Source organism: Kitasatospora sp. NPDC085895, from assembly GCF_040702125.1.
Taxonomy (GTDB): Bacteria; Actinomycetota; Actinomycetes; order Streptomycetales; family Streptomycetaceae; genus Kitasatospora; species Kitasatospora arboriphila.
In genome coordinates this window covers 56,688-97,302 of the sequence record NZ_JBFBJY010000024.1, presented here as the reverse complement: position 1 = coordinate 97,302, position 40,615 = coordinate 56,688, and the positions used below count along the sequence as shown (strand labels likewise).

The window sequence follows — 40,615 nt, the reverse complement described above, 5'->3', positions numbered from 1 at the left end:
TCTCCGCGGTGCCGGGGGGGGCGGGGTGGCCCCCCCGCCCCCCGGCGGGCCTCGGGGTCACCCCCCCCCCGGGCTTTATAATTGCCGCCCCCCCCCCCCCCCCCGGGCCCGCCCCGCCCCCCGGCCGCCGCCCGGCCGCCGCCGGCCGGACGACGCCCACCGACCACCGCAGGCCGGCACCGGACCGCGGCCGCAGCCTGCTGGGGCCCGCCCTCGAACTCGTCCACACCGGACGGGCACCGACGCGCTCCGCGCTGACCGGTGCCCTCGACGTCACCCGGGCCACCGCGGGCGCCGTCACCGGCGAACTCGAGGCGCTCGGGCTGATCACCGTCGACTCCCGGCCCGCGGGCGGCGGCCGCGGTCGCCCCTCGCACCGCCTCGCCGTCAACCCGGCCGGACCGGTCGTCGTCGCCGCACAGATCCACGCGGACAGCCTGAGCGTCGCACTCGCGGGCCTCGGCGGACGTCTGGAGGACGTCCGCTACCTGCCGCTGCCGGCCGCGACCGACCCGGTGCGGATGCTGCGGGCCGTCGCCGAGGCCGGCGCCGACCTCGCCCGCGCCACCACCCGCCGCTGCCTGGCCGTCGGCCTGGCCCTGCCGAACCCGGTCACCGAACCGGACGGCACCGCCCTCGCCGCCCTGCACTTCGCCTGGCCCAGCGGCACTCCGGTGGCCGACCTGTTCGCCCAGGAGGTGCGGCACGCCGACTTCGGCCCGCGCGCCCGCAGCCCGCTGCCCTCCGCCGTCGCCAACGACGCCAACCTCGCCGCCCTCGCCGAGCACCGCCACGGCGCCGGCCGGGACGCCCGCCACCTGCTGCTCGTCACCTCCGGCCACCGCGGCGTCGGCGGCGCCCTGGTGATCGACGGCCGGCTGCACACCGGCAGCGCCGGACTCGCCCTGGAGGTCGGCCACCTGACGGTCGACCCGCAGGGCCGCCCCTGCGTCTGCGGCAACCGCGGCTGCCTGAACGCCGAGACCGACCCGGAGGCGCTGTTCGTCGCCGCCGGCCGCACCCCCGACCCCGGCGGCCCGATCCTCGACCAGGCCCGCCGGCTCGCCCGCTCGGCCGCCGACGACCCCGCCGCCGCCGACGCCGTCGCCCACGTCGTCGACCGCCTGGGCCTCGGCCTCGCCGGCCTGGTCAACATCCTCAACCCGGACCGGATCGTGCTCAGCGGCCTCCACCTCGACCTGCTCGCCGCCGCCCCCGAACGGCTCGCCGCGGTCGTCGCCGACCGCTGCCTGTGGGGCCGCAGCGGACGCGTCCCGATCGTGCCGGCGGAGGTCGACCACGCCGGCCTCGCCGGAGCCGCCGAACTCGCCTGGCAGCCGTACCTCCAGGACCCGCAGGCGGTGTACGCCGCCCGCGGCTGACGGCCCGCCGGCCGGGGGCGGCGGCCGTGCCGCTCGATGCGGTGCGGCACCCCGCCGTGCGGAACGGCGGTCGTGCCGCGGCGGGCGATGGCACGATGGGAGGGCCGTGCACGGGTGGAACGAAGGGGTGGCGGGCCGATGCCGTACGAACTGGACCACGTGGTGCTGTGGGTGGCCGATCCGGTCCGCTCGGCCGCGTTCTACCGCGACGTGGTGGGGCTGGAGCCGGTCCGGCTGGCCGAGTTCGAGAAGGGCCTCGCGCCGTTCGTCAGCATGCGGGTGACGGAGCGGACGCTCATCGACCTGGTCCCGCTGACGGTCGCTCCGCAGCTGAACGCCGCGCCGGGTGCCGAAGGGAGCGCCGGCAACCGGCTCAACCACGTCTGCCTGGCCACCTCGGAGCAGGAGTTCGAGGCGCTGCGGACCCGGCTGGAGGCCGGCGGGCACCCGGTGACCCCGTACGCGGAGAACTCGTTCGGGGCCCGCGGCACCGCGCCGCGCACCTACTACTTCGCCGACCCGGACGGCAACGTCCTGGAGGCGCGCCACTACGGCTGAGCCGCGCCGCCCGGTCGGGGCCCACCGCCCGGTCGGGGCCCACCGTCCGGCCGGGGTCCCGCGGTGTCGGCGAGCGCCCGGGCCTCGGCGGCGAAGCGGGCGACGAGCGGGTTGCGGTCGCCTCGCCGGTGGACGAGGCCGACGACGGTCCGGGCGCCGTCGGGGGTGATCGGCCGGAAGGACACACCCCGCATCCGAACCCGGCGCACGCCCGCCGGGGCGAGGGACACCCCCAGCCCCGCGCCCACCAACGCGGCGACCGTCTGCCACTCCACCGCCCGCTGGGCGACCCGCGGCTCGAACCCGGCCGCCCGGCACACCCCGACGATCCGGTCGTGCACCGTCGGCCCGCACTCGCGCGGCAGCAGGACGAACGGCTCCTCCGCCAGCCCGGCCACCGGGACGGCCCGCCGGCCCGCCAGCCGGTGCCCGGCCGGGAGGACGGCGACGAACCCCTCCGACCAGAGCGGCTCCACCACCAGGTCCGGGTCCTGCGGGGGCTCGCGCATCAGCCCCACGTCGAGGGCGTGCTCGTGCAGCGCCGCGACCTGCGGAGCCGTCGTCATCTCGCGGATCTCCAGCTCCACACCGGGCCGGTGCTCGCGGAAGGCGCGCAGCAGGTCCGGCAGCACGGTCGGTGCCAGCGAGGCCGCGAACCCGATCCGCAGCCGGCCCGCCCCGCCCGTGGCGACCCGCCGGGCCGCCGCCAGCCCGGACGCGACCTCGTCGAGGGCCCGGCGCGCCGCCGGCAGCAGCTCCTCGCCCGCCGCGGTCAGCGACACCCGCCCCGGCCGGCGCTCGAACAGCGGATGGCCGACCCGCTCCTCCAGCCGCCGTATCTGCTGGCTCAACGGCGGCTGCGCCACACCCAACCGCTCGGCGGCACGGCCGAAGTGCAGTTCCTCGGCCAGCACGGTGAAAGCGTGCAGCTGGTGCAGGGCGAGCTCGGGACGGTCCTCCATATCTCCCGGGATATCACAGCCGGACCCATCAGGTATTGGACGTATCGCGGTGGTCGCGCCTACCGTCCCTGCCATGGGAGAACGCCGGACGATCCTCAGCGGATCGCTCTTCGAGGAACGGATCGGGTACGCCCGGGCGGTGGTGGACGGGGACCGGGTGCACGTCTCCGGCACGACCGGCTTCGACTACGCCGCCATGACCATCGCCGAGGACGTGGTGGCACAGGCCGAACAGTGCCTGCGCAACATCACCGCCGCACTCGCCGAGGCCGGCTGCACCCTCGCCGACGTCGTCCGGGTGCGCTACCTGCTGCCCGACCGCGAGGACTTCGAGCCCTGCTGGCCCGTGCTGCGCCGCGCGTTCGGCGAGGTCCGCCCGGCCGCCACCATGATGGTCTGCGGCCTCGCCGACCCGCGGATGAGGATCGAGATCGAGGTGGACGCACGACGGCCCGCCACCGGCTGACCGGTGACGGGCCGTCGGGAGCAGCCTGCCGGGAGCAGTCCGCCGGGACCGCGGGAGCGCCGCGGCCGCCGTCCACCGCAGCGGCTCACGCCGAGAAGCCGAGGCGGCCGACGGTGCGGCGGCGCAGCAGCCGCAGCAGGGGAGCCGGCCGGCGGGCGGGCGGTTCACCCCCGCCCCGGGCCAGGCTGGCGAGCCGGTCGGCCTCGTGACCGCGCACCGCGACGGGCGCGCCGACACCGAGGTCGCGCTCGCCGGACAGCTCGACGAGGGCGGCAACGAGTACGGAGTAGTCGCTCATTCTGAGTTCCTTTCGGCTGATTACCTCTGACCTCAAGGATGACGGCCCGTCATGACAGCAGGTTTGCAGGCTGGTCTCGCTCTCATGGCGGATCGGGGGCCGGAGGTTACGTCCCGGTGACCCGCCACCGGAGGGGTGGTGCGGGCAGCCTTCGGCCCCGGCCGGCTCCGGTCGGGGGCCGGTCGGCCCGTGGTCGGCCATGGTCGGCCGTCGTGACCGGCCCCGGTCCGTCGGGAATCACCGGACACCCCGGCACGTTCTGCCGGGCATGACGCTTCCACCCGGTACCGAGGTCCTGCGCTACGCCGCCTTCACCGCCGACCCGGCCGGCGGCAACCCGGCCGGAGTGGTGCCCGACGCCACCGGGCTCGACGACGACACGCAGCTCGCCGTCGCCGCCGGGCTCGGCTACTCCGAGACGGCCTTCCTCACCGCCCGGGGCCCGCGGACCTTCGCGGTGCGGTACTTCAGCCCGCTCGCCGAGGTGCCGTTCTGCGGCCACGCCACCATCGCCTCCGCCGTCGCCCTCGCCGAGCGGATCGGCCCCGGCCCGCTGCTCTTCGAGACCAAGGCCGGCCCGGTGCCGGTCGAGGTCGCAGCCGACGCCGAGGGTCGGCCGGTCGCCACCCTGACCAGCGTCGAGCCCGCCGTCGAACCCGTCTCCGACGCGGACGTCGCCGAGGCACTGGCCGCCCTCGACTGGAGCGCCGACGACCTCGACGAGACCCTGCCGCCGCGGATCGCCTACGCCGGTGCCCGCCACCTGGTGCTGGCCGCCGCCACCCGCAAGCGGCTCTCCGAGCTCGCCTACGACTTCGACCGGCTGGCCCGGCTGATGACCCGGCTCGACCTGACCACCCTGCAGCTGGTCCACCGGGTCTCCGACACCGTCTTCCACGTCCGCGACCCCTTCCCGGTCGGCGGCGTCGTCGAGGACCCGGCCACCGGCGCCGCCGCGGCCGCCTTCGGCGCCTACCTGAGCGAGTTGGAGGGCCTCGGGCAGGCCGTCCTCACCCTCCACCAGGGGGAGGACATGGGCCGGCCGGGCGTCCTCCGCGTGGAGCTGCGGGAGGGGGAGCGGCGGGTGCGGGTGAGCGGCGCCGCCGTCCGCATCCCCGACCCGCAGGGCTGACCGGATCCCCGACCGGATACCCGATCGGCAGGGTCGGCCGGGTGCCGGGGGTGCCCTGCCGGGCCGGCGCCACGCGGCGGGGACGGGTGGGCGCGCGTACTCCCGGGGGAGTAGGCGCGCCCACCCCGGCAGGCTGACGCCGCGGTGGCCGGCCGGCGACTAGCCTTCCCGGCATGACCGACGAACCGCCGCCCTGGCAGCCGCCGTGGGTCCGTGCCGCGAAGGCGGGCTGGCCGGTCGCCTCCTCGGTGCTGGTCGCGGTCGCGCAGTTGGCCGGGACGGGCGCGGCCGCCCGCCACCAGGGCGGACGCCTCCCGCTGGACGCCCTCGGCTACCTGCTGCTCCTGCTCGGCCCGGTACTGCTCCTGTTCCGGCAGCGCCGCCCGGTCGCCGTGGTGGTCGGCACCACGGTCGTCACCGTGGCCTACCTGCTGGCCGGCTACCCGTACGGGCCGGTGTTCCTCAGCCTGGTGGTGGCCTTCTGCGCCGCCGTGAAACGCGGCCACCGGCGCGCCGCCTGGGCCTGCGCGGGCGCCTTCTACGCCGCCCACCTGCTGATCTCCTTCGCGGTGCCGCAGGACTGGCTGCGCGGTCCGGCCGCACAGCCCAACGGCTGGCAGGAGCTCGGCATCGCCGCCTGGCTGCTGCTGGTGATGGCCGTCGCCGAGATCCTGCGGTTCCGCGCGGAACGGATGGAGGCCGTCCGGGCCGCCGCCGAGCAGGCCCGGCGGCGCAGGGCCGACGAGGAACGGCTGCGGATGGCCCGCGAACTGCACGACATCCTCGCCCACAGCATCTCGCTGATCCACGTCCAGGCCGGCGTCGCCCTCGAACTCCTCGACACCCGCCCCGAGCAGGCCAGGACGGCCCTCACCACGATCAAGGCCGCCAGCAAGGAGGCGCTCGGCGAGGTCCGGCAGGTGCTGGGCACGCTGCGCGGCCCGGACGCCGCTGCCCCGCGCAGCCCCGCCCCCGGCCTCGACCGGCTGGACGAGCTCGCCGAGCAGGCCCGCCAGGCCGGGCTCGCGGTCTCGGTGCACAGCCGCGGTCGGGCCCGCAGTCTGCCGGCAGGGCTCGACCTGACCGCCTTCCGGATCGTCCAGGAGGCCCTGACCAACGTCATCCGCCACTCGGCGGCCCGCAGTGCCGACGTCCTGCTCGACTGGTCGGGGGAGGGGCTGGCCGTCCGGATCGACGACCCGGGCCCGGCCGGGGCCGGCGAGCCGGGCGGCTCCGGCAGCGGTCTCATCGGCATGCGGGAGCGGGTCGCGGCGGCCGGCGGCACGCTGGAGGCGGAGCCGCGGCCCGACGGCGGATTCCGGGTCCTCGCCCGGTTGCCGATCCGCGGCGGCGGCCCGCAGGACTCGACGGGAGGCGGACCCCGGTGATCAGGGTGCTGCTCGCGGACGACCAGGTGCTCGTCCGGGCGGGCTTCCGTGCACTGCTGGACGCGCAGCCCGACCTCGAGGTGGTCGGCGAGGCCGACGACGGCGAGCAGGCCGTCGCCCTCGCCGCCGAACTACGGCCCGACGTCGTCCTGATGGACATCCGGATGCCCCGGCTGGACGGACTCGCCGCGACCCGCAGGATCGGCGAGGACCCGGCGCTCGACGGCGTCCGGGTGGTCGTCCTCACCACCTTCGAACTCGACGAGTACGTCTTCGAGGCGCTGCGGGCCGGCGCGGCCGGCTTCCTCGTCAAGGACACCGAACCGGCCGAACTGCTGCGCGCCGTCCGGGTGGCCGCCGCGGGCGACGCCCTGCTCTCGCCCGGCGTGACCCGGCGGCTGATCGGCGAGTTCGCCGCCCGCTCCAAGGCGCCGGCGACGGGAGGGCCGACCGCGCTCGCCGCACTCACCGACCGCGAGCGGGAGGTGCTGGCGCTGGTCGGCCTCGGCCTCTCCAACGAGGACATCGCCCGCCGACTGGTGGTCAGCCCGCTCACCGCGAAGACCCACGTCAGCCGGGCCATGGTGAAGCTCGGTGCCCGCGACCGCGCCCAACTGGTCGTCCTCGCCTACGAGTCGGGGCTCGTCCGGCCCGGCTGGCTGGGCTAGCGCCGGACCGTCGGGCCGGTGCACCGGCGCCGGGGGGTGGTACTGGGTTCAGGATCGGTGCTGCACCGGGGTGCAGGTCGGATCGGGATGCCAGGGGGATGGTGGCGGCTGCGGCGGCGGAGAAGACTTCACCGCATGCGAACCCTGATGCGCACCCCGGCGCACACCCTCGTCCCCTTCCTCCTCCTGGCGGCCGCCGCGACCACCGCCCGTACCGCCGGCCCGCCCTGGGTCCGTCACCTCCTCGCGGGCCGCGACGTCGCCCCGCCCGGCCCCGGTACTACGCCGGGAGTACCGCAGGTGCCGCTGGTGGGACGACGCGCGGCAGGGGCCCGCGGCGAGAGGCTCGGTGCAGTCCCCACAACAGGCATGCACCGAGGAGATGGACACCATGGACACCCTGCTCGCCCACGCGGACGGCCACTGGCCCGGCCCGTGGATCCTGCTGATCCCGTTCTTCTGGGCAGCCGTGATCCTCCTCGTCGTGCTGATCCTGCGGCGCACCGTCTGGCGCCGCGGCTACGGCCCCGGCGGCTGGCACCACGGCGGCGGCCCGCTCGCCACGCTCGGCGACCGGTACGCCCGCGGTGAGATCGACGAGGACGAGTACCGCGCCAAGCGCGCCGTGCTCACCGAGCGCACCGACCGGACCGACCGTCCCGGCGGTGCGAAATGACCGTCGTCCAGCTGCACCCCGCCGCCGCGGTCGCCGACGCGGTCAAGGTGTACGGAATCGGCGCCACCCAGGTCCGGGCACTCGACCACGTCACGGTCGAGTTCCCGGCCGGGCGGTTCACCGCGATCATGGGCCCGTCCGGCTCCGGCAAGTCCACGCTGATGCACTGCGCCGCCGGCCTCGACACCCTCACCGCGGGCAGCGCCCACATCGGCGGCACCGAGCTCGGCGCCCTGAACGACCGCCGGCTCACCGAACTCCGCCGCGAGCGCATCGGCTTCGTCTTCCAGGCCTTCAACCTGGTGCCCACGCTCACCGTCCGGGAGAACATCACCCTGCCGCTCGACCTCGCCGGGAAGGAACCCGACGCGGCCTGGGTGGACGCCCTCGTCGACGTGGTCGGACTCGGCGACCGGCTGAACCACCGGCCCGCCGAGCTCTCCGGCGGCCAGCAGCAGCGGGTCGCCGTGGCCCGCGCCCTCGCGGGCCGCCCCCAGGTCGTCTTCGCGGACGAGCCGACGGGCAACCTCGACTCCCGCTCCGGCGCAGAGGTGCTCGGCCTGCTCCGGCAGGCCGTCGACACCATGGGCCAGGCGGTGGTGATGGTCACCCACGACCCGACCGCCGCGGGCTACGCCGACCGGGCCCTGTTCCTGGCGGACGGCCGACTGGTCGACAGCATGGACGCGCCCACCGCCGACCTCGTCCTCGACCGGATGAAGGCCTTCGACACCCCGGCCGGCTCCACCCGCGCCACCGCCCTCACCGCCGCCCACACCACCACTGAGCCGGCCACCACTGAGCCGACCGCCGCGGCCCCGACCGCTGCCACCCCGACCACCAGCGCCCCGACCACCGTCCCGACCGCGGCCACCGGCCCACGGGGGAGTGACCGACGATGAACACCGCCCTGCGGATCGGACTCCGCTCGGCCCGCGCACACCAACGCCGCCTGGTCGGCACCGTCCTCGCCGTCCTGCTCGGCGTCGCGTTCCTGACCGGCACGATGGTGCTGGGCGACACCCTGCGGGCCAACTTCGACACCCTGTTCGCCGACGCCAACGCCGGCACCGGCGCCGTCGTCCGCAGCGCCGACGTCCTGCCCGCGCAGAACGTCCCCGGCGGTGTCCGGGCACCGGTCGACACCGCACTCGCCGACCGGCTGCGCACCGTCCCCGGGGTGAGCGCGGCCGAGCCGTCCGTCCAGGGCGCCGGCCAGCTGGTCGGTCGGAACGGCGAGCCGATCGGCGGCAAGGGCCCGCCGACCCTCGCCGGGAACTGGCTCACCGACGGCACGCTCAACCCCTACCGGCTCGCCGAGGGCCGGGCGCCCGCCGCGCCCGGCGAGGCCGTCATCAACCGCGGCGCGGCCGAGGCCGGCGACCTCCGGATCGGCGACACCACGGTGCTGCGCACCCCCGACCCGGTGCGGATCACCATCGTCGGCATCGCCACCTTCGGTGCCGACGCGGACGGCATGGGCCCCTCCACCTTCACCGGGCTGAGCCTCGCCGACGCCGAGCGCCACCTCACCCCCAAGGGCGAGGGCCAGGCCAGCGCGATCCGGCTCCGTTCCGACACCCTGACGCAGCAGCAGCTCGTGGACCGGGTCAAGCCGTTGCTGCCCACCGGCGTGGAGGCGCTGACCGGGCACGCCGCGACCGCCGAGTCCACCGCCGACGTCTCCGGCCGGTTCCTGACCATGTTCACCACCCTGCTGCTGGTCTTCGCCGGGATCGCGCTGCTCGTCGCCACCTTCACCATCCACAACACCTTCGCCATCGTGGTCGCCCAGCGCACCCGGGAGAACGCGCTGCTCCGCGCGCTCGGCGCGCACCGGCGGCAGGTCCTCGGCTCCACCCTCGCCGAGGCGGCCGTCGTGGCCGTGGTCGCCTCCGCGGCCGGCCTGGTCGGCGGCATCGGGGTGGCGGCCGGGCTCAGCGCGCTCTTCTCCGCGCTCGGCTTCTCGCTGCCGACCGGCGGCATGGTCGTCGCGACCGCCTCCGTGGTGCTGCCGCTGGCCGTCGGCGTCCTGGTCACCCTGGGCTCGGCCCTTCTGCCCGCCGTCCGGGCCGGTCGCACCGCCCCGCTCGCCGCACTGCGCGAGAGTGCGGTGGACGACGCGGCGACCGGGCGCACCGGCCGGGTCCGGGCCGCCCTCGGCGCGGCACTGCTGGCCGGCGGGGCGGTGCTCACGGTGCGCGGTGCGACCGACGGGCCCTCGGTGGTGCTGACCACCGCGGGCGCGGTCACGGCGCTGGCCGGCACCGTGGTGCTCGGCCCGGTCGCCGCGGCGCTCGCCGTCCGGGTGCTCGGCGCCCCGCTGCCGCGGCTGCGCGGCGTCAGCGGGGCACTGGCCCGCCGCAACGCCGCCCGCAACCCGTCCCGGACGGCGGCCACCGCCACCGCGCTGATGGTGGGTGTCGCCGTGGTGACCCTGTTCACCGTGTTCGCCGCGTCGATCAGGGCCACCCTGGACGACACCGTCGACCGCTCGTTCGCCGGCGACCTCGCCGTCACCGCACCCGCGTTCGGCGCGGGCGGCAGCGGGGTCAGCCCGAAGCTCGCCGAGGCCGTCCGGCAGTTGCCGCAGGTCGAGCAGGCCGTGGGTCTCGGCCGCGGGGTCGCCCGGATCGACGGGCACGGCCGCGAACTGGACGTCACCGACCCGGCCCGGCTGCCCGGCGTGGTCGACCTCGGACGGGTCGACGGCAGTCTCACCGCCCTCGGCACCGACGGCCTCGCCGTCTCCCGCAGCGAGGCGGCCGCCCGCGGCTGGCACATCGGTTCCACGGTCTCCGTCGCCTTCACCGACGGCGCGGAGTCGTTCACCGTCCGGGCGCTGTACGAAGGCGGCGGCGTGGCGGGCGACTACCTGATGACCCGTGAGGCCTGGGCCCCGCACCGTGTCCAGGACAGCGACAGCATGGTGGCGGTCGCGCTGCGGCCGGGCGTCTCCCCCGCCGAGGGCAAGGCCGCCGTTCAGCACGTCGCGGACGGCTACGGCAATCCGCAGGTGCAGGACCGCGACGAGTACGCGGCGAGCGCTGCCGGCGGTGTGGACACCATGCTCTCCGTGGTCTACGCCCTGCTCGCGCTGGCGGTGCTGATCGCCCTTCTCGGCATCGCCAACACCCTGACGCTGGCCGTGCACGAGCGCACCCGCGAACTCGGCCTGCTGCGGGCGGTCGGACAGACCAGGGGGCAGCTGCGGTCGATGGTCCGCTGGGAGTCGGTGCTCGTCGCGGCCTTCGGCACGGTCGGCGGCCTGGGGCTCGGCGCCTTCCTCGGGTGGGCGCTGGTCCGGGCCTCCGACAGCGCCGGCACCGGGTCCTTCGCCCTGCCGACCGCGCGGCTCGCGGTGGTGCTGCTGGCCGGTCTGGTCGCCGGTGCGGTAGCGGGCCTCCGCCCGGCCGGCCGCGCGGCCGGGCTGGACGTCCTGCGGGCGATCGCCGCGGAGTGAGCGCTGCCCTGCCGGGTGTCCGGGCCGCCCGCCCGGGCACCCGGCGGGCGACGTTCGGCGGGTGTTCGGCGGGCCGTCCGCCCAGCTCGGCGGCCCGCTGCGGGGCTGCGCGGGGGCTGCGCGGCGCGGCGCCCGGTCTCACCGCTCTACTGCCCGATAAGGGTTCGCTGGAGATGCCGTAACAGTCACTTATTGTAGTCGCCTGTTACGCTTGGTGGAGGTGACGTCGTCAGGACAACGTCAGGACAAGGAGGCTCGCGATGGCGCTGCACACCGTGGACGTGGATCGCTCCGACCCGGAGTACCGGGCCTGGCTGAAGGAGGCGGTGCGGAAGGTCCAGGCGGACGCCAACCGGTCCGCCGACACGCACCTGCTGCGCTTCCCGCTCCCGGAGGAGTGGGGCATCGACCTCTACCTGAAGGACGAGTCCACCCACCCGACCGGCAGCCTCAAGCACCGGCTGGCCCGCTCGCTCTTCCTCTACGGCCTCTGCAACGGCTGGATCAGACCCGGCAAGCCGGTCATCGAGGCGTCCAGCGGTTCGACCGCCGTCTCGGAGGCGTACTTCGCCAAGCTGATCGGCGTGCCCTTCATCGCCGTGATGTCCCGCACGACCAGCCGGGCCAAGATCGAGCTGATCGAGTTCCACGGCGGCCGATGTCACCTCGTCGACGACCCCTGCGAGGTCTACGACGTGTCCGCGCGGCTCGCCGAGGAGACCGGCGGCCACTACATGGACCAGTTCACCTACGCGGAGCGCGCCACCGACTGGCGCGGCAACAACAACATCGCCGAGTCCGTGTTCGCCCAGCTGGAGCTGGAGCCGCACCCCGAGCCGGCCTGGATCGTCGCCACCGCCGGCACCGGCGGCACCTCCGCGACCATCGCCCGCTACGTGCACTACATGCAGTTCGACACCCGGATCTGCGTGGCCGACCCGGAGAACTCCTGCTTCTTCGACGGCTGGGTCAACGGCGACCCCGACGCCACCTGCCCCAGCGGCTCCCGGATCGAGGGCATCGGCCGTCCCCGGATGGAGCCCAGCTTCGTCCCGGGCGCCCTCGACCGGATGATGAAGGTGCCCGACGCCGCCTCCATAGCGGCCGTCCGCATCCTGGAGGGCGCGCTCGGCAAGAAGGCCGGCGCCTCCACCGGCACCGGACTGTGGGGTGCCCTGCGGATCGTCGCCGAGATGCGTGCGGCCGGGCAGGCCGGCAGCGTCGTGACCCTCATCTGCGACCCGGGCGACCGCTACCTCGACAAGTACTACTCCGACGCCTGGCTCGCCGAGCAGGGCATCGACATCGACCCGTACGTCGCCGAGCTCGAGGAGTTCCTCGCCGGGACGTCCATCGGCCTGGGCTGAGCCCCTGCCGCGGGGCGGCGTCCGCCGCCCCGCCCGGTCGGCCCGTCCGGTCGGCCCGTCCGGTCGACCCACCATGACGACCCACCATGACGGCCCGGGGAGTGCGCCACGTACTCCCCGGGCCGACGTGTGCGGTGACCCTCGCACCGCAGCCGCGCCGCGGCCACTCCCACACCGGGCCGAAGCGCCCACCGGCCGGACGCCAGTCACGGGCCCGCCGGGCGGCAGAATCGTAAACCAGGGCGAGAGTTTCGGCCAGTCCCTGCGGATGGATTGGCGGGCGATGACGGGGCTTCCACCCGGCGGCGGGTCAGCCGGTCCGGTGGCGCTCCATGAGTGGACGTCAACCCGGCCGAAATACCTCGGTGCACGGGGATTGACCGTCCAAAATTCGAGCCACTAGCGTGACTGAAACTTGCGCAGTTAATTACGAAAAGTTTCGAAAGTCGTCATCGTGTGATCTCGCGAAAGGGACCTCCGTGCTCCGAGCGACCCGCACCGCCCTCGTGGCGGCCACCACCGCAGCCCTGGCCGTCACCGCGCTCGTCCTCCCCGCCGCCTCCGCCGCCTCCGGCAGCACCGCCACCGCGGGCAGCACCGGCGCGTCCGGCGACACCCGGGCGGCCGCCACCCCGGCGAAGGACCCGGCCGCCCGCACCCTCGGCGAGCTCGGCCGCCGCGCCGGCGTGCGCATCGGCACGGCCGTGGACATGTCCGCCCTCGCCGCCGACGCCCCGTACCGGGAGAAGGCCGCGACCGAGTTCAGCTCCGTCACCCCGGAGAACGTGATGAAGTGGGAGGCCGTCGAAGCCGTCCGCGGCACCCACACCTGGGGCCCCGCCGACGACCTCGTCGACTTCGCGCGGGACAACCACCAGCTGGTCCGCGGCCACACCCTCGTCTGGCACAGCCAGCTGCCCGGATGGCTCACCTCCGGCAGCTTCACCCCGGGCGAGCTCCGCGACATCCTGCACCGTCACATCACCGACGAGGTCAAGCACTTCAAGGGTCGCATCTGGCAGTGGGACGTCGTCAACGAGGCCTTCAACGACGACGGCACCCTGCGCGACTCCATCTGGCTGCGCAACCTCGGCCCGGGCTACATCGCCGACGCCTTCCACTGGGCCCACGAGGCCGACCCCGAGGCCGAGCTGTACATCAACGACTACAACATCGAGGGCGTCAACCCCAAGAGCACCGCACTGCTCGCCCTGGTCACCGAGCTGAAGGCGCAGCACGTCCCGATCGACGGCGTCGGTGTCCAGGGCCACCTCGCCGTCCAGTACCCCGCCCCGCACGACATCGCCGACAACCTGGCGCGCTTCGACGCCCTCGGACTGGACACCGCGATCACCGAGGCCGACGTCCGGATGGTGATGCCCGCGGACGCCACCAAGACCGAGGCGCAGGCCGAGGGGTACGGCGTGCTGCTGCAGGGCTGCCTGCTCACCGAGCACTGCACCGACTTCACGGTCTGGGGCTTCACCGACAAGTACTCCTGGGTCCCGAACACCTTCTCCGGCGAGGGCTCGGCCAACCTGCTCACCGAGGACTACCGCCCGAAGCCGGCGTACACCGCGCTGCGCCAGGACCTCACCCTCGCAGGCCGGCACTGACCGACGCCTCCGGCGGACCGGCTGCGCCCGCCGGGTGAGCGTCGGCGCGCCGCCCACCACCGCACCGCCCGCGGGGACAGGCTGGCCGCACGGGCCGGCCCGCCGCCCGTCCCCGCAGGAGGCGACGATGCACGACGGCCCGCTGTTCTTCCCGGTGACCCCGTTCGGCCCGGACGGCGAGATCGACCCCGCGGTGTACGCCGAGCACCTGGAGGCCGGGATCACCGCCGGTCCCGGCGCGGTCTTCGCCGCCTGCGGCACCGGCGAGTTCCACGCCCTGGACCCCGCCGAGCACGCCCGGCTGGTCCGGACGGCCGTCCGGGTCGCGGCCGGCCGGCTGCCGGTCTACGCCGGTGCCGGCGGGCCGCTGCCCACCGCCCGCGCCCTCGCCCGGTCCGCCGCGGAGGCCGGCGCGGACGGCCTGCTCCTCATGCCGCCCTACCTCGTCCGGCCCCCGCGGTCCGGCCTGGTGGCCTACACCCGCCAGGTCGCCGAGGCCGGCGGGCTGCCGCTCATCGCGTACCACCGCGACACCGCCCGGCTCGACGTCGGCACGGCCGTCGAGATCGCCCGGCTCCCACAGGTGGTCGGCATCAAGGACGGCTGCGGCGACCTCGAACTCCTCGCCCGGATGATCACGGCCGTCGAGACGGCACTGCGCCCCTCCGGGAAGCGGTTCCGGTTCTTCAACGGCCTGCCCACCGCCGAGGCGACCGCGCCCGCCTACCGCGGCCTCGGCGTCCGGCGGTACTCCTCCGCCTCGTTCGCCTTCGTCCCGGAGATCGCCCTCGCCTTCCACCGCGCCCTCGCCACCGGGGACGGCTCCTCCGTCGGCCGCCTGTTGGCCGCCTTCTACCTGCCCCTGGTGGAACTGCGCGCCGAAGTGCCCGGCTACGCCGTCTCCCTGGTGAAGGCGGGGGTGCGGCAGCGCGGCCTGGCCGTGGGCGGCGTCCGGCCCCCGCTGACCGACCCCGCACCCGAGCACCTCGACCGGCTGCGCGCCCTCACCGACGCCGGACTGGCCGCCCTCGCCGCCCTCCCGGAAAGCACCGACCGTTGACCGCCGCACGGCCCGGCCCCGCGCATGCGTCGGACTCGTCGAGCCCGTCCGAGTCGTCGAACCCGTCCGAGCCGCCGAGCCCGCCCGGCCCGCCGGAGCTGCGGATCACCGCGGTCACCGTCACCCCCGTCGCCTTCCACGAGCCGCCGCTGCTCAACGCGGTGGGCGTGCACGAGCCGTACGCCCTGCGGGCGGTCGTCGAGGTCGCCACCGACCAGGGACTGTCCGGCCTCGGCGAGACCACCGCCGACGAGGGCCACCTCGACCGGCTGCGCACCGCCGCCGCGGCGGTGACCGGCCTGCCGGTGCACGCCCTCGGCCGGCTGCGCGCCCGGGTCGCCGCCGCGCTCGGCGGCCGGACGGGCTCCGACCGGCACGGCCTGACCGGGCCGATCACCGCGGCCTCCACGGTGGACCGGGTCTTCTCGCCGCTGGAAGTGGCCTGCCTCGACATCCAGGGCCGCGCCGCCGGGCGGCCCGTCAGCGACCTGCTCGGCGGCCGGGTCCGCGACGCCGTCCCGTACAGCGCCTACCTCTTCCACAAGTGGGCCGGCCACCCCGGCGGGCCGCCGGACCACTGGGGTGAGGCGGTGGACACCGCCGGCATCCTCGCCCAGGCCCGGCGCCTGGTCGACACGTACGGCTTCACCGCGCTGAAGCTCAAGGGCGGGGTCCGTCCGCCGCGCGAGGAGGTCGAGACCGTCCTCGCCCTGCACGAGGCCTTCCCCGGACTGCCGCTGCGCCTGGACCCGAACGCCGCCTGGACGGTGGACACCGCGCTCGACACCGCACACCGGCTGGAGGGCGTCCTCGAGTACCTGGAGGACCCGACCCCGGGCCTGGACGGCATGGCGGAGGTGGCCGCGGGGACGGCGATCCCGCTCGCCACCAACATGTGCGTCACGGCCTTCGAGCACCTGCCGCCGGCGGTCGCCCGCAGGTCGGTGCGGATCGTGCTCGCCGACCACCACTACTGGGGCGGCCTGCACCGCTCCCGGCTGCTCGCCGGGATCTGCGACACCTTCGGGCTCGGGCTGTCCATGCACTCCAACGCGCACCTCGGCATCAGCCTCGCCGCGATGACCCACCTCGCCGCCGCCTCGCCCGAGCTCACCCACGCCTGCGACACCCACTGGCCCTGGCGGACCGAGGACGTGATCGAGCCCGGCGCGCTCACCCTCACCGAGGGCGCCGTCCGGGTGCCCACCGGGCCGGGCCTCGGCGTCGAGCTCGACCGCGACGCCCTGGCCCGGCTGCACGAGCAGTACCTCGCCTGCGGTCTGCGCACCCGCGACGACACCGGCTACCTGCGCCGGACCGACCCCTCCTACCGGCGGCGCATCCCGCGCTGGTGACGGCCCGGGCCACCGCTCCACGGCACCACCACGGGACGGGAGTTCGACGGCCACCGCCTCCGTCCGGGCCGCCTTCGTCTTCGGCGCGGCCGCGCTCGCCCTCACCACCCCCGCCCTCGCCTGACGGGACGAGCCCCCGCCTGACGCCCCGCGGACGGTCTCAGGCGAGGACGACCTCGTCGATCAGCTCGCGGGCGGTCTCCACCGCTTCGGCGGGCAGCCCGGCGTCCGTCACCCAGGTGTCGACCTCGGACAGCTCCGCGAAGGTGGACAGGCCGACCGTGCCCCACTTGGTGTGGTCGGCCACCAGCACCGTCCGCCGGGCCGAGGCGACCAGCGTCCGGTTGGTCTCCGCCTCCGCCAGGTTGGGCGTGGTGAGGCCGGCCTCCGGCGAGACCCCGTGGGTGCCGAGGAACAGCAGGTCGAAGCGGAGCGAGCGGATCGCCCGGTCCGCCACCGGGCCGACCAGGGCGTCCGAGGGCGTCCGCACCCCGCCGGTCAGCACCACGGTGGCGGCCGGGCCGCCCGCGCGGTGCGCCTGCTCGAAGACCTCGGACACCGGGACGGAGTTGGTGACCACGGTCAGCCGCTCGATCCCGGTCAGCTCACGGGCCAGCGCGTAGGTGGTGGTACCGCCGGAGAGGGCGATCGCCGCACCGGGGGAGACCAGCCGGGCGGCCGCCCGGGCGATCTGCTCCTTGGCGGACAGCTCCAGCGCGGACTTCGCCGCGAAGCCCGGCTCGTGGGTGCGGGCCGGACCGGCCGGCACCGCGCCGCCGTGCACCTTCTCCACCGCGCCGACGCGGGCCAGCGCGTCCAGGTCCCGACGGATCGTCATGTCGGAGACGTTCAACTGGCGGGTGAGCTCGTTGACCCGGACACCGCCGCGCCGCCGCACCTCGTCCAGGATCAGTGCCCGGCGTTGTTCGGCGAGCATCTGGGCGTTGTCGGTCACGGATCCTCCTGCGGTCGGCTCCGGGCCATCCTCGCACGCGGCCCGGCCGCCGAAGCCCCCGAGAAGCCCGGGACTCCGAGAACGCGGGCGGCCGACGGGAACGCCGGCGGCCGGCCGGCCCGGTCAGAGCGGGAGGTCCGCCGGGACGAGCAGCTGCAGCTCCTCGGTGGACGGGTCGGCGAGCTGGGCGACCCGCATCGCGTGCCGCTCCACCATCGTCTCGAACACCTGCCGGGCCGTCCGGCCGTTGCCGAAGGCCGGTCCGCGCTCCAGGCCGGCGAAGTGCTCGCGCAGGGCCTTCTCGGTCGCCTCGGCCAGCGCGTACTCGTGCTCGGCGCACTGGGCGCGGGCGATCTCCAGCAGCTCGTCGGCGCTGTAGTCGGGGAAGGTGACCGTCCGGGAGAACCGCGAGGACAGGCCGGGGTTGGCGACGAGGAAGCGTTCCATCTCGGCGGTGTAGCCGGCGACGATCACCACCACCTCGTCCCGGTGGTCCTCCATCAGCTTCACCAGGGTGTCGATCGCCTCCCGGCCGAAGTCCCGCCCGCCGTCCTCCGGCGCCAGCGCGTACGCCTCGTCGATGAACAGGACCCCGCCGCGGGCCCGGTCGAAGGCGGCGGCGGTGCGGATCGCGGTGGAGCCGATGTGCTCGCCGACCAGGTCGACCCGGGCCACCTCGACGAGGTGGCCGCGCTGCAGCACCCCGAGCGAGGCCAGGATCTCGCCGTACAGCCGGGCGACCGTGGTCTTGCCGGTGCCGGGGGCGCCCGTGAAGACCAGGTGCCGGCGGAGCGAGGGGGCCTTCAGTCCGGCCTTGCGCCGGCGCCGGCCGACGGTGATCAGGTCGATGAGGGTGCGCACCTCCTGCTTGACGGTGGCCAGGCCGACCAGGGCGTCCAGTTCGGCGAGCGCCTCGTCGGCGGGGCGGCAGTCGGGGATCGGCGCGATCGCGGCCGTCCCGGCCGGGGCCGGCCCGGCGCTGGTCAGCCGGGCCGTCGCCGGCAGCAGCGCGGGACCGGCAGCAGACCCGGCCGCCGGTGCGAGCAGCGGCGGGTACGGCGGGGCGGGGGCGAGCGGCGGGGCCGCGGGCAGCGCGGCGCGCGGCACCGGCAGCGCGGGCGGCGGCGGGGGGACGTCGTCCGAGACGCAGCCCTCGGTGACCGGGCCCGCCTCGGAGAACTCGAAGCCGGCCCGGCCGTTCTGCTCGGCCCGGCAGCGGGTGAGCACCGTGCGGCAGCCGTCGATGACGTGGAAGCCGAAGCCGCGGCCGTGCGAGATCCGGCAGTCCTCGAAGGTGCCGCGGCCCTGGGCCGAGACGTACACCCCGGCGTCGCCCGCGCCGCGCACCGTGCACTCGCGCAGCACCGGGTCGGCGCCCTTGGCGACGATCACGCCGGTGGCGACGTCGGCGATCTCGCAGCCGGTGAGCAGGCCGCCGCTGCCGTGGTCGCGGAACCAGAGCCCGGTGCCGGCCTCCTGGATCCGGCAGTCCGTCAGGTCGGCGGTGGCGCCGCCGCTGACCGAGACGGCGGAGGAGCGGATCCGGCTGAACGAGCAGTCGGCGGCGCTCGCCCGGGAGTCGCGGTCGAGCACGAACAGGGCGTCGGGGAGGTCGTGCAGGGTGCAGTCGGCGAGGGCGAGGCGGGCGCCGTCGCTGACCCACAGCGCCGGGTAGTCGCCGTCGGCGGAGTGGATCTCGCTGCCCTCGGCCTCGACCTCGGTGCCGGCGTCCCAGACGGAGAGCGCGCCCCGGCCGAAGGTGTGCAGGGTGCAGCGCTCCAGCCGCAGCCGGGCCCGGCCGCGCAGGTCGGCGGCGTTCTCCGGCAGGTCGTGGATGCGGCAGCCGGCGAGCAGCAGCTCGGCATCGGTGTCCAGGGTGAGGCCGTTGCCGGTGACCCGGTGCACGGTGCAGTCGGTGAGGCGGCCGACCGCGCCGTCCTCGGCCTGCACGCCGCTGCCGCGGATCTCGTAGATCTCGCAGCCGGTCAGTTCGGCGCCGCTGCCGGCGCCGGTGAGCAGCAGTCCGGCGCCGCCGGTGTGGTGGACCTTGCAGCGGTCCAGGACGGCGGCGGCGCCGCCGAGCACCGCGATGCCGGCCTGGCCCGCGGCGGAGACCTCGCACTCCTGGAGGCCGGCCCGGGCGCCGGGGCGCAGCCGCACCCCGAGGCCGGCCGGGTTGGCGACGGTGCAGGAGCGGAGCACGGCGGAGGCGCCGTCGCCGAGTTCGACGCCGGCGGAGGCCTGGGTGTCGATCCGGCAGCCGGTGAGCCGGGCGCCGTCCGCGGTGACCAGGACGGCGGGCAGCGAGCGGTCGGAGCCCTCGACGACCACGTCCTGGACGGTCGCGACGGCGGCGACGGTCAGCGGCACCCCGCCGGGCGGACTGATCCGGACGCTGCCGGGGCCCTGGACGGCCAGCACGGTGACCGGTTTGTCGATCACCACCGCCTCCCGGAAGACGCCCGGCCGCACGGTCACGGTGTCGCCCGGTTCGGCGGCCTCCAGGGCCTCACCGAGCGTGTCGTACTCGCCGGCGCGGCGCCGCCAGCGGGACCCGCTGTCCTGCGTGACCCGGACCCTCTGCTCTGCCATGCGGTCTGTCATCCCACCTTCGTCGGAGCCCTGCGATGGTCGGCCGCCCGCGGGGGCGCCCCCGGCCGCGGTGCGGGGGCCGTCCGCGCACTACAACGAGTGGGCGACGGCGCGGTGCCGGTCAGCGCCGGGCGTCCGGCTGCGGCCGCGGGCCCTCCTCCAGCACGGTGACCTCGTCGCCGACCCGCAGGGTGCCGAGCAGGTCGCCGGTGACGCCCTCGGGACGCTCCGGGACGAGGTTCTGGCCGAAGACGAGCTTCTTGCCGAAGCGGCGGTGCCGGCCGAGCGCGAGCAGCGGCTCGGGGCCGCGGCGCTCGCCGGTCTCCTGGTCGGTGGTGGTCACCACGCAGCGGCCGCAGGGCTTGGCGACCCGGAAGACCACCTCACCGACCCGGATCCGCCGCCAGCCGTCCTCGGCCCACGGCTCGGTGCCGGAGACGACCAGGTTGGGGCGGAAGCGCTCCATCGGCAGCGGCTCGGCGCGCCGGTCGCCGGCGGGGTGGTCGACGGCGAGGTGCTCGTTGAGCGCGGCCAGCGAGGCGGTGGTGGCGAGCAGCAGCGGGAAGCCGTCGGCCATGCTGGTGGTCTCGCCGGGCCGGCTGTACTCGGGGTCGATCCGCCGGCTGCCGGCAGGGTCGTCGAGGTGCAGCAGGCGGACGTCGCCGAGGCGGTCGGCGAACCAGACCTGTGCCTCCTTCGCGGCCTCCACGGCGGGGAAGAAGGTGCCGAAGACGTCGGCCTGCGCGGCCGGGTCGCCGGCGGCGGCGCTCGGTGCGGGGATGCGGATGCTCGCGCCGTCGGGGTCGGTGACGGTCAGTGAGCCGTCGGCGTGCGGCCGGGTGCGGTACTGGCCCAGGGAGGGGTCGTCGCGCTGGGTGACGGCGCGGCCCGCAAGGTCGGCGAGCATCCAGCGGCGGTCGCCGGCGAGGCCCCACGGCTCCACCCCGGCGCTGTCCGGGCTCAGCCGGTAGGTCGACTTGACGGGATAGACGTGGAGGGCGGTCAGCTGCGGCATGCCCCCATCCTGCCAGTCGGCGGCGGTGCTCCGGTGCCGCGGCCGGGAATGACGGAGGCCGCCCGGTCCGCCTGGTACGGCGGGCCGGACGGCCCCGGAGAGGAAGACCTCGTGCCCTTGCTCCGCCCGGCGCCCTCGTTCGCCGGGGGTGGTGCGGCTTCGGTCAGCCGGCCTGCGGGTAGTACGCGGGGCCGGGGTACTGCTGCTGGACGGGACGGACCGGGGCGACCGGTGCGGCCGGGCGCAGCTGGTTGCCGCCGAAGCTCTGGTCGGCGAAACCCTGCTGCGGGCCCTGGCCGAAGCCCTGCGCACCGAACTGCTGGCCGGACATGCCCGAGGGCGCCGACGCGAAGCCGTTCTGGCCGCCGAAGCTCTGCCCGGTCTGGTACCCGGCCTGGGGGGCGGGGGAGACCGGCGCCTGCGGGCGCTGCGGGGGGAGGTAGGGCTGCGGGCTGCCGTACCCGGGGACGGCCGGCTGCGGGGCCGCCGCGTACACCGACGGCGCGGTCTGCGCCGGGATGTACGAGGTGGCGGGGCCGCTGCTGGGGCCGGGGCCCAGGGCGAGGCGGGCCGGCGGGAGCGCGGGCAGGCTGCTCACCGGGCTGTCGAAGCCGGTGCCGTAGCCACTGCCGTAGTTGCTGCCGTAGCCGGAGCCGTAGGTGGCCGGGGGCAGGGCCGCCGGCACGTTGATGGGCGCGATCTGCGGGACACCGCGTTCTGCGACGAGGCTGTCGTAGATGGGCGTGCCGGAGGAGAAGGACGGAGAGGGGTAGCCGACTCCGTCGTAGGAGCGGGGCGAGGTCATGGGGCATACCGTAAGCCCACAACGTGCCTGCTGAGGAGAGTGGAAGAGGTGGGATTTCGACCGTTCACACAGTCTTCGCTCGATCGAAACGCTCGAAAGTGTGCAAATCCGACATATTGTCGGCCGGTTCAAGCCATCCGACCCCCCTGACCGCCGGTCGAACGCCCGGCGAACCGCCGACGTCGGTTCGCCGGACCCTCGGCCGTCCGAACCGGAGGGCGTGCGGTGCGGACCGCGCGCCGGTGGGCCCGACCGCCTCGCGGAGGGACCGGACCCGCCGGAGAAGCCGCACGTCAGCCGACGTGTACGCTCTGCGTCGGGAAGCCGGGACGGCCCGCCAGCTCCGTCGTGCAGTGCGCGCAGCGGACGGCCGCGACCGGCACCGTGCTCAGGCAGTCCGGGCAGTCGGCCTTCGCCACCGGCACGTCCTTGCGCGGCTCGAAGCGGGCCTGCAGCCGCCCGACCGGCACCACCACGGCGAAGTAGATCACCGCGGCGATCAGCACGAAGCTGATCAGCGCGTTCAGGAACGCCCCGTACGGGAACACGGTGCCCGCGACGCTGAAGGACTCCTTGCTGTAGTCGCCGACCGCGCCGCTGGCGATGCCGATCAGCGGGGTCAGGAACGCCGTCACGAAGCCCGTCACCACGGCCGTGAAGGCCGCGCCGATGACGATGCCGACCGCCAGGTCGACGACGTTGCCGCGCAGCAGGAAGCTGCGGAATCCCTTGAACACCGGGTGACTCCTCGAAATGCGTCGGGCCGCGCCGGCCCGGCCGGCCGGGCCCTTCGGCCCCGCCGGCCATCCTGCCGAGGCCGGGGCGGCTCGGTCCAACCGCCGTCACCCGTTCCGCCCAGTCGTCGTACCGGGTTGCGCTCCGGGTGGGCCGGGCCGCGCCCGCGGACGGTCCCGCAGGCCCGCCCGCGACACCCCACGGGCCGTCAGATCCCGGCCGCCCGGAGTCGATCGGCGTGCGCCTGCACCTTCACCACCGCCCCGGCCACCCGTCGCACCGTCGCGGCGTCCATGTGCGACCAGAGCGGCACCGTCAGCACCGAGTCGGCCAGCCGGTCCGTCAGCGGCAGCGTCCCGGCCTGCCCGAGGTGCGCGTAGGCGCGCTGGCGGTGCACCGGCGGGAAGAAGTAGCGGCGGGTGTCCACCCCCTCCGCCTTCAGCGCCCGGCCGAGCTCCGCGGCACCGAGGCCGAACGCGGCCGCGTCCACGATCAGCGTCAGGTCCTTGAAGGTCGAGGTGTCGCCCGGCTCCGGCAGGGCGAGCCGCAGGCCCGGCAGCCCCGCCACCGCGGCCGCGAACACCTCCACCAGCGCCCCGCGGTGCGCCACCCGCTCGGGCAGGCCGGTCAGCGAGGCCAGGCCGACCGCCGCGTGCAGCTCGCTCATCCGGGCGTTCAGGCCGGGGAAGAGCGTGTCGTAGTCGCCCGGGTTGCCGTAGTCGCGGGCGGTGCGCAGGGTCGCCGCGAGCGAGGCGTCCCGGGTGGCGACCAGACCGCCCTCACCGGCCACCGCCACCTTCGTCGGGCTCATCGAGAACACCTCCGCCAGCCCGAAGCCGCCGATCGGCACCCCGCCGCGGGCGCTGCCGAAGCCGTGCGCGGCGTCGTAGACCAGCGGCACCCCGGCCGCGTCCGCGACCTGCTGCAGCCGCTCCACCTGGCAGGGGGTGCCGTACACGTGGGTGGCCATCAGCGCGGCCGGCCGGTCGGCGGCCTTCAGCCGCGCCTCGGCGTCCTCCGGGTCGAGGGTGACGTCCTGTTCGCGGGCCTCCGCGAACAGCGGGGTGCCGCCCGCCCAGTGCGCGGCGTGCGCGGTCGCCGAGAAGGTGAAGCCGGGCATCAGCGCCGGCCGGCCGCCGCCCACCCCCGCGGCCTGCAGCACCAGCATCAGACCGGCCGTGCAGTTGGAGACCGCCACCACGTGCGGCACCCGCAGCAGCTCGGCGGCCCGCTCCTCCAGTTCGGCGACCGTCCGCCCGTTGGTGAGCAGGCCGCTCTCCAGCACCGCGGCGATCCGGGCCAGCGCCTCGTCGGCGTGCGGGACCTTCACCCGGGTCAGCGGCAGGCCGTCGGGGAAGGCCGGGGTGCCGCCGAGGGCGGCGGGCGTGTCGAGGTCGGTGGTCGTCATGGTCGGGTCGATCCCCCCTGGGTCGGTCGGTTGCCGGGTGTCCGCGCGGAGGCGGGTGCCGCCGCGGCGGGGTCGGGCGGTGCCGGCCCGGACGGCGCGGCACCACCGGGCGGCCCCGCTGTGCCCGGAGGTGCTGCGGGCCGGCCGCCCCACTGGCCGGGCTGCACCCGCCACAGCGGCGGCCGGGAGTGCGCCCGCACCCGCGGGCGGTCCCCGTCCGGCCGCGGGACGGCGAGCAGCACCAGCACCAACGGCAGCACCTGCACGCGTTCGCGGGACAGGATGCCCATGTTGTTGATGGTCGAGAACGCCCAGCAGAACAGCAGGGTGTAGACGATCGTGAAGGCGACGTAGGAGCGCCGCAGGAACCACCGCGGCACCCGGCTCAGCCGCGGCCAGCTGCGGATGAACATCACCAGCAGCGCGAAGCACTCCACCGACTGCACCAGGTTCTGCACGTTCGACGCCTCGAACGGGAAGGGCCGGAACAGCACGCTGACCACCGCCACCGGCAGCCCCGCCGGATTCAGGCTGAACTGCGGCGACTCGTCGTCCGCCGCCTGGTTGATCACCGACCCGCCCTGCGAGGTGCGCCGCGAGGTCTCCGACAGCACCTGGTTCACGCTGTCGCCGCCGGTGCCGCTCGTCCCGAAGAACGTCGACACCTGCTGCAGCATCAGCATCACCATCACGCCCAGCACCACCACGGTGAGCACCGTGCGCAGCGGCCCCAGCGCGCTCACCTGCTGCGGCCGCCGGCGCAGCACGTACGCCACCGTCAGGCCCGCGCCGGCCAGCACGGTGACGTGCGGACGGACCATGCCGGTGCCCAGCGAACCCAGCGCGATGCAGAGGAACGCGCCGAACCGGCGGTCCAGCAGCCGCGCCACGCCGTAGGTGGTCAGGCCCAGGCAGAACATCATCCAGGCGTCCTTGCCGATGCTGGACGGCCAGAACAGCAGCGACGGCAGGAAGAACACCAGCTTCGCGTACCGCCGGGAGTCCGCCTCGGGGAAGGCGATCTGCAGCGCCCGCCAGAACAGCAGCAGACCCCAGAAGCCCAGCCAGGAGAACACCAGGAAGCCGCCGACCAGCGACGGACCGGTGATCGCGTACACCACGCCGGTCACGATGATGATGAAGCCGGTGCCGGCGACCTTCATCCCCAGGTCGTAGTGGAACGTCCCGGAGAGCGGGCTGTGGGTGTCCAGGAACAGCGCCAGCTCGCTGCCCCGCTGGTGGTACATCTTGGCGTCGGCCGCGCCGCCGTACAGCACGAAGGCCATCAGGTACCGCGGGAAGGCGCACAGCAGCTTGAGCGCCATCGCCAGCATCAGCAGCCGGAAGACGTCCTTCTCCGGGTTGGCGGCGGCGACCCGCGCCAGGACCGGCGTGCCGATCGCCATCAGCGCGGGCAGGACCAGCAGCGCCCCCCAGGTGTCGTAACCGGTGTGCACCATCGCCAGCACGAACAGCGTCACGTAGCCGACCACCAGCGCGGCCGCCACCGCCGACGGCCAGGGCACCCGCCGGGCCAGTGCGGCCACCGCCGTCACCGCCGGCCGCGCCGCGACCGCCGGAGCGGCCATCAGAAGACCTCCAGGTCGCCCAGGTTGAACCGCCAGTCGGCCGGGATCCGGCCCGCCGTGAGCGGACCGGACGGGGACCGGGCGGCCAGCACCATCCCGGTGCGCGGAGCCGTCAGGTAGCCGCTGCGCCGGGCGGCCGCGGCGGCCTCGGTGCCCGCCGCGAGGTGGCCCGCGACGTGGTCGCAGCCCGCCTTCGCGGCCTGCTTCAGCAGCCGCGCCGCGCTGCCCCGGTCGCCCGGCCGGACGATCACGTCGGCGAGCGTGAACTCGGCCAGCGGCCCGCGCCGCCGCGGCCGGCCGAACGCCACCCCGGCCAGCTCGCCGCCGCGGTGGCAGGTCAGCACCCGGTAGTCCAGGCCGGGTGCGTCGCCGTACCGCCAGCGCAGGAAGTCCGCGGTGCGCCGGACGGCCAGCCGGGTGTCGGTGACGTCCGCGGCCGCCCGCTCCCGCAGCAGCTCGTCCAGCCCCTTCCGCGGGCCGGCGAACCAGTCCTCGGCGGTGGGCAGCGAGCACACCGGCGGGCCCGCCGCACCCGCCCCGCGGCGGGCCAGCGCCGCCCGCGCACCGCGCGCGAACGCCGTCGGCCGGGCCACCCGCACGGCGATCGGCACCCGGCCGAGCTCCAGCCAGCCCATCTTCAGGTAACCCGGCAGGCTGTTGCCGTTCGGCGTGTTGAAGACCAGCTCGGTGTCGCCGGAGACCTCCTCCAGCAGCCGCAGCGTCAGATCGCGGAAGATCCCCCGGCCCTGGAACTCCGGGTGGGTCGCGGTGTCCACCGGCCGGACGGCCGGCACCGTCCGCCCGCCCGCCTGCCACTGCCAGCGCAGGAACAGCCGCACCCCGGCCAGCCGCCCGCCCGCCTCCTCGGCGACCAGGCCCGGACTCGCACCGAACGGGTTCCGCCGGTGCTTCCACTCGAAGAACTCGGCACTGCGCGTGCCGGTCGGCCCGCCCGCCAGCGAGGCGGTCAGCAGGTCCAGCACGGCGGGCGTGTCGGCGTCCACGAGCGGACGGTACGTCAGCCCGGCGCTTGACTCGGTCATCTGGGTCTTCGGCTCCATGTCGTCTCGCTCGGCGGGTGCTGCCGGTCGGTGACCGCATCGGTCAACGGGCCAGCACCCGGGCGTACACCTGCTCGATCGCGCGCTGCGCCCCGGCCGTGTCGAAGGTCCGGGACCGCTCCCGGGCGGCCTTCCCGAACCGCTCGCGCAGCCCCTCGTCGGCGGCCAGCCGGCCGAGCGCGCCGGCCAGTGCCGCCGGGTCGCCCGGCGGCACCAACAGCCCCTCGACGCCGTCGTCCACCACCTCCGGCATCCCGCCGACCCGGGTCACCACCGGCGGCAGGCCGCTGGCCATCGCCTCCATCAGGGCCACCGGCAGGCCCTCCTGGCGGGAGCTCAGGGTGAACACGTCCAGCGCGGGCAGCAGCGCCGGCACGTCCGGCCGGGAACCGGCGAACACCACGCCCCCGCCGGCCCGGGCCCGCAGCTCGGCCTCCAGCGGCCCGGCGCCGATCAGCACCAGCGCCGCCGAGGGGTGCTCGCGGCGCAGCAGCTCGAAGGCGGCGAGCAGGGTGGCCTGGTCCTTCTTGGCGGTCAGGTTGCCGACCGTGCCGACCACCGGTGCGTCCGCCGGCAGGCCGAGCGCGGCGCGGGCGGCGGCCCGGGCGGCCGGCCCCTCGGGGGCGCCCGCCAGGTCCGGGCCGTGGTGCACCACGGTGACCCAGCCCTCGTCCGGACGCCGCCGGGCGATCGTCGCCGCCACCGCGTGCGAGACCGCCACCACCGCGTCGTTGCGCCGGTACGTCAGCGCGTTGGCCCAGCGGGTGGCCGTCCGGTACCGCTCCCAGACGTTGTGCTCGGTGTGCACCAGCCGCGGCGCCCGCCGGCCGACCGCCAGCAGCCGGGCCGCCACCGCCGGGATCGGCATGTGCGAGTGCACCAGGTCGTAGCGGCGCTCGGCGAGCAGCCGGCGCAGCCGCACCGGCCAGAGCGCACCCGGCGCGCCGCCCAGGCAGTGCACCCGCACCCCGGCCGCCTCCAGCGCGGGCACCAGGGCGTCCTTGTACGGCAGCACGTAGGCCACCTCGATCTCGTACCGCCCGGTGTCGGCGTGCCGGGCGCAGTTGAGCAGCAACTGCTCGGCGCCGCCCCGGCCGAGGCCCTTGGCCAGCCAGAGCACCCGCCGGCGGCCGCTCACCGCTCCTCGATTTCGCGCAGCTGCAGCGTCGTCTCGACCACCGACTCGCCGCCGGGCCGGCGCGCCCAGCTCGGCGCCGCCCGGTGGTGCTCCTCGGCGACCGGCGCGACCGGCGCGACCGGCGCGACCGGCGCGGGCGGTGCGGGCGGTGCCGGCCGCTCGGCGGGCTCCGGCCGGCCGGCAGCCGCCCCGCGCGCCGCGGCGGGGGAGCGGCGGCCCTCCTCGGACCGCGCGGAGGCGGTGGCCGTGCGGCCCACCAGCAGCGCACCGGTGCGCAGCCCGTCCCGCTTCAACCGGCGCCCGGAGGGGCCGATCGTGCCGAGCAGCGCCACCCCGGCGACCGGCACACCGGTACGGGCCAGCAGCTCGGAGACCCGGTCGGCCTGCTCCGGCGTCACGTTGCCGGCCATCGCCGTCACCAGCACCGCGTCGGCGTGCTGCACGAGGTCGTAGGCGTCGTTGGCGTGCAGCAGCGGCGAGGTGTCGATCAGCACCACGTCGGCGTGCTCGCGGGCCCGCCGCAGCACCTCGCCGGCCCGCAGCACCAGCGCCGCCGGGTACGCGGTGGTGTTGCCTCCGGTGATCAGCCGCACCCCCTCGGTGCCGGTCTCGCGGATCAGGTCGTCCAGCGCCGACAGCCGTTCGCCGCTGAGGAGTTCGGCCATGCCCGGACCGCCGCCGACGCCGAAGTGCAGATGGGTCTGCGGGTGCCGGAAGTCGCAGTCGAGCACCAGCACCCCGCGGCCGGTCTCGGCCAGCGCGGCCGCCAGGTTGGCGACGGTGGTGGTGCGGCCGTCCCCGCTGCGCCCGGACATCACCAGGATCACCGGCGCGGGACCGCCACGGCCCCGGGCGGCCGGCTCGGCGCCGGGCCGGCCCGACAGCGACTCCGGACCGGTGAGCAGCAGGGTCGAGCGCAGCGAGCGGTAGGCCTCGGCCGCCGGGTCGGACGGGCGGGCCACCACCAGCGGACCCCGCAGCCGGCGCAGCCGCCGGGAGAGCTGCGGGATCTCGCCGATCACCGGCAGGTTGAACGCCTCCTCGGTGGTGTTGCGGGTCCGCAGCCGGGTGTCCATCCGGCTGAGCATCACCGCGGCGACGACGCCGAGCGCGAGGCCGAGCACCACCGCCAGGGTGAGGCGCACGCCGCGGCTGGGCGAGCTGAGCAGGCTGCCGCCGGCCTCCTTGGCGTCGATGCTGCCCCACTGCTGGATCGCGTCGGTCTGGCTGTAGTTCTGCAGGGTGCTGATGTCGGTGAGCGTCTTGGTGAGCGCGTTGAGCGCGGCCGTCAGCTGCGGCTGGAGCTTCGGCTGGTCGGCGGAGCCCGCCTTGGTGAAGGCGTGCTGCAGGTTGTTGACCTGCTCCTGCTGGGTGTCGGCCTGCGCCTGGAGGCGCTTGATCGACTCGTCGGCGCTCTTCTTCGACTCCTGGCCGTAGCCCGTGATGGTGGCGTCGGACAGCGCCGCGGCCAGGTCGGTGCAGGACTGCTGGGTGGGGCCGGTGGTGGTGAAGACCAGCATCTGGGTGGAGGCCGCGGTGACGGTGCGCCGGGCGGCGAGCGCGGCCACGTCCGTGACGTGGAGCTTCTTCGCTGCGGTGGTCGTCACGTCCGAGCCCTGCGCGTAGCTCAGCACCTGATCGGCCCGGACGGATTCGCCGGCACCGGCCACCGGGGTGATCGCCACCTTGCACTGCCACTTGCCGTCGTCCACGGCGTCGCCCGCCGGCGTCAGCAGGAAGCCGATGATCAGCGCGGCGAGGGTGCAGCCGACGAGCAGCCGCCAGTAACGCCGCAGGACGGTGAAGTGGTTTGCCGGTTCCACCGGTTGGTTCCCCTCGCGATCGTGGTGCGGGCACGCGGGACACCGGTCCGGCCCGCCTCGGCGGACCCCGGTGCCGCCGGGTGCGGCAGGGTCGAGTGCGGCGGCCCCCCGGCGCCGGGCCGGGGGAGGACGCGATCAGGTGGCGGCGGCCGGTAACGCGGTGGACCGGCGCGGACCGTCCGGCAGGACGGCGCGTCGTGGCAGTCGTTGTGACATCGGGCCCCCTGACGGCGTCACCCACCCGGCCGCCCCGGCCCGGATGCCTCGCGCGGATCGCCGTGCCCCCCCGGCAGCCCGCTTCCCCCTGCGATGCTTGCCGTCCCGGACCTGGGGCGCAAGCGCTTTGGCGATTCTCGGCGGGGCGCATTTCGGCCCTCCCGCGCGCCCTGCCATGGTTGCGGCGGCTTTGTCCGCTTTCCGTGGCATGTCAACTCCGGTGCGCGGGGCGGCACTTCGGCACAGGCCCGGTGTGGCCCGGTGTGGCCCGGCGCGGCCTCAGCGGCCGGCCGGTACCCGGCGCAGCGACCGCTCGTAGAAGCCGACCATCTGCCCGCAGACCTGCGCCAGCGTGAACGAGGTGAGGAACCGGGCCCGGGCCGCCTTCACCCGCACCCGCGCCGCCGCCCGGTCGTCCAGCGCCGACACCAGCGCCGCCGCCAGCTCGGCCGGCCGCTCCGGCGGCACCAGCAGCGCGTAGTCCTCCGAGCCGACGGTCTCCCGCAGCGCCGGGACGTCCGCGCACACCAGCGGGACCCCGACCCCCATCGCCTCCATCGCCGCACTGCCCAGCCCCTCCCACCGGGAGGGCACCGCGAACGCGTCCGAGGCCGCCATCAGGTCGTACACGTCGCCGCGCGGGCCCAGGAAGCGCACCTGCCCGGCCCGCCCCGCCAACGCCTCCAACCGGGCGGTCTCCGCGCCCGGGCTGCCCGCCAGCAGCAGCACCGCCTCCGGCACCTGCCGGCGCACCCCCGCGAACGCCTCCACCAGCACGTCCAACCCCTTCTGGTACTGCTGCCGGGCGGCCGCCAGCACCACCGGGGTGTCCTGCGCCAGGCCCAGCGCGGCCCGCACCGCCGCCCGCCGCTCCGGCGTCACCGAGCCCAGCAGCTCCGGATCGCGGCCGCGCGGCACCACGTCGATCCGGTCCGACGGGACCCGCAGCCGCCGCGCCATCGACGAGGCGACGTGCCGGGTCAGGGCGTGGAAGCGCCGGGTGCCCTGCGCCGTCGCCGCGTCCACGGCCTGCGCCGCCCGCACCTTCCACGGCGACAACCCGCGCGCGTGCAGGTGCTCCGGTCCGTACGAGGAGTTCACCAGGCTCGACACCACCGGGGTGCCCGCGGCCAGCGCCGCCGCCCGGCCCAGCACGTCCGCCTCGTACAGCGTGGTGTGCACCAGGTCCGGCCGGTGCTCGCGGACCAGCCGACGCAGCGCCGCCGCCCGCCCGGCCCGACCCGACCCGTGCACCCCGAACACCCGCGCACCCGCCGCCACCAGCTCCGGCTGGAAGCCCCCCGGCGACTCCTTGAGGTACGCGACGTCCAGGCGCACGCCCGAACGCACCAGGTGCGGGGCCATCGCGGCCAGGCCCTGCTCGGCACCGCCGATCCGGTGCAGGCTGTCGATCACATAGAGCACATGCACAGCAGCGACCCCCCCGGGAACACCGGCGCGGCAGGTCTCCCGTCCGTCCCGCGCCCTGACAGGCGCTCAGCATCCCAGCCCCGGCCCGCCTCCGCCAGGAAAACCGCGACGACGCCGCACCGCACGCCCCGGGCGGGAGCGGGCAGCACCTCAGGGGCGCGTGGGGGCACCTCCCGGCCGAAGGCCGGGGGAGAACTGCGCAATCCGGGGACGGTTACGACAACAGACGGGGCCGGCCCAGATTCGTACGGCGAGCCACATCCGAACTGCGCAGTTCCCCGCGCCCCTGGGTCAGCGCTCGCTACTCCGAACGCCTGCGGGCGGTGGGCGGGCTGTGCCAGGGTCGGGGGATGCCAGCCGCCGAGTCCGCGCGTCCCGCCGTCCTGCACCTGGTCACCGACCCTCGGCGGCGCGGCGCCCAGAACCTCGCCCGCGACCTGCACGCCGAACTGCTCCGCCGCGGCCACGGCTCCGAGCTGCGCTCCCTCCAACCGCACCCCGACGCCCCCGGTGCCCCCGATGCCACCGCCGTCGGGGACGCCGAGCCGCTCGGTCCGGGCCGCTACCACCCGGCCACCCTGCGGGCGCTGCGCGCCGCCGCCCGCCGCGCCGACGTGGTCGTCGCCCACGGCTCCTCCACCCTGCCGGCCTGCGCCGCAGCCCTGTTCGGCAGCCGCACCCCGTTCGTCTACGTCAACATCGGAGACCCGCGGCACTGGGCGGCCTCCCCGGTCCGCCGGCTCCGCACCGGCCTGCTGCTGCGCCGTGCCGCCGCCGTGGCCGCGATCTCCGACGGGGCCCGCGAGGTCCTGCTCGACCACTACCGGCTGCCCGCCCGCAGCGTCCGCACCATTCCCAACGGCCGTGCCGCCGACCGCTACCCGCCCGCGGCGGACGAGGCCGACCGGCAGGCCGCCCGCGCCGCCCTCGGCCTGCCCGCCGAGGGCCCGCTGCTCGCCTGGGTCGGCGCGCTCGCCCGCGAGAAGCGGCCCGACCTCGCGCTGGACGCCCTCGCCCTGCTGCCCGGCGTCCACCTCGCGGTGGCGGGCGACGGCCCGCTGCGCGCCGAGGCGGCCGCCCGCGACACCACCGGCCGGGCGCACTTCCTCGGTGCGCTCACCGATCCCGCCCCGCTCTACCGGGCCGCCGACGCCCTGGTGCTCACCAGCGACAGCGAGGGCGTGCCCGGGGTGCTGGTGGAGGCCGCGCTCGCGGGCCTGCCCGCCGTCGCCACCGACGTCGGCTGGGTCCGTGACGTCGTCCGGGACGGCGTCACCGGCAGGCTCGTCCCGCCCGGTGACGCGGCCGCCCTGGCCGGCGCCGTCGAGAAGCTGCTCGCGGATGCGCACGGCGCGCTGGGCGCCGCCGCCCGCCGGCACGCGCTAGAGCGCTTCGACCTCGCCGTGGTCGCCGACGCCTGGCAGGGCCTGCTCGCCGAGACCGCCCGCCGCGGCTCCCGACGCACCGTCTGAGGGCGTCCCGCACACCGTCTGAGGGCGTCCCGCGCACCGTCCGGAAGCCTCCGGCGCGCCGTCCGGAACGGGTGCGCCGCCGAATCCGCCCCCGCCTGTGCGCCGCCGCAGGGTGCGCGCATACTGGCCTGCGCGGCTCGCACCGCGCGACAGGGGCCACTCCGGACCCGGCACGGCTGCGCCGCGACGGGGGAAGGTGCGCGATGGCAGTACTCGCGATCATCGTCGGAGCCGGTCTGCTCTGGATGCTGACCGGTGTCCGGGTCGTCCAGCAGTACGAGCGCGGGGTGGTCTTCCGGCTCGGCCAGGTCCGCGGGCAGGTCCGCGGCCCCGGCCCGACGCTGCTGATCCCGCTGGTCGACCGGATGCGCAAGGTCAACGTCCAGGTGATCACCATGCCGGTGCCGGCCCAGGAGGGCATCACCCGGGACAACGTCTCCGTCCGGGTCGACGCCGTGGTCTACTTCCGCGTCGTGGAGCCGATCCGGGCCACCGTCGACGTGCAGAACTACATGTTCGCGATGTCCCAGGTCGCGCAGACCTCGCTGCGCTCGATCATCGGCAAGAGCGACCTCGACGACCTGCTCTCCGGCCGGGAGAACCTGCACCGCGGCCTCGAACTCATGCTGGAGAGCCCGGCCGTGGGCTGGGGCGTGCACATCGACCGGGTCGAGATCAAGGACGTCGCCCTGCCCGACTCGATGAAGCGCTCGATGGCCCGCCAGGCCGAGGCCGACCGTGAGCGGCGCGCCCGCATCATCACCGCCGACGGCGAGTACCAGGCCGCCGCCAAGCTCGCCGAGGCCGCCACCGTCATGGACGCCACCCCGGCCGCCCTGCAGCTGCGCCTGCTGCAGACCGTCGTCGAGGTCGCCGCCGAGAAGAACTCCACCCTGGTGCTGCCGTTCCCGGTCGAGCTGCTGCGCTTCTTCGACGCCGGCGCCAAGGCCGCCGCCGGTGCCGCCCCGACGACCGCTCCGGCGCCCGCCGCCGAGGTGCCCGCGGTGGAGCAGGCCGGGACGCCGGTGCTGCCGCGGCCCGCCGAGGCGCCCGACCACGCCGCCCTGACGAAGACCGAGCACACCCCCGAGGCCTGACCCCGCCGGTGAGCCCGGCCCGCCCGATCGGCCGACTGCTCGGCCGATCGGGCGAATCCGTCCCCACCGGCCCCGCCTCGACTGGAGACTGACGCACCGTCACTGCCAGGCTGGTGCCGTGAAGCTGCTGTGCACCGCTACCGCCCTGCTCGCCGCGACCGCCGCGATGGCCCCCGGCGCCACCGCCGCGGCCGCCGCCCCCGACACCCCGCGCGAGGGCGCCCACGCACTGCTCCCCGCCCACGCGCCGCACCCCGGCCACCCGCAGCGCGCCGCCGCCGAGCGGCAGGAGGCCGTCGAGTTCTTCTGGTACGGCTGCAAGCACTGCGCCCAGTTCGAGCAGCCGCTGGAGCGCTGGGCGGCCCGGCACCGCGACGACGTCGTGCTGCGCCGGGTGCCCGCCGTCTGGCAGGGCGGCCCCGACGAGCAGCGCCAACTCGGCCACGCCCGGCTCTACTACACGCTGGAGCGGCTCGGCGCCGTCGACCGGCTGCAGGCCGAGGTCTTCCGGGCCGTCCGCGAGCGCCACGAGGACCTCACCACCGAGTCCGGCGCCGCCGCCTGGGCGCTCGCCCAGGGCCTGGACTCCGCGGCCTTCCGCGCCGCCTGGCGCTCCCCGGAGGTCGACCGGCTGGTCGCCGACGCCCCCGGGCGGATGGCCCGCAACCGCATCACCGAGATCCCCACCGTCCTGGTCGGCTCCGGCCGCACCTCTCCCACCGGCGCCGGCGGCGTCGAACGGATGCCGGACGCCATGGACACCCTCGTCGAACACCGCTGACCCGGACGGGCCGCGCCGCCGCCCGCCGACGGCCCGGGATCCGGCCCGCCCCTACCCGATCCACCTTCACCGAACCAGCCCCTGGCGCGCACACCTTGTGCCAGAGTGGGACGCCCGGGTCGCACCGCCTGAGCTGCGGCCCACCGGCAGCCACATGCGAGAGGGCGGGGGCCCGTGGGGGGACACAGCGCGCAGGTCGTCGACGGGCGCGGCACGGGGACGGCGGCCCGGCCCGCCGTGTCCGAAGGGCCCCCGCCGGAGCTGCTCTTCAAGCGGCGGCTGCGCCCGGCGCAGACCGCCCGCGAACTCTGGGCCGCCCGCGAACTCGTCCGCGCCCTCGCCGAGCGCGACCTGCGCGCCCGCTACAAGCAGGCCGTGCTCGGCTTCGCCTGGGCGGTACTCACCCCGCTCGCGCTGTGCGCCATCTTCACCCTGGTCTTCCACCGCGCCGTCAAGATCGACACCGGTGGGGTGTCCTACCCGCTGTTCGCCTACGTCGGCCTGATCGTCTGGCAGTTCTTCAGCAACACCATGAACCAGGGCGCGCTCAGCCTCGCAAACAACCTGAGCCTGCTCAACAAGGTGTACTGCCCGCGCGAGGTCTTCCCGCTGGCCACCATGCTGGTCGCCTCCGTCGACATGCTCATCGGCGTCGGCGTGCTCGCCGTGCTCTTCCTGGCCACCTGGACGGCCCCCGCCGCGACCGCCCTGTGGGTGCTGCCGCTGCTCGCGATCCAGTTCGCCTTCACCTACGGCGTCGCCCTGATCCTCTCCGTCGCCGTCGTCTACCTGCGGGACGTCCGCCACCTGCTGCCGATCATCACGCAGATGGGCGTCTTCGCGACCCCGGTCGCGTACCCGCTGGCCCGGATCCCCGTCCGGCTGCAGGAAGTCTACTGCGGCGTCAACCCGCTCGGCGCCGTCATCGAGGGCTACCGCCGCGCCCTGCTGTACGGCCAGGCCCCCGACGCCCGGCTCACCGTCGTCGCCGCGGTCTCCTCGCTGGTCTTCCTGGTTGGCGGCTACCTGTTCTTCAAGAAGCTGGAAACGGGGATCGCCGATGTCGCGTGAGCACGAGCCGGGCACCATCCGCACCGAGCACGTCTGGAAGCGGTTCAGGGCCGACCAGCAGCGGATGCTGCTGCGCGACAAGGTCGAGTCGACGGCCCGCCGGCTGCGCGGCGGCCGCGGCGAGGACTGGCGCTGGGCCCTGCGCGACATCAACCTGCACATCGAACCCGGCGAGTCCGTCGGCCTGATCGGCTCCAACGGCTCCGGCAAGTCCACCCTGCTCAAGATGCTGACCCGGGTGATGTACCCGTACGGCGGCGTCATCGACGTCCGCGGACGGATCGGCGCCCTGATCGAGATCCGGGCCGGCATCCACCCCGACCTCACCGGCCGGGAGAACGTCTACCTGTTCGGCGCGCTGCTCGGCCTCAAGCGCCGCGAGGTCGCCTCCCGCTTCGACGACATCGTCGAGTTCGCGCGGCTCGGCGGCGCCATCGACAGGCAGGTCAAGTTCTACTCCTCCGGCATGCAGATGCGCCTCGGCTTCGCCGTCGCCGCCTACCTGGAGCCGCACGTCCTGCTCGTCGACGAGGTGCTCGCCGTCGGCGACGCCGTCTTCCAGCAGCGCTGCCTCGACCGGATGCGCGAGGTCGCCGAACAGGGCACCACCATCGTCTTCGTCTCCCACGACCTGCCGGCCGTGCAGTCGATCTGCCGCCGCGGCGTCTGGCTGGAGCAGGGCACCGTCCGGGTCGACGCCGGGATCAAGGACGCCCTGGCCGGTTACCGGGACTCCATCGAGGCCCAGTCCGAGGCCTCCGCCCGCTCCGGCGAGCCGCTCCAGCTGCTCAAGTACGAACTCGCCGGCGAGGACCGGGAGAACCTCACCACCGACGAGCCGATAACCGTCGAACTCACCCTCGGCGGCGACTACCGCGGCGACGCCACCCTGCACCTCGGCGTCAGCGAGGGCACCTCCAGCCCGATCTTCCAGATCAGCCACGAGATCCGGCTCACCGGCGAGGACCACCACGTCGCCTGCGTGATACCCCGCCTCCCGCTGCCCCGCGGCCGCTACACCCTCTGGGCGGGCGTCTACTCCATCGGCAAGACCGACGGCGGCACCCTGATGAGCTGGCACTCCGTCGGACAGTTCGACGTGTTCGGTCCCGTGCTGGACACCCCGCCGCGGGCCGTGGTGCTGGCCGCGCCGGTCTTCGTCCCGCACCACTGGGAGGAGTCACCGCGGTGAGACCCGTCAGAGTGCTGGTGCACCTGAACAACCTGGCCCTCGGCGGGGCGCAGCTGAACGCCGTCGACATCGCCCGCACCCTGCGCGACCGCGGCCACGACCCGGTGCTCTTCGCCCAGGGCGTGGCCGGCGACGCCCCCCTCCTCGGCGTCGCCGCCGGGCACGGCCTCGACGTCGTGGTCGCCGGCGGCCCGGACACCCCGCACGCCGAAGTCCGCCGCAGGATGCGGAGGCTGGCGGACGAGCACGGCAGCGAACTGATCCACGCCTGGGAGGTCCGCGCCGCCCGCAACGGCTTCTTCGGGCCCGGCAGGCTCGGCCGGATCCCCGTCGTCACCACCTTCTACGGCATCCGGATGCTGCGCGGCATGCCCCGGCACCAGCCGCTCGTCCTCGGCCTCGGCGCCCTCATGGGCGACGGCCGGGCCTTCGGCCACCGCGACGTCCGACTCGTCGAGCCGCCCGTCAACACGGCCACCGACGCCCCCGGCCAGGCCGACGGCGCCGCCTGGCGCCGCGAACACGGCATCGACGACGAGGAGTTGCTGCTCGCCATCGTCACCCGCCTGGTACCCGACCTGGAGAAGGACGCCGGCGCCGAACTCACCGTCGCCGCCGTCCGTGCCCTCGACGACCCCCGGGTCCGCCTCGCGATCGTCGGCGCAGGCCCCAGCCTGGACCGGCTGCGCGCCGGCGCCGCCGAGGCCAACGCCGCCCTCGGCCGCGAAGCCGTCCTCGTCCCGGGCCAGCTGGCCGATCCGCGGCCCGCCTACGCCGCCGCCGACATCGTCCTCGGCATGGGCGGCTCCGCCCTGCGCGGACTCGCCTTCGCCAAGCCCGTCGTCGTGCACGGCGCAGCCGGCTACACCGCCGTCCACGAACCCGGCCCGCTCGTCGAACCGCACGCCTCCCGCTGCATGTACGGCTGGGGCGACGGCAGCCGCGATCCCGGTCCGCTCGCCGACCAGCTCCGCGGCCTCCTCGGCGACCCCGGCCGCCGCACCGAACTCGGCCGCTGGGGACGGGACTGGGTGGTCGGCCGCTTCTCGCTGGAGAGCGTCTCCTCCGCCTTCGAGCAGCTCTACCTCGAAGTGCTCGCCGCCCCGCCGGGCCCCACCCGCTGGCTCCGCGACCTCGAACAGATGGCCAGGTACGAGTTCGCCAAGCCCACCGCGCTCCGCCTGCTACGGCGGTGAGCCACCGGGCCTGCCGGGAACGGTGAGCACCCGGCCGGTCATTCCCTGTGATCGAACCCGTCGATCCGGCGTTGTGACGGTGTTGCCGCAGCTGGCAGCCTTACGGCGTCGGGTCGTTCGCGGGCGCAGCGCGCGGCGACCGCTCTGCCCTCCTTCTATCCAAGGGATCTGACAGCATGTCACGCGAGATCAGCGTCGCCATCGCCTACCACAGCGGCTACGGCCACACCGCCCGGCAGGCCGAGTTCGTCCGCCAGGGCGCGGAGGAGGTCGCCGGCACCACCGTCCACCTGATCGCCGTCGACCAGATCACCGACGAGCAGTGGGCGCAGCTCGACGCCGCCGACGCCATCATCTTCGGCTCGCCGACCTACCTCGGCGACGTCTCCGCCGCCTTCCGCACCTTCGTCGAGAAGACCAGCGGCCGCTGGATGCAGCAGCAGTGGAAGGACAAGCTGGCCGCCGGCTTCGTCAACTCCGGTGCCAAGAGCGGCGACAAGCTGCACGCCCTGCAGTCGCTCTCCGTCTTCGCCGCCCAGCACAGCATGATGTGGGTCAGCCTCGGCCTGCTGCCCGGCTGGAACAAGTCGACCGCCTCCGAGTTCGACCTGAACCGCCTCGGCGTCTGGCTGGGCGCCGCCGCCCAGTCCAACGGCGACCAGGGCGCCGACGCCATGCACAAGTCCGACCTGGCCACCGCCGAGCACCTCGGCCGCCGCGTCGCCGAGCAGGCCCGGCGCATCAGCGCCTGACGCCCGGGCGACCCCGGGGGCGCGGAGAACTGCGCAGTGGAAAGGCACCTGGTCAGTGTCTTCCGACTCGCGCAGTCCCCCGCGCCCCCTCTTTCGGGTTCGCCGTACCTGACAGGTGCGCCGCCCCTCGAGTGCGCAGTTCTCCCCCGGCCTCCGGCCGGGAGGCCCCCGGCGCCCCTGAATCGACCACCCGAGCACCCTTTGAAGGCAGCTCCTAGTGGTGTTCGTAGGTGCGCCCCTTCCAGGCCGCGCCTCGGCCGCGCCGGTGCTGGACCGCCGAGTCCACCGTCATCAGCAGGTAGAGGCCCGCGGTGAACGGCAGTAGCAGCCCCTCCCCCCACGGCCGCCCGTAGTACCGCTCCATCGGGACGAAGGTCCCCGCCATCACCGCCCAGGCGGCCCCGCCGAGCGCCGCGACCGCCGCGGATCCCGCCGCCGCCCCCGCGACCACCGCGACGACCGGCACCAGGTAGACCAGGGCCAGACCGAGGACCGTCCCGGCGAGCAGCAGCGGCGAGTGCCGCAGCTGGGCGTAGGCACTGCGGGACACCATCCGCCACAGTTCCGCCAGCCGCGGGTAGGGCCGTACGCTGTCGACCTGCTCGGCCAGCCCGAGCCAGGTCCGGCCGCCGGTCCGCTTGACGGCGCGGGCGAGGTTGACGTCGTCGATGACGGCCCCGCGGATCGCCGCCACTCCGCCCGCCCGTTCCAGCGCCTCCCGGCGGACGAGCGTGCAGCCGCCGGCCGCGGCCGCGGTCCGGGAGCCGGGCCGGTTGCTCCACCGGAACGGGTACAGCTGGGCGAAGAAGTACACGAACGCGGGCACGATCAGCCGCTCCCAGCGGGTCTCGACCCGCAGCCGGGCCATCTGCGAGACCAGGTCGAGGCCGTTCGCCCCGGCGGCGGAGACGAGGTCGGCGAGCAGGGTCGGGCCGTGGGCGATGTCGGCGTCGGTGAGCAGCAGGTAGTCGGTGTCGCCGGCGAGTTCGACGCCGTGCCGCAGGGCCCACAGCTTGCCCGTCCAGCCGGCCGGCAGCGGGGGAGGGACGGTCACCTCCAGCGGCAGTCCGCCGCCCTCGCCGAGGCGGGCGGCGAGCGCCCCGGTGCCGTCCGAGCTGTGGTCGTCGACGAGGATCACCCGGGCGGCGCCGGGGTACTTCTGGGCGAGCAGGCCGGGCAGCGACTGCGGCAGCACCGCGGCCTCGTCCCGGGCGGGGACGACCACGGCCACCGACGGCCAGCGGCGGGGTATGGGCCGGGGCGGCAGCCGCTGGTCGGTGCGCCAGAACATGCCGTGGCAGCAGGCGAGCCACAGCCAGATCGCCAGGGACAGCGCGGACACCCACAGCAGCACGGTCACTCCGGCAGTCTGCCGCACGGCTGCCCGTCCGCAGCGGTACCGGTGCGGAGCCGTTCGGTAGAGTCGTGCCCCGTGAAGATCGCACTGGTGGACTCCGGAATCGGACTGCTCGCGGCCGCCGCCGCCCTGCGCGCGCTGCGCCCCGACGCGGACCTGGTGCTGTCCTCCGATCCCGACGGCATGCCGTGGGGCCCGCGCACCCCGGAGGACATCGCCGAGCACGCCCTGGCCTGTGCCCGGGCCGCCGCGGCCTTCGAACCGCACGCGCTGATCGTCGCCTGCAACACCGCCTCGGTGCACGGGCTCGCCCGGCTGCGGGCCGAGCTGGAGCCGGGGCTGCCGGTGATCGGCACCGTCCCGGCGATCAAGCCGGCCGCGGCGGCGGGCGGCAGGGTCGCGATCTGGGCCACCCCGGCCACCACCGGCAGTGCCTACCAGCGCGGGCTGATCGCCGAGTTCGGCGGCGGCGCCGAGGTCACCGAGGTGGCCTGCCCGGGCCTGGCGGACGCCGTGGAGCGCGGCGACCGGGCCGCGG

The 40,615-nt window shown here is 75.4% G+C and carries 34 protein-coding genes and 1 pseudogene (1 of these 35 running past the window's edge); 21 read left to right on the top strand and 14 right to left on the bottom strand.

Annotated elements, in window-relative coordinates; translation table 11 throughout:
* The first annotated feature begins 197 nt into the window (after positions 1-197).
* Positions 198-1,382 (top strand): ROK family protein, encoded by a 1,185-nt coding sequence (locus tag AB0442_RS17850; protein WP_366163845.1) that lies wholly within the window; start codon positions 198-200, stop codon positions 1,380-1,382.
* A 138-nt stretch (positions 1,383-1,520) separates the two neighbouring features.
* Positions 1,521-1,940, top strand: a complete 420-nt coding sequence (locus AB0442_RS17845; RefSeq protein ID WP_344625080.1) for a VOC family protein — start codon at positions 1,521-1,523, stop codon at positions 1,938-1,940.
* Here the strand turns inward: AB0442_RS17845 and AB0442_RS17840 are convergent.
* Positions 1,931-2,902 carry a LysR family transcriptional regulator gene (locus AB0442_RS17840; RefSeq protein WP_366163836.1) on the bottom strand — a complete coding sequence of 324 codons (972 nt, stop codon included), beginning with the start codon at positions 2,900-2,902 and terminating at the stop codon, positions 1,931-1,933. The two genes, AB0442_RS17845 and AB0442_RS17840, sit on opposite strands and share 10 nt — an antisense overlap.
* Positions 2,903-2,975: 73 nt before the next feature.
* On the opposite strand from AB0442_RS17840, the gene AB0442_RS17835 reads away from it, so the two are divergent.
* The gene (locus AB0442_RS17835) at positions 2,976-3,368 is read left to right on the top strand and encodes a RidA family protein (RefSeq protein ID WP_366163834.1); all 393 of its coding nucleotides are present in this window, start codon (positions 2,976-2,978) and stop codon (positions 3,366-3,368) included.
* Positions 3,369-3,453: 85 nt separating this feature from the next.
* Here the strand turns inward: AB0442_RS17835 and AB0442_RS17830 are convergent, their stop codons facing one another.
* Positions 3,454-3,666, bottom strand: coding sequence for a hypothetical protein (locus AB0442_RS17830; protein ID WP_366163832.1), 213 nt, complete (start codon positions 3,664-3,666; stop codon positions 3,454-3,456).
* 268 nt (positions 3,667-3,934) lie between these two features.
* Here AB0442_RS17830 and AB0442_RS17825 point away from each other — a divergent pair, with 268 nt between their 5' ends.
* The 10 genes and pseudogenes from AB0442_RS17825 to AB0442_RS17780 all read left to right on the top strand — a co-directional run bounded on the left by AB0442_RS17825 (position 3,935) and on the right by AB0442_RS17780 (position 16,391).
* Entirely contained in the window at positions 3,935-4,798 is an 864-nt protein-coding gene (locus AB0442_RS17825; protein WP_366163830.1) for a PhzF family phenazine biosynthesis isomerase, read from the top strand.
* 173 nt (positions 4,799-4,971) lie between these two features.
* Positions 4,972-6,186, top strand: a complete 1,215-nt coding sequence (locus AB0442_RS17820; protein ID WP_366163828.1) for a sensor histidine kinase — start codon at positions 4,972-4,974, stop codon at positions 6,184-6,186.
* Positions 6,183-6,854: a response regulator transcription factor gene (locus AB0442_RS17815; RefSeq protein WP_363542964.1), complete on the top strand. Its 672-nt coding sequence runs from the start codon at positions 6,183-6,185 to the stop codon at positions 6,852-6,854. The genes AB0442_RS17820 and AB0442_RS17815 overlap by 4 nt, the downstream gene beginning before the upstream one ends.
* 391 nt (positions 6,855-7,245) lie before the next feature.
* Positions 7,246-7,530, top strand: coding sequence for an SHOCT domain-containing protein (locus tag AB0442_RS17810; protein ID WP_366163843.1), 285 nt, complete (start codon positions 7,246-7,248; stop codon positions 7,528-7,530).
* Positions 7,527-8,270, top strand: a pseudogene (locus AB0442_RS17805) (ABC transporter ATP-binding protein); the annotation flags it as partial. The gene AB0442_RS17810 and the pseudogene AB0442_RS17805, both read left to right, overlap by 4 nt.
* A 158-nt stretch (positions 8,271-8,428) precedes the next feature.
* Complete coding sequence (locus AB0442_RS17800; protein WP_366163826.1) at positions 8,429-10,993, top strand: FtsX-like permease family protein; 2,565 nt, start codon at positions 8,429-8,431, stop codon at positions 10,991-10,993.
* A 260-nt stretch (positions 10,994-11,253) separates the two neighbouring features.
* The gene (locus tag AB0442_RS17795; RefSeq protein ID WP_366163825.1) at positions 11,254-12,360 is read left to right on the top strand and encodes a PLP-dependent cysteine synthase family protein; all 1,107 of its coding nucleotides are present in this window, start codon (positions 11,254-11,256) and stop codon (positions 12,358-12,360) included.
* A gap of 479 nt (positions 12,361-12,839) precedes the next feature.
* Positions 12,840-13,976: an endo-1,4-beta-xylanase gene (locus AB0442_RS17790; RefSeq protein WP_366163823.1), complete on the top strand. Its 1,137-nt coding sequence runs from the start codon at positions 12,840-12,842 to the stop codon at positions 13,974-13,976.
* 127 nt (positions 13,977-14,103) lie between these two features.
* A complete protein-coding gene (locus AB0442_RS17785; RefSeq protein WP_366163821.1) occupies positions 14,104-15,036 on the top strand; it encodes a 5-dehydro-4-deoxyglucarate dehydratase in 933 nt (310 codons plus the stop codon).
* A gap of 98 nt (positions 15,037-15,134) precedes the next feature.
* Positions 15,135-16,391 carry a glucarate dehydratase family protein gene (locus tag AB0442_RS17780; RefSeq protein ID WP_366163842.1) on the top strand — a complete coding sequence of 419 codons (1,257 nt, stop codon included), beginning with the start codon at positions 15,135-15,137 and terminating at the stop codon, positions 16,389-16,391.
* A gap of 160 nt (positions 16,392-16,551) precedes the next feature.
* Here AB0442_RS17780 and AB0442_RS17775 read toward each other — a convergent pair whose 3' ends face one another.
* The 11 genes from AB0442_RS17775 to AB0442_RS17725 form a co-directional block, all read right to left on the bottom strand.
* Positions 16,552-17,346 (bottom strand): DeoR/GlpR family DNA-binding transcription regulator, encoded by a 795-nt coding sequence (locus AB0442_RS17775; protein ID WP_363542952.1) that lies wholly within the window; start codon positions 17,344-17,346, stop codon positions 16,552-16,554.
* A gap of 123 nt (positions 17,347-17,469) precedes the next feature.
* Entirely contained in the window at positions 17,470-19,938 is a 2,469-nt protein-coding gene (locus AB0442_RS17770) for a right-handed parallel beta-helix repeat-containing protein (protein WP_366163819.1), read from the bottom strand.
* A gap of 121 nt (positions 19,939-20,059) precedes the next feature.
* A complete protein-coding gene (locus AB0442_RS17765) occupies positions 20,060-20,953 on the bottom strand; it encodes an MOSC N-terminal beta barrel domain-containing protein (protein WP_366163817.1) in 894 nt (297 codons plus the stop codon).
* A 163-nt stretch (positions 20,954-21,116) separates the two neighbouring features.
* Positions 21,117-21,758, bottom strand: coding sequence for a DUF6643 family protein (locus AB0442_RS17760; protein ID WP_366163815.1), 642 nt, complete (start codon positions 21,756-21,758; stop codon positions 21,117-21,119).
* A gap of 293 nt (positions 21,759-22,051) precedes the next feature.
* Positions 22,052-22,495, bottom strand: coding sequence for a large conductance mechanosensitive channel protein MscL (mscL, locus tag AB0442_RS17755; RefSeq protein ID WP_366163814.1), 444 nt, complete (start codon positions 22,493-22,495; stop codon positions 22,052-22,054).
* Between the two features lie 206 nt (positions 22,496-22,701).
* Positions 22,702-23,901 (bottom strand): DegT/DnrJ/EryC1/StrS family aminotransferase, encoded by a 1,200-nt coding sequence (locus AB0442_RS17750; RefSeq protein ID WP_366163812.1) that lies wholly within the window; start codon positions 23,899-23,901, stop codon positions 22,702-22,704.
* Complete coding sequence (locus AB0442_RS17745; protein ID WP_366163810.1) at positions 23,898-25,490, bottom strand: hypothetical protein; 1,593 nt, start codon at positions 25,488-25,490, stop codon at positions 23,898-23,900. Before AB0442_RS17745 ends, AB0442_RS17750 begins: the two co-directional genes overlap by 4 nt.
* On the bottom strand, positions 25,490-26,533 hold the full coding sequence (locus AB0442_RS17740) for a GNAT family N-acetyltransferase (RefSeq protein WP_366163809.1): 1,044 nt from the start codon (positions 26,531-26,533) through the stop codon (positions 25,490-25,492). The genes AB0442_RS17745 and AB0442_RS17740 overlap by 1 nt, the downstream gene beginning before the upstream one ends.
* 61 nt (positions 26,534-26,594) lie before the next feature.
* Positions 26,595-27,689, bottom strand: coding sequence for a glycosyltransferase (locus AB0442_RS17735; protein WP_366163808.1), 1,095 nt, complete (start codon positions 27,687-27,689; stop codon positions 26,595-26,597).
* Entirely contained in the window at positions 27,686-29,512 is a 1,827-nt protein-coding gene (locus AB0442_RS17730; protein WP_366163806.1) for an AAA family ATPase, read from the bottom strand. Before AB0442_RS17730 ends, AB0442_RS17735 begins: the two co-directional genes overlap by 4 nt.
* A gap of 495 nt (positions 29,513-30,007) precedes the next feature.
* Positions 30,008-31,144, bottom strand: coding sequence for a glycosyltransferase family 4 protein (locus AB0442_RS17725; RefSeq protein WP_366163804.1), 1,137 nt, complete (start codon positions 31,142-31,144; stop codon positions 30,008-30,010).
* Between the two features lie 365 nt (positions 31,145-31,509).
* On the opposite strand from AB0442_RS17725, the gene AB0442_RS17720 reads away from it, so the two are divergent.
* The 7 genes from AB0442_RS17720 to AB0442_RS17690 all read left to right on the top strand — a co-directional run bounded on the left by AB0442_RS17720 (position 31,510) and on the right by AB0442_RS17690 (position 38,720).
* Entirely contained in the window at positions 31,510-32,631 is a 1,122-nt protein-coding gene (locus tag AB0442_RS17720; RefSeq protein ID WP_366163803.1) for a glycosyltransferase family 4 protein, read from the top strand.
* Positions 32,632-32,834: 203 nt separating this feature from the next.
* The gene (locus AB0442_RS17715; RefSeq protein WP_366163801.1) at positions 32,835-33,728 is read left to right on the top strand and encodes an SPFH domain-containing protein; all 894 of its coding nucleotides are present in this window, start codon (positions 32,835-32,837) and stop codon (positions 33,726-33,728) included.
* Between the two features lie 118 nt (positions 33,729-33,846).
* Positions 33,847-34,509, top strand: coding sequence for a thiol:disulfide interchange protein DsbA/DsbL (locus tag AB0442_RS17710; protein ID WP_366163800.1), 663 nt, complete (start codon positions 33,847-33,849; stop codon positions 34,507-34,509).
* A gap of 174 nt (positions 34,510-34,683) precedes the next feature.
* Entirely contained in the window at positions 34,684-35,580 is an 897-nt protein-coding gene (locus tag AB0442_RS17705) for an ABC transporter permease (RefSeq protein WP_366163798.1), read from the top strand.
* Positions 35,570-36,772 (top strand): ABC transporter ATP-binding protein, encoded by a 1,203-nt coding sequence (locus AB0442_RS17700; protein WP_366163796.1) that lies wholly within the window; start codon positions 35,570-35,572, stop codon positions 36,770-36,772. The genes AB0442_RS17705 and AB0442_RS17700 overlap by 11 nt, the downstream gene beginning before the upstream one ends.
* Positions 36,769-37,968 carry a glycosyltransferase family 4 protein gene (locus tag AB0442_RS17695; RefSeq protein WP_366163794.1) on the top strand — a complete coding sequence of 400 codons (1,200 nt, stop codon included), beginning with the start codon at positions 36,769-36,771 and terminating at the stop codon, positions 37,966-37,968. The genes AB0442_RS17700 and AB0442_RS17695 overlap by 4 nt, the downstream gene beginning before the upstream one ends.
* 176 nt (positions 37,969-38,144) lie before the next feature.
* The gene (locus AB0442_RS17690; protein WP_366163792.1) at positions 38,145-38,720 is read left to right on the top strand and encodes a flavodoxin family protein; all 576 of its coding nucleotides are present in this window, start codon (positions 38,145-38,147) and stop codon (positions 38,718-38,720) included.
* A gap of 214 nt (positions 38,721-38,934) precedes the next feature.
* Here AB0442_RS17690 and AB0442_RS17685 read toward each other — a convergent pair whose 3' ends face one another.
* Positions 38,935-40,080 (bottom strand): glycosyltransferase, encoded by a 1,146-nt coding sequence (locus tag AB0442_RS17685; RefSeq protein ID WP_366163791.1) that lies wholly within the window; start codon positions 40,078-40,080, stop codon positions 38,935-38,937.
* A gap of 72 nt (positions 40,081-40,152) precedes the next feature.
* Here AB0442_RS17685 and AB0442_RS17680 point away from each other — a divergent pair, with 72 nt between their 5' ends.
* On the top strand, positions 40,153-40,615 hold the 5' portion of the coding sequence (locus AB0442_RS17680; RefSeq protein ID WP_366163789.1) for an aspartate/glutamate racemase family protein. Its footprint extends 317 nt past the window's final position; 463 of the gene's 780 nt are visible here — the first part of the coding sequence; the start codon lies at positions 40,153-40,155; the stop codon falls past the right edge of the window.

What these genes read in the sequence shown, in the direction of transcription:
- AB0442_RS17690 (WP_366163792.1), top strand. Translation starts at nt 38,145, where the DNA reads ATGTCACGCGAGATCAGCGTCGCCATCGCCTACCACAGCGGCTACGGC.
- AB0442_RS17795 (WP_366163825.1), top strand. Translation starts at nt 11,254, where the DNA reads ATGGCGCTGCACACCGTGGACGTGGATCGCTCCGACCCGGAGTACCGG.
- AB0442_RS17840 (WP_366163836.1), bottom strand. Translation starts at nt 2,902, where the DNA reads ATGGAGGACCGTCCCGAGCTCGCCCTGCACCAGCTGCACGCTTTCACC.
- AB0442_RS17800 (WP_366163826.1), top strand. Translation starts at nt 8,429, where the DNA reads ATGAACACCGCCCTGCGGATCGGACTCCGCTCGGCCCGCGCACACCAA.
- AB0442_RS17750 (WP_366163812.1), bottom strand. Translation starts at nt 23,901, where the DNA reads ATGACGACCACCGACCTCGACACGCCCGCCGCCCTCGGCGGCACCCCG.
- AB0442_RS17830 (WP_366163832.1), bottom strand. Translation starts at nt 3,666, where the DNA reads ATGAGCGACTACTCCGTACTCGTTGCCGCCCTCGTCGAGCTGTCCGGC.
- AB0442_RS17715 (WP_366163801.1), top strand. Translation starts at nt 32,835, where the DNA reads ATGGCAGTACTCGCGATCATCGTCGGAGCCGGTCTGCTCTGGATGCTG.
- AB0442_RS17845 (WP_344625080.1), top strand. Translation starts at nt 1,521, where the DNA reads ATGCCGTACGAACTGGACCACGTGGTGCTGTGGGTGGCCGATCCGGTC.
- AB0442_RS17740 (WP_366163809.1), bottom strand. Translation starts at nt 26,533, where the DNA reads ATGACCGAGTCAAGCGCCGGGCTGACGTACCGTCCGCTCGTGGACGCC.
- AB0442_RS17810 (WP_366163843.1), top strand. Translation starts at nt 7,246, where the DNA reads ATGGACACCCTGCTCGCCCACGCGGACGGCCACTGGCCCGGCCCGTGG.
- AB0442_RS17820 (WP_366163828.1), top strand. Translation starts at nt 4,972, where the DNA reads ATGACCGACGAACCGCCGCCCTGGCAGCCGCCGTGGGTCCGTGCCGCG.
- AB0442_RS17825 (WP_366163830.1), top strand. Translation starts at nt 3,935, where the DNA reads ATGACGCTTCCACCCGGTACCGAGGTCCTGCGCTACGCCGCCTTCACC.
- AB0442_RS17835 (WP_366163834.1), top strand. Translation starts at nt 2,976, where the DNA reads ATGGGAGAACGCCGGACGATCCTCAGCGGATCGCTCTTCGAGGAACGG.
- AB0442_RS17785 (WP_366163821.1), top strand. Translation starts at nt 14,104, where the DNA reads ATGCACGACGGCCCGCTGTTCTTCCCGGTGACCCCGTTCGGCCCGGAC.
- AB0442_RS17760 (WP_366163815.1), bottom strand. Translation starts at nt 21,758, where the DNA reads ATGACCTCGCCCCGCTCCTACGACGGAGTCGGCTACCCCTCTCCGTCC.
- AB0442_RS17745 (WP_366163810.1), bottom strand. Translation starts at nt 25,490, where the DNA reads ATGGCCGCTCCGGCGGTCGCGGCGCGGCCGGCGGTGACGGCGGTGGCC.
- AB0442_RS17700 (WP_366163796.1), top strand. Translation starts at nt 35,570, where the DNA reads ATGTCGCGTGAGCACGAGCCGGGCACCATCCGCACCGAGCACGTCTGG.
- AB0442_RS17770 (WP_366163819.1), bottom strand. Translation starts at nt 19,938, where the DNA reads ATGGCAGAGCAGAGGGTCCGGGTCACGCAGGACAGCGGGTCCCGCTGG.
- AB0442_RS17720 (WP_366163803.1), top strand. Translation starts at nt 31,510, where the DNA reads ATGCCAGCCGCCGAGTCCGCGCGTCCCGCCGTCCTGCACCTGGTCACC.
- AB0442_RS17765 (WP_366163817.1), bottom strand. Translation starts at nt 20,953, where the DNA reads ATGCCGCAGCTGACCGCCCTCCACGTCTATCCCGTCAAGTCGACCTAC.